Origin of the sequence: Pseudomonas sp. DSP3-2-3, from assembly GCF_049898225.1 — a bacterium.
Taxonomy (GTDB): domain Bacteria; phylum Pseudomonadota; class Gammaproteobacteria; order Pseudomonadales; family Pseudomonadaceae; genus Aquipseudomonas.
Genome location: NZ_JAFCXH010000017.1, coordinates 1 through 57,671, shown reverse-complemented (window position 1 = coordinate 57,671; position 57,671 = coordinate 1). Strand labels below are relative to the sequence as shown.

The window sequence follows — 57,671 nt, the reverse complement described above, 5'->3', positions numbered from 1 at the left end:
ACCGTTTACAGCTTCTCCGCCGTGATCATAGGAAAACTTTTTTTCCCAGCAGACAGTTCGCTCTCTTCTCTACTTATGTCGTTGCTGACTTTCGGCATCGGTTTCACCATGAGGCCATTGGGAGCTTTGGTGATCGGTCATATCGCGGACAGCAAAGGTCGCAAAGCAGGCCTGAATATGTCCAATTTGCTGATGGCCTCAGGCACAGCATTGATTGCATTCATGCCGACCTATGAGTCGATTGGCGTTACAGCCACGTTGCTAATCGTCATCGCTCGTTTGCTGCAGGGTTTCGCTGCCGGTGGTGAGATTGGCGTTGCTTCTGCGGTCTTGATGGAGTTGGCCCCAGCGGGTAAACGCTGCTATCTGGTCAGTTGGCGCTCTGCCAGTCAGGCTGCGGCGGCGTTGGTAGGTGCTCTAGTAGGCGCTTGCACCACTTCTTTGCTGACACCCGAACAGTTAATGGCCTGGGGCTGGCGCATCCCTTTTATTTTGGGATTATTGATCGGTCCGATCGGCTGGTTGATTCGACGGAATATGATTGAAAATGTACAGCCTGTTGTCCCGAGACCGTCTTTTAAAGTTTTGCTTAACCTGCATCGCTCCCCGCTTCTGCTCGGGATATTGCTAATGGCTTCACCCACGGCAAGCATTTATTTGATGGTGTTGTACATGCCCACCTATCTGACCCGAAACCTCGGGATGTCGCCCACCATGAGTCTGCTTTCATCGTGCCTGGCGAGTGCGATGCTATTCATCGCCGCACCTTTATTCGCCCGTATCGCAGATCGTAATGCTCTGCGAAAACCAACTCAGTATGTGACGATGCTCGTCAGTATCGGGTCCGTGTATCCCGTATTTCTTGCTTTGACTGAGGGTGTCGGCGAAGGGTTATCCCTTCTGATAATCGCCGTTTATGCGGTTGTGGCGATGGGAAATAATGGTGTGACTACTGTGATGATCATGGAGTCATTTCCCCGACATTGTCGTGGCATGGGCATGTCGCTGGTTTACAGCTTGGGCGTGACTATTTTTGGCGCGTTCAGTCCGTTTTTTGTCACTTGGTTGATCAGTGTTACGCATAGTCCGATGGCGCCTGCATGGTATTTGCTGAGCGCGATGCTGATCAGCTTGTGTGCATTGAAAGCGTTCCCCATTGAAAGTCAGAGTGACTCAGTTAAGCCAATCGGCCAGAAACTATAATTTTTTGCCTATTTTTTGCAGCGCCAAAACACGATGGTCTTGTGGGGACATGTCATAGTGTCGACGGAAGGCTCGGGTGAAGTCTGAAGCGCTGTTAAATCCCAGGCTGTAGGCGATTTCAATAATCTGTCTGTTGGGATAACGCACGATTTCATCGGCGGCTTCACGTAAGCGGCAGTTGATAATGTAGCGCCCCAATCCGCCTTCATGTTGAAACAGCCGATACAGTGTCGCGCGAGGAAGTTGAAGTTTGACCAGCACACTTTCTGGCGTTAACCAAGGCTGATAGAGATTCTCTCTAACGTAGCGTCTGGCTTGGTCGAAAATTGCACTGCGTGCTGCAGCCCTTACGCTGCCACTGAGTTTGGCCTGCTTGGCAAAGGCCCCAAGCATCAACTGGACTGTGGTGTCGAATGCCTGGCTGGCTTCATGTTCACTCATACTCGCGACACGTCCTGCCAACGCAGCTGCGTGCTCGACTATCAGTCGGGTCAGCGGGCTGGTGCTTTCGAAGACGCGGCCGTGAAGGGATTCCGCATGGGGCAGTGCTAGCTCAACAATCTGGCGGGGCGCAAAAAAGGTAAGGACCCGGCAACGACTTCGGTGCATGCGTATCGGCTGATTCAAATCCAGGGCCATAATGCTTGCCAAGCCAGGATTTCGACTTTCCAGACCCGCCCCCCGAATGCATTCGATACCGCCTTCGGTGTACACCTGAAACACGTAGTCCCGCTTGTTGTCCGTGGAAATACGCGAGACCGGGCGATCAAGCACCAGATGGTCGCTGGCGCAATCGCTGAAAACCCGGTCACCTAGTGCGTAACGGTCAATGGATGCGTTGAAGGGTAGGCTCACTGCACTGGATGAAGGGAGAACGTCGATCACGTGGCCGACACGACGACGCCATGCCAGCAACTGATTGGCAGCGGGCTCAGCGCTGACATCGAAATGATCGGGGCTCTGCGATGCACGGGCTTGGCTTGAGGATTCAATGAGCGTTGATTTATTCATAAGTTAACAGCTGACCAGACGATCAAGTTTTGTGACTCATTGATTGTGGCGGGGGGGCTGTGAATCCGTGCCTGGCCCAGTCGTGAAAGACGGCGGTTATCTCCTTGTGCGATCGCCCTGTTTGCAATGTACGGGGAATGCAGTGGTGCTGTCTAGGGCGTCCGGCTATGGATACAGTGACGTTTAAATAAAGTTCAAAAACTGCAACGCAAGGTCAAGCCATGCGGTAGCCGTCTGATAAATTTCTTCAGCAATAGGTAACGGAGCGCGTTTAGTTTAGCGAGGATTTATTGCCAGGAATTGGTGAAACGTCCGACCAACTCAGGTGTTCACCTGATAGTGCCAATAGCGAAAAGAGATCATCGTTATACAACTGATGCGGGAGACGGCTCACCTGTTCAGGTTACATGCATCGACGGCATTTTGCGCATATGACGTTGTACTGAGTAGTTGTGATGTGGCAGGAAAAACGTATGAGTTACCAGGATCAAGAATTAGGGTCGTTAGCGATTAGTGTGGCTAGCCCATCGGGTGCTAATCCCCGTGATAGCGCTGCTTTTGCACTAGCGCAAGCTGAGCTTGAGAAACTCACCAATATTCACGCCGATACCGGAGTTGATTGGCACACAGTTGCCGAATCATGCGCTCATGTTCTTCGCGCTGAGGGTAAGGATATCAATGCTGCCGTCTGGCTATTATGTGCTTGGACCACAATCAGAGGCATACCTGGCCTGGCCACCGGCGTGCACGTATTACGCGAAATGCTTGAGCTCTACTGGGAAACCCTCACGCCACCTCCCGCCAGGCTGCGTGCCCGACGAAACCAGGCAGAGTGGATGCTTGAGTGGCTCACCGCCAAGATCGAGGACAGCTTTGAGCCTGTTCCCGGTGAGCAATTGGCGGCGCTGCTTGAAGACTGGGACGCGATAGACACTCAGTGGCGTGACCGTGATTCAGAAGGGCCGAGCTTCTTTGCGTTGCGTCGTCGTCTTTCACAGCTCCCTGTAGAGGCGGCAATCGTGTCGACGGTTGCTTCACCCGAGGTGGTTTCGGCACAACCTGAACCGGTTCAGGCACCGGTCATAAAGCCCGCAACGCCGGTCGGCAAGGAACCGCCGACACTGGCAGTTGCTCAGCCCTTGGGCAGCCTGGAAGGCGATGAAGCGGTAGAAAATGCAGTCACCGGTGTGTTCGCCTCGCTGATGCCTCTGGTGGGTTTTTGTCTGGAGTCCAAGGCAACGCTGCCGTTGTTGTTTCGCCTGAATCGCCAATTGGCCTGGATGACGTTCGAGCAGGCGCCGCCTGCACAAGGCACCACAACCCGTTTGCCAGCGCCCTCCGAGGTTGAGGTCGAGAGTTTCCATCGCTTGCAGAGTATCGGCGAGCCATTGGATGTCGTGCGCTTTTGCGAGGGCCGACTCAACACCTATCCATTCTGGCTGGACCTCAATCGGGCCAGTCACTTGGCACTCTCGCGCCTTGGCGCGGGAGCGGTGCAGGCCGCTATAAGCCTCGCGCTGGAAACCCGGCATTTGCTGGCGCGTCTGCCGACGCTCGCCGAACTGACTTTTGCCAACAATCAACCGTTTGCCGATGGCGCGACGCGCAGTTGGCTCGAAGGCTTGGCGCCTGCTACCCGTTCAGGTGCTGCTGATGCCGTGCAAACCCTGATTGAAGAAGCGGCCCAAGAGGCCGCCAACGGTCAACTGAGCAATGCGATGAACCGCCTGCAGGACAACCTGCGTGAAGTCAATAGCGGCCGAGACCGGTTTCGTCTGCGCTGCGCCCAATGTTTTTTGCTCAAACGATTTGATCCCCATGCCCGGCTGCAAGTGGCGGTTGATGTGTTGTTGCAAGAAGCCACCGAGCGAAGGTTGGACCGCTGGGAGCCCGATCTTGTGCTGCCCTTGCTGAAGCTGGCTTTGAGCTCTGAAGACGGCGATGGCAAAGCGATATGGATGCAGCAACTGGCCGCAATGGATTTGCCTGCGTTCTGGCGCCTGGCCAGCCCGCAGACCAATTGAAACAAGTCACATGCAATGCCCGACAGACATGCGCATATCCGTGCCATGAGTTTTTCAACGGCAGCGTTGAGCGTGCCCGGTAACAGGAGTGGGAATGAATGGCTAGTGAAGGTTCGGTCGCGCCAAAAGAGCGCGTCAATATTGTTTACAGCTCTGACACAGGCGGCGCTCAAGAGCAGGTTGAACTGCCCTTGAAGCAACTGGTGATTGGCGATTTCACTTTGCGTGAAGACGATACGCCAGTTGAAGACATCAAGCCGATTCGCGTCGACAAGGACAACTTCACCGACGTACTCAAGGGGCAGAACCTGAGTCTGCAACTGGCGGTGCCCAATCGGTTGTCGGAAAACGCGCCGGAGGATGAGCAGATACCCGTTTCGTTGACTTTCCAGTCGATTCGCGACTTCGAACCTGACGCGATTGTTGCCCAGGTTCCGGAATTGCAACAGCTGATTGCCCTGCGCGACTCGCTCAAGGCTTTGAAAGGCCCGATGGGCAATTTACCTGAATTCCGCAAGCAACTTCAGGCCCTGATGAACGATAACGGTGCTCGTGAGCGTTTGCTCTCCGAGCTCGGCGTCAAGGACAAGGAGTAACCCATGAGTGAAGAAAAAAGCCAGGCCACGAGCGGCGTAGGGCAAGCTGTTGAGTCGGTTTCCCTGCTGGATCAGTTGGTAGAGGCCACACGTGTCAAGCCCGGTGATGAAGCTTATGCCGTCACCCGTCAAGGGCTGGAAGCCTTCGTCACTGAACTGCTTGAACCTGCGCGCCAGACCGAAAAAGTCAGTGCCGGTCTGATCGACGACATGATCGCCACGCTCGATGCCAAGCTCTGCCGTCAGGTAGACGCCATCATTCACAACGAGAAGTTTCAGAAGCTTGAATCGTCTTGGCGCTCGCTGAAGTTCCTCGTTGACCGTACGGATTTCCGCGAGAACAACAAGCTGGAAATCCTCAGCGTCTCCAAGGAAAAGCTCCTCGAAGATTTCGAAGATGCGCCGGAAATCACTCGTTCGGGTCTGTACAAGGCGGTGTACACCGCTGAGTTTGGTCAGTTCGGTGGTCAGCCATTCGGCTCGATCATTGGTAACTACGAGTTCAACCCCGGTCCGCAGGACATGAAGTTGCTGCAGTCGGTCGCCGCTATTTCAGCGATGTCCCACACGCCTTTCATCGCTTCGGCAGGTCCACAGTTTTTTGGTATCGACAACTTTGCCGATCTGCCAAATCTCAAAGACCTGCAAGCTGTCTTTGAAGGCCCGCAGTTCACTAAATGGAACGCCTTTCGCGAAAGTGACGATTCGCGCTTTGTCGGCCTGACGTTGCCGCACTTCCTGCTGCGCACGCCTTATGGCGAAGACACGATTCCGGCAAAAACCTTTCGCTACAACGAAAACGTCAGTGGCGGGAACAAGGACTTTCTCTGGGGTAATGCTGCGTTTGCATTCGCCAGCCGTCTGTCCGACAGCTTTGCCCAGTACCGCTGGTGCGCCAACGTTATTGGTCCGCAGGGTGGCGGTACGGTCGGCGATCTGCCTGTCTACAACTACGAAGCGATGGGTGAAACCCAGACCAAGATCCCGACTGAAGTGCTTATTTCCGAGCGTCGCGAATTCGAGTTGGCTGAACAGGGCTTTATCGCACTGACCATGCGCAAGAACACTGATAACGCGGCGTTCTTCTCTGCCAACTCGTGCCAGAAACCCAAGTACTTTGGCAATGACAAGGAAGGCAAAGAGGCCGAACTCAACTACAAACTCGGCACCCAGCTGCCATACATCTTTGTGGTCAGTCGCCTGGCGCACTACATCAAAGTCATCCAGCGAGAAAACATCGGCACCTGGAAAGAGCGGGGCGACCTGGAGTCGGAGCTCAACACCTGGATTCGCCAATACGTGGCTGACATGGACAACCCGGCAGCCGGTGTGCGCAGCCGCCGTCCATTGCGTCAGGCAGATATTACCGTCAGTGATGTTGAAGGGGATCCAGGCTGGTACCGCGTCGGTTTGAAGGTTCGTCCGCACTTCAAGTACATGGGCGCTTCTTTCACGCTTTCGCTGGTAGGCAAGCTCGACAAGAGCTGATTTGGATAACGAATAGGTGCCTTGACAGCACCCATTCAGGTGTTCACCCGAGGGTGATTGACTCGGCAATTCCCTACGATGGATTCAACGCAGCGAGCCAGGGCCAGAGGTTCTGATCGCTGTTTGAAAACTCACTGATTTAACCCGGAGTACCTGTTATGCCAATGCCATGTTACTTGAGTATCGAAGGCCATAACCAAGGCAAAATTGACGGCTCCAGCACAGTTGCCGGTCATGAAGCCAAGATCCTGGTTCAGGCTGTAGAGCACTTGATCGACATTCCGAAAAACCCGCAAACCGGCCTGCCAGCCGGCAAACGTGTGCATCAGGGCATGACCCTGACCAAGGAAATCGACAAGGCGTCACCCAAACTGCTGCAAGCCCTCACCTCTGGCGAACAACTCAAAACCGTCGTACTTGAGTTCTATCGCATCTCGCCTAAAGGCACTGAGGAGAAGTACTACACCATCACCCTGAGCAACGCGGTGCTGGTCTCCTCGCGCACGTGGGTGCCTAACGTATTGAGCCCTGAGTTCAAACAAATGGGCCATATGGAAGACATCGGCATCACTTACGAAAAAATCGTCTGGACCTGGGTGCCGGACGGCATCGAAGCCGAAGATTCGTGGCTGGCGCCGAAGGCGTAAGTAGCGCGCTGCAAGTGTCGCGCCGCTCCTGAACAGGGCGGCGTTTTTCAGGCCCCTGAGGAAACAAAGCCGTGAGAGAAAAACGTTTGTTGGAGCGCATCGTGGGTCTACAGACCGACAGTGAGCGGTCACGGCTAACCCAGGCGCAGGTTCTGACGCTGTCTATACGTGAACATCTTCAACGCATTCTTAACACCCGCCAGGGCAGTGTCCCTATTGACCCTGAGTTTGGTGTGCCCGATTTCACCAATCTGGCAGGTTCATTCGCCACCGGCGAAACCAGCCAGATCATCAAGAACATGACTCGAATGATTGCTCACTACGAGCCGCGCCTCAAATCGCCACGGATTGAAATCAGCGAAGGTCATCAGGAAGTTCTGTCCTTGAGTTTCAGTCTGGACGGACTGGTCGAGATTGATGATCAAGACATCCCTATTCATTTGGCCACGCGGGTTTCATCCGACGGTCGTGTTTCCTTGGCGATGCACTAATTTATGCTCAGCAGTCATTACCAGAGTGAGCTCAACAACCTACGGCGGCTGGCCGACGAGTTCGCCCGCAAGAACCCGGCACTCGCCCCTCTGTTGGGTGTGGACTCGGCCAGTGATCCCGACGTCGAGCGCTTGCTCGAAGGGGTCGCGTTCCTTACCGGCATGGTCCGTCAACGACTCGACGATGAATTTCCTGAGTTCATCCAGGAACTGGCTCAACTGCTGTATCCGCAGTTTCTGCAGCCGCTGCCTTGCATGACATTGTTGCAGTACAAGCCTGGCGTTGCCTTGCAGGACGTCATGAGAGTCCCGGTCGGCAGCGAGGTTGCCTCGGTCCCCATCGATGGCCAGCGTGTCGTATTTCGCAGCTCCCAGCCGGTATCCTTGGAGCCTCTGCAGCTCATCGCCGCTCAATGGGAGGGCGGCAACGGCAAAGAGCGCAGCATCTTGCTGGAGTTTGCCTTTACGTCTGCCAAGCCCGACGCCTGGGAAGCCGACAGCCTGTGCTTTTACCTGGGTGACGGCCTGGCGGACGCGGGAAAACTGCTGAGATTGTTGCAGCTTAATTTGCGTGAAATTCGCATCAGTGCACCGGCGCTGCCGCTGACCGTGTTGGCGTCCAGTCATTTGCGCAGCTTGGGGTTCGACACTCAGCACCCGCTATTACCCTATCCGGATAACGCGCATCCGGCGTATCGGTGCATCCAGGAATACTTTGCGCTACCCGAGAAGTTTCTGTTCGTCGAGCTTTCTGGTTTTAGGCAGTGGCGTAACCGTGGCAATCAAGGGCGCTTCAGCGTGCGCTTGATGTTTGACGATTTGCCCGACTGGACGCCACCCCTGACGCAAAACAGCTTCATGCTCGGCGTGACGCCGGTGATCAATCTGTTTGCGCAAGAGGCTCATCCTCTGCGCATCGATCACAAGCAGCCCGACTACAGGATCCAGCCGGTTGACCATAGCCAGCGCGGTGCCATGAGGATCCACTCGGTGCTCAAGGTGTCCGGTTACTCCGCTGGGGGAGGGGAGCGCACGCTGAAGCCGTTCAATTCATTCTCGCAAAACGAAGCATTCACGCTGCGCATTCGCCAGTCGAATATTGATGCCCAGGGGTACGAGCATCACCTGAGTCTGCCTTACGGCAATGGCAAGGTGCTGGAGGACATGACCCTCTCCATCAGCCTGTTATGCACCAATGGTCAGCTTCCGGAAAGCATGCGCCTTGGGGATCTGAACCATCCGACTGACAGTTCGCCCCCCCGTGCCACGTTCGCCAATATTCGCGCCGTCACGCGCGCGCAACCGCCGAAGTTCGATGAGACGTTGCTATGGCGAGTGCTCTCGCAACTTAACGCCAACCACTTTCGACTGGCGGATCGGGACTACCTGTGCGGGCTGCTTGCTCTCTATTTGCCGGGTGACTCGGACGCTGCGCAGAACGCAAATCGCCAGCGTATCGAATCCATTGAGCGGGTAACGGTGACCCAGGAACGCCGCTTTATTCGTGGACTTCCGATTGAAGGCAGCGTGATCCAGGTGGATTGCCGAGGCAATCACTTCCTCAGCCCGGGCAATGTTTACCTGTTCGGATGTGTACTCGACGAGTTCTTCGCGGGCTGTACGGCTGCCAATAGCTTTACTGCTTTCACGCTGCACGACAGCATTAATCACGAGACCTTGAAATGGCCAGCGAAGATCGGGTATCAGCGCCTGCTGTAGCAGATCCTCTGCTCAGCCAGGCACGCGATTACGCATTTTTCCAGGCATTGCGCCTGTTACGGATGCGCTTCAGTGACAAAAAGGCATTCGCCGACAGCGTGCGCGTTCGGCCGCGGCTGGGGCTCGGTTTCCCGCAACGCGATATCGAAAACATTGAGCTTGATGAGCAGGGGCGCTATCGCCTGGAGGCCAACTTTTTTGGCCTGTATGGGGTGACATCACCGCTGCCGACTTTTTACACAGAAGACTTGATCGACGAGCAGCAGCAGGGGCATAGCGCTGGCCGTGACTTCATCGACATCTTGCATGCCTCGCTCTATCCGCTGCTCTTCAGGGCGTGGGAGAAGCATCGGGTCTGGATCAGCATCAATGAGCGTGGCGAGCTAAATAGCCTGCGGCATTTGCAGGCTCTGATCGGGGTGGCTGATGCCAGGCCCGGAGTGCGCGACGACAGCCTGGAACTGCTCCGTTTCGCTGGGCTGTTCAACCAGTACCCGCGCTCGGCGTTGGGGTTACAGCAGTTGATGCGCTCTGCGCTCGATGGCGATCCAGTCGAGGTGGTGCCCTGTGTCGAAACCCGATTGCGCATTGATCGTCCCGCACGCACCTACCTGGGAATGCAGTGTGGGGTACTCGGGGAAAACAGCCTGCTCGGCAGGGAAATGCTGGACCGCAGCGGCACCCTGGATATTCGGGTGGGGCCGGTCAGCGCAGCCCGCTTCAACCAGTTATTACCAGGCCAGGCGATGTATGGCCGGCTTGAGAAATTAGGTCATCTCTATATGCAGACCCCGCTGCGCTTGCGCCTGGTTGTCAGTCTTGACCGGCAAGAACAACACGGCGCGACGCTGGGCAACGGCTGGCAAAGTCTGGGGTTGGATACCTGGCTAGGCGACCGGACTGTGCAAGACGACGTTGTATTCATGTTAACCGCTGCAAACGGCTCGACGCCCGAAGTGAGGATGTTGCAATGATTCAGGTAGAACTCAAACCGCTGTTCGCGCGGCTCAATGTATATGGCACCAAAGCCCTGGAGAATGCGGCAGGGCTGACCCTGGCACGCACTCACTACGAGATCTCCGTTGAGCATTTGCTGCGTCAATTGCTGGACGATACGAATGCTGACGTCACCCGCATCCTGACCCGCTTCGAGATTGATCCGTTGCGCCTGCGGGCGCTGCTTGACGACGGTCTGACTCAACTCAAGAACGGTAATCCTGGTCGTCCGGTGTTCGCCAGCCTGCTCACCGAGTTGATTCAGGATGCCTGGCTCGTCGCCTCGCTGGTGGTCGGCACCGGGCGCATTCGCGGTGGCTCGTTGCTGCTGGCGCTGGTCTCGCGCCTGGGCTATTACACCGCCGGGACTCGGTACGGCGAGATGCTCAAGCCGATCTCAACCGACGCCCTGACCGCTGAATTCACTCAACTGCTGAACGGTTCCAGCGAAGGCCCACTGGACAGCCTGCACGTTGGCTCGACGGCTTCGACGGTCGCTAACGCTGGCGGTGTTGCAGCGGCAGCTGAAGACAATATCGCGCGCTTTTGCGAAGACCTCACCGCCAAGGCTGCGGCAGGGCGCATCGACCCGATTTTCGGGCGTGATGATGAAATCCGCCAGATGATCGACATCCTGGCCCGGCGTCGTAAAAATAACCCCATCGCGGTCGGCGAACCGGGTGTGGGCAAGTCGGCGGTCGTGGAAGGCCTGGCGTTGCTGATCAGCCAGAACGAAGTGCCGGACTTCCTCAAAAATACCCGCCTGCTCAGCCTGGATCTGGGTGCGCTGGAAGCCGGGGCCAGCGTCAAGGGCGAGTTTGAAAACCGTTTGCGCGGGGTCATCGAGGAGATCAAGGCGTCCGCCACGCCGGTCATTCTGTTTATCGATGAAGCGCACATGCTGATCGGCGCGGGCGGCGCAGCAGGCGGGTCCGATGCGGCCAACCTGCTCAAGCCGGCTCTGGCGCGTGGCGAGTTGCGCACCATCGCCGCCACCACCTGGTCGGAATATAAAAAGTATTTTGAAAAAGACCCGGCCCTGGCGCGCCGCTTCCAGTTGGTGAAGCTTGATGAGCCGAGCGTCAAGACTGCGGTACTGATTTTGCGTGGCCTCAAGGGGCATTACGAAAAAGTTCACGGCGTCAGCGTGCGTGATGACGCCATCGTCGCTGCAGCCGAGTTGTCGGATCGCTACATCACCGGGCGTCTGCTGCCGGACAAGGCCGTGGACCTGCTCGACACCGCCAGCGCCCGCGTGCGGATTGGCCTGGGTATCAAGCCTGCCGAACTGGAACGCATGGAGCGCCAGTTGTCCGGTCTGGCCCGCGAACTGGCAGCGCTGAAACGTGATCGCAACAACGGCTTCCCGGTGGAGGTGCAGCGTCTGGCTGATATTGCCGATGAACAGGCGAGTATCGAAGATCGCCGTGTGACGCTGGAAACCCGCTGGCTTGCCGAGCGCGAGGCCGCAGTGCGGGTTCTGGAGGCTCGCAAGCAAGTGGCCTTGAAAGAAGAAGATCTGCCCGTGCCCGCCGAGGGCGAAACGGCTCAGGTTCTGGCTTCGCTGACCGACCGTCAAGCGGAACTGGAGTCGGCTCGCCAGGCGCTGGCAATTCTGCAAGGCGACGAGCCGTTGCTGTTCACCGAGGTTAATCCTGACGCCATCGCCAAGGTGGTCTCTGACTGGACCGGCGTGCCGCTGGGCAAAGTACTGCGTGACGCTGCCGGTGGTGTAATGGCCCTGGCCACCAACATCAAGACGCGGATTCGCGGTCAGGATACCGCCGTCGAGCAAATCGCTGAAATCCTCAAGGCCGCGCAATCCGGCCTGCGTGATCCGCAACAGCCGCTGGGCGTGTTTCTGCTGGTCGGCCCCTCGGGTGTCGGCAAAACCGAAACCGCCCTGGCCGTGGCCGAGCACTTGTTCGGCGGCGAGCAAGCGATGATCTCGGTGAACATGAGCGAGTATCAGGAAAAGCACACCGTCAGCCGTCTGGTAGGTTCGCCTGCCGGTTATGTCGGTTTCGGTGAAGGCGGCATGTTGACCGAAGCGGTCCGCAAGCGCCCTTATTCGGTGGTGCTGCTCGATGAGGTCGAGAAAGCCCACCTGGACGTGGTGAACATTTTCTACCAGGTCTTCGACAAGGGCAGCCTGTCCGATGGCGAAGGGCGACAGATCGATTTCTCCAACACTGTGGTGCTGTTGACCAGCAACCTGGCCACCGACGAAATCCAGAACCTGTGCGCTGACGGTCGCCCGGACCCAGACACCCTTGCGGAAAAAATCCGCCCGACGCTTTCCAGGCATTTCAAGCCTGCATTACTGGCACGCATGACCATCGTGCCGTTCTTCACCCTGGGCGGTGAGCAGCTGGCCGGTATCGTGCGCCTGAAACTGGCCCGGCTCAGCGAGCGGCTGTTGGCTTCATCGAAAGTGCGCCTGACCTTTGCAGACGAAGTCGCCGACGTGATTGCCGCACGCTGCACGGAAGTGGAGAGCGGGGCACGTAACATCGATTTCATCCTGCGTAAAAGCCTGACGCCGCGTCTGTCTGACGTGTTGCTGGGGGCCATTGCCGATCAGCGGCCGCTGGCGGAGTTGCGGGTAGCGGTGGATGTGTCGGGTGAGTGGCTGATCAGCAGTGTTGCACTGGACGGGCGCACCGATGCGGCTTAACGATGAGCATGTCAGCTCGCTGTCGGTGGCCCGATATCGGGACGCCCACGGTCCCTGCATAGTCGTCACCGTGGGCGTGCTTTACGGTGCCGACCACGTCATCGTGCCCGCAGCAGAGACCCAGGCCTGGCTGGCTGAGCGTTTTGATAAACAACCCTTTGACCGTGGCATGAAAAAAAGCCGTGGCACCTTCGCTGTCCAGGGCAATGCCTATGCATTGAACCCTGCACAGCAGCAAGGCATGGCGGTGCGTGCGCAAATAAGTACGCTGGAAAAGGTCTTGCACATCCATCCACCGCGTCAGTGGCATAAGGGGATGTTGGGTTGGAACCCACAGGTATGCGGCGTGCTGTCGGTCTTGCCGCTGGAACTGGGTCTGGCTTATGGCGGCGAGGGCAGCCCGGACAATCCCCAGGGCATCGGCTACGCGATCAATACCGACCGGGCTCAAGGCCTGGCATTGCCGCAGATCGAGAGTTCGGTAACGCCCTTGCGTGCGCCCGGAGAACAGGTACCTGTCGCAAGCTTTGGGCCGCTGCTCCCTCAATCTACCGAACGGCAAAACTTCCTCGGCACTTGCGACAATGCCTGGTTGAAACGACGTGCGCCTTTTGCGCCGCTGGACACTGATCTGCGCTGGTTTGATGAGGTTGCCCAAGATCAATGCCGTGTTGGCTTCTGGTCGGGCAGTGAAGCCTGGGCGGTGGCGGGTATGCACCCCGAGAAGGCTGAAGTCGCCGGCTACCTGCCCGGATTTCGCCTTCGCTTGTTCGTCGCACGTCAGGCGCTCGATAGCGTCAGCAGCGCTGGGCACAATCCGTTCATTGACGAGTCCTCGCTGGATCTGGATACGGTCTGGCTATTCCCGGATGCGGAGCGGGTCCTGCTCCTGTATCGGGCTCAGGTCGCTGTTCTTGATATCGATGGTGATGATCTGGTCGGTGTCGCGGCGGTGTGCGAACGCGCCGGTGAAGCCGTTCAGTCAAAGGCGCATTGGGACGCCGAGCTGTGGTCGCAGCCCGGCGCCGAGGCCGCCGCTGCCGAGGAGGAGCCGATACCTCAACACGATGACGCAGCAGCACTGGCGCCTGACATGCAAGCCGCTCTGGCGTTCTTCATGGCTGACCCCGCCGCATTTTTTGCGCAGATTGATGCTGAGCACGCAAGCCTGTCCGCAGAGTTGGACACCCTGGTAGTGGATGCAGGGGCGACGATGAGCCCCGCAGAACTGGGCAACCTGCAGACCGACCTTGCTGCGCTGGTTGAACCGATGAAAAAGGCGCTGGATGCCGATTACGCCAGCCTGGCCGCCGAGCGCGGAGAATTAGCGTTCCTTGAGTCGCCAGCCAGCGCAGCACCCGTTGACGGCCCTGCGGTTCTGAGTCAGATCGAGACCAGTACCGCACGCTTGCAGGAGGCGCTAGAGCAAGAATTGCAGGAACTCACGCAAAAACTGGAAGCCCTGCCACCGGAGATAGTCGAGCAAGCCAAAGCGCAAATGGGCGAAGACCTGTCGCCGCGTTCACCGCTGTTCAACGAGCCTTTGTCACCTGCGCATGCAGCAGCCATACAAGCCGATATAGAAGCAATCAATGCGCTGATCCCGGAGCAGATCGCTCGCCTGGAGGAGGAAGCCGCTGAGCTGGGGAAAAAACTGGCCGGGTTCGATCCCGCCATTTTTGAAAGCCTGCCACCGGCACCGCAACCTGACTGGACGCGGGAGTTGTTGCAGGCTGCCCATGACGAACAACGGGGCCTGGATGACGAGCGCCTGGTCAACTTGAATCTTGACGGTATCGATTTGCGCTCGGGGGTATTCAAAAACTGTTCATTCGAGACCTGCAGCTTCAAGGGCGCACTTTTAAGCGCCGCGAACCTGAGCGGCACGCGGTTTATCGGATGCGACCTGAGCAGTGCCAATATTGAGCAGACGATGTTGGCCGGCACGTTTTTCGAGCGCTGCGACTTACAGCAAATCAAGGCACGGCAGGCCAACTTCGACAATGCCTGGATCGCCGACACTGACTTTTCTGCGGCTGACCTTAACAGCAGCGAATGTTTCCAGGGTTACTTCGACGCCTGCCGTTTTTTGGGCGCCCAGTTGGTTGCGGCGAAATGGACGGGTGTTCGCTGGCAACATTGCGATCTGAGCGGCTCAGCATTATCGACCAGTCAGCTGCGCGATATCGAGTTGCACGCGTGCCAACTCGATAACGTGGACTTTCGCGGTGCCGATCTACACAGCGCCGATTGGTCTGACAGCCAAGGGCACGGCGTCGACTTGAGCAATGCTCGCTTGCAGCAATGGCGCCTGGACCTGACGTGCCGATTGCCCGGCGTTCGTCTTGATGGCGCAGACATGACCGGTGCCAGCCTGCAACAGGCGCAACTGCAGTCTGCCAGTTTGCGCGGTGCCTGTTTGAAGGGGGCTCTGGTCTCGCACTGCGACTTGAGTGATAGCGATGGTTACCACCTGAATGCCAGCGGGGCGGACTTTACCGCCAGCGATTTAAGCCGCGCCAAGTGGATCGGCGCGAATCTGTTTGAGGCCCGATTGCGCAAAGTCAGGCTGGACGCTGCGAATCTGAGTGGCAGCAATTTGCATGGGGTCAACAGTGAAGGTGTGAAGGGCGTCAGTGTTCAAACCCAGGGCGCTCTGATGACGCGTTGCCGATTGGTTGAGGATCTGGAACATGCTTGAAGATATCGTTTTTTCTGCAACAGTCAGTGCGGGTTGTCACGAATACCAACGGGGAGCGTCTCATGTCGACGACTGATGAGGGGCTCTGCAGTTTTAATAGCACGGCGAAGCCTGGGGCTAAGTGGCTAGTTGTGGACTGGGTGGGTGAAGAAGCCTTATCGAAACCTTATCGCTTCGAGGTTCGACTGGCCTGTGAAGCCAGCCTGGATAACTATGAAAACCTGTTGACCCAGCGTGCGACATTAACGTTGAGGGATAGCGCTGATGCGCCGACCAGTCACTACCATGGTGTTGTCACGGAAATTGAGCAATTGGACCGCGATAACAACTATTACTATTATCACGTGGTGCTTGAACCCACGCTGGTAATGCTCAAGCAATTTCATTTCTCCGATATCTGGCTTGATCATAAGCTGGATGCGCTGATCGCTGATGTGCTCAAGGACTTGGCATTGAAGCAGGCAAGTTCGCGCGAATTGATCGCTGCTGGCGACGACTTTCTAATCAACTTGACCGACGGGGTCACGATTCAGGAAAAACCTTTTATTTGCCAATTTGAAGAGTCAAGTTTTGACTTTCTTTCCCGTCGTCTAGAACAGGCTGGCGTCTATTATTATTTTGAGCAAAAAGAAGATCGGGAGCTGCTCGTCTTTTGTAATGACAAAGCCAGGCAGTCGACTGCGGAGGCGGTACCCGTATCTTACTGCACGACACCCAGTACTCTAAATGCTTCGACTACTTCAGTGTTGCAGCGTTTTAAAAAACGCGTCATTAGCCCCGTGAAGCGTGTTGCGCTACAAGACTTTTCGGCCAATATCGTGACGGGTATGGCAACCCTTTCTGGGGACTCTGCACAAAACAGCACTAAAAAATCAACGTATATTAATTACGGCGAGCATTATAAAACCACCGTTGAGGGTGATGCCTTGGCACTGTTAAGGGCTGAAGCACTTAACGGCAGAGCCATAGAGTTTCATGGCAAGGGACGTATGACCCGTCTGCGAGCGGGAGGGTATATAAAACTTGTCATAACTGACGCCAGCGGTCATCAGGTGGATAGCACTGCTCCTGCCAATGATAAAGCGGCCACCTATTACCTGCTGGAGGTCAAACACACAGGCAGCCAGCCATTACCCAAGGGTGACGATGGGAAAAAGGGCAGTGGGGACATTGATACAACCTTTATTGCTCTCCCTTTGGGCATTCAGTACAGACCGCTGTGCAGTACGCCGCGCCCCTATATGGGCGCGCCTCTGAGTGCATTTGTTGATGCCGAGAATGAGACTGGTCAAACCATAAATGATGCGAAAATTTCAGATGAATATAAAAAATACAAGACAGAGACCGCCGCCATTGGGGACGAACTAAATAAGCTTCACGACGCGGAAACTGAGTTCTCACTCCGAAATCACGAGGTTATTGCGGCTACTGCTGCGATGGAAAAAGCCAACGCCAAGATGAATATTATTGGTGTGAATAAGGATCGCGCTTCATCTTCTGAAAACCAGATAACGCCCAGGCAGGCTCAAACCAATGCAATTGCTGCCAATACTGCTGCCATTGATCAGTTGAATAAGGCAAAGGAGACGCTGAGCACAGCACAAAAAGCATTCACTACTGCCAACGAAGCAATGATGAAAAAGGACTCCGGCACAGCCGCTATGGCACTCGACCTTAAAGCAGTGTCTACGCCCTATCTCGATAACAATGGTCGTTACAAGTTACGGTTTCCCTTCGTTCGTCACGATAAGTCGGCGACCCGTTGCTCGGCCTTTGTTCGCATGGCTACTCTGTCGAGTGGGTTGGAACACGGGATGAATTTTCCCTTGCTGCCAGGTGCTGAAGTATTGGTGGCGTTTCTGGGTGGCGATCCCGACCGACCGATTATCATTGGCAGTGTTCCCAATGAAGTGAATCTCAATAAAGTGGTCGATGCGAATAAGACCCAGAGTGGTTTTTCAACCCCGGGCGGGCATTTCTTTGCAGTGGATGATAATGCCCCTATTGACCCTACCCAGACTGCGAATGTTACAACCACTTCCAATTCGACTGGAACTCCCGAGACACGGTTACTGAAAATCGGAACACCAGCCGGTCAGTCATCGCTGACGCTGGGTAATGGTGAGATCAATGGTGCTTACTTGCGTACTGCTGATCATTTACAGATTTCATCAAGCTCTCTCAAGCACTTTGTCCCCAATATTTATGGGTTCAGTGTCGGGGCTGATACCCAGTTGAGCCTGGCGACCACGCCATTCTTTGAGCGATCGGCTGCCCAATATAATCAGCTTTTGACATCCGCTGATAATCAGGGTGATGTCAGCAGGCCAGACTTTGTCGAGTCACGCGGCAAAGTGGCAGAAGAAAATCTGACTGCAAAATGGGGAGGCATTCCTTGGGCGGTGCCAGAGCCGGTCAACTCCAATGGCGTAATGACCGATGGTTATGAGCGAAAAACTGTCAAGAAAACCTTGAACGCGAATCTCAGCCTTCTTTCGGCCGTGGCCCTTCTTGGCTCCGTTGTCGGCGCAGCGCTCTTTTCCCCTGTCGTGGCGGCGTTGGATTTATTTGGCCGCTCAAAGCCCTTAGCTCCACCCAGTGTAAAAGAAACCTTTTCCATCCAGGTTAATAATGCTTCCGTTCAGACCGCCGCGAATTACGGCAGTCGTAAAGAAGAACTGAATGACTTCGCCTCGACCCTCGCCTACAACTACCGGGGCGAAAAAGCTGAAGTGAATATCGGAACCGGTACTTATACGTATGATACGTATCGAAAGGAGGAGTCTACCGCGCACGTCATCAAGACGACGAGCCACTCGATCACCGCCGTCGTACAGTCTGTCGATGCCTCCCGGGTCGGCATTACTACCGAGTGCTATAGCCTCAACGGGTTATTGGTGACAGAAATAAAAGGCCATAACCACAAGATAATAATGAGTGACAAAGGCGTGATGATTGAATCTGTCGGCGCCCCTATCTTGTTGAAAGGTGACGTGGCGGTCAATGGCAGTCTTCTGGTGAAGAATGACCTTCTTGTAGAAGGGCGCGCAGATATTCAACAAGCATTAAGCAGTGGCAAATTTCATACCGGGGACATTAAGTGTTCAGATATAAGATCGAAGACAGGCAGCCTCGCTGTTCCCGATGTTCCTGACGTAAAGGGTATCTACGATGAGGGTGTTGAAAATATCAAGAGTTCGAAAAATACCACCTTCGTTGATACCCGTAGTTTTTCGGGCAAAGCCATGCACTGGGCCGTATGGAGCGCCAATAAAGCCATGCAGGGTGAAGGCATTGTGTTGAATACCAAGGCTGGCAGCCTGGGGAGTACCGCCAAGCCACCGGAAGTCATGGCGACCGTTGTCTATAGAGCGCAAGCGACGGTCCAGTCGCTCAGTCACAAAGTTGCCATGGCCCGTGCACTGATCGCATTTGCCGACAGCCTATTCAGCACCTCGCCGAAAGGCAAGGTGACTGACGATGTTGTTAATTGGATGGACTGACCATGATGACGGATTCTAATCAATCAACGACTGAGTTGATGAGCGCTGACACATTGCGCAAACGCCTTGGCGAATCGGTACCGTTACGTGATCTGAAGCTTGCCAGTGGAGATTACCGTGGTCTGGACTTCTCCGAAGCACGCTTTGAGCGAGTGGATGCCAGGGGCGCGCTGTTCAGTGGCGCGAACCTGAGCGACAGCCATTGGCGTGATTGCCAGCTGAGCGATGCAGACTTCAGTGGTTGTGGGATCGACTCCATGACGTTGATCAATTGCACTCTCGACCGGGCGAAGTTTGCCGGGGCTGAACTGACGGGTGGCCGTTGGTTGCGCAGTGGCGGTGCAGCGCTGGACTTCAGTCAGACTGGGCTCAAAGGCGTTGCGTTCATCAGCGGTGTCTTTGATGAGCTGATGTTGGCCGCAGGCAGTATTGAACGTTGTCAGTGGGACGACTGCACCTTTCACGATCTGGAGGCTCAAGGCGTGAGCTTCAAGCAGGTACGGATGACCCACTGTCGCTTCGAGAGGGCGCGCTTTACCCAAGCCAGTCTGCAGCAGAGCGCCTTTAACGAGTCGACATTTCAAGACGTGGACTTCAGCGGGTGCTGTGCGGATTCAAGCTCTTTCTACCGTTGCACCGCCGAACGCATCCGCTTTACCGGAGCGCAGTTGCGTCGGGGGATTTTCAGCCACGTGTCTTTTCGTGATGCAGATTTCTCTACCGCCGATCTGCAACGGGCCAACTTCACTGATGCAGATGTGACACGTGCCGTGTTCGCCGGTGCCTCTCTTCACTACGCCCAGTGCAACGGGGTGCAGGCCGCGCAGGCCTCCTTTACAGGCGCCAACGTCTCGGGTGCGAGCTTTGACGGCGCTGAACTGCAAGGTTGCGACTGGCGAGAGGCCAACCGCGACTGTATCCGTCCCGAAGACAGCGAGCGCCTCGCGGCGCAACGCTGGCAACCCACTTTATAGGTGTTTCCCATGCTTGAAGCTCTGCAGTCTCAAGACCAGCCTGCCACCTTGCGCCATGCGCAAATCAACGCCGTCCAGGGTGAGCGTTTTGGTGTGGTCAGCGCTGAAGGCCATCGTTACTGGCTCAAGCCCGCGCTGGGTTGTTTGTTGCAACCCTGTGTGGGGGATCGCGTGTTGATTTCCCTCTCGGGCGACCAGGGTTACATCCTCACGGTTCTCGAACGCAGCAACACCCTTGCCAGCGAACTGCGTGTGCCGGGGGATTTACGTCTGAACATAGCGGCCGGCGCCTTGAGTATCGAGACCCGGGACGGGCTCGTTCTGGACGCAGGCCATTCCCTCAAGGTGCATGCCGAAAACAGCGCCATCACCCTGGGTGACGCCGGGCTGGAGGTCAGCACCCTGAACATCGCCGGGGGCCGGTGCGACAGTCAATGGCGGGAGCTTAACGAAGACGCTGAAAACCTGCGCCAGCGGGTAACCCGACACGACGCGCAGTATGGCGATAGCGTGCGCTGGGTGCGAGGTCACGAAGATTGCCATGCAGGCTCGTTGCGTCAGCGTGTTGAGGGGGACTGGAGTGTGCGGGGCGAAACCCTGGACCTGTTTGCCGATGTGGCTGTGGCCATCGATGCCAAGCGCATCAAGCTGGGTTAAGGAGAGTTCAATGTTCATGCTCAATAACTGTGGTGCCAAGGCGACGTCTTCGCAACCCGATCTGTGCAATACAGCCACCCCGGCAGGGCCAGTGCCCATGCCTTATCCCAACACGGTGGACACCAGCATGGCGGATCCAGGTGGACTGGTGAATGACGTGCTGGTGGCGGATATGCCAGCGATGAATCAGATGAGCAAGGTTCTGCAGAGTGAGGGTGATGAGGCCGGTGCTCAGGGCGGTGTCATCAGTGGGGTGGTGATGGGAGAAATGGCGTTCAGTAATGGCAGTACCAAGGTCATGGTCGGCGGCAAACCCGCTGTCATGGTCAGCAGTCAGACCCTGCAGAACGGGACGCCGAACAACACCATCGGCGTTTTTAATGTGGGCAGCCAGCAATCCGTCGAGGTGATGGAATGAACCTTCGTATCGGCTACCTCGCAATCACTTTGATGTTGCTGACCGCGTGCAGCACCCAGGAGCTGACGCCTGAGCAGAAAGCCCTCAGCGAATTGAAATGGGACTATGCCGAGAACGCCATCGAACTGACGTTTACCGCAGACACGGACCTCAATCAGTACGACGGCCAGGCTCACAACCTGATGGTGGTCGTTACCCAGTTTGATCAGATCAGCGCGTTTTCGGCCTATACCGGCAGTCCTCAGCAGTTGAGCAGCCTCTTAATGATGAACAGCGCACCCACCGGGATGATCAGTCTTACGCGATTGTTCATAGAGCCTGGGCAAAGCCAGCAGGTGAGCCTGCCGCGCCTGGAGGGCGCGAAGATGGTCGGTATCGCGGCCGGTTACGCGCATCTGGATCCGGCGCGCAGCGCGAGGCTGTATCAGATCGGCGTCGATGTGACCTCCAGCGGCTGGTTCAGCAAGGTATGGAGCGCAACGCCGCGACCCATTGCCATTGATTTGCTGGCCGGCCCGGATGCACTGCTGCGCGGCAAGGAAAGTCGTCTTGCGCTGCCCAAACCCGTGCAACCCAGGGAGGGCGAAGTGCGCCTGCCAGGGCCCCAGAATTAGTGCTCTTTCAGCCTTGATCTCCTCTCATCCCACTTACTCATCTTTTGCCTGAACGCGAGCCCTATGAATATCGATCAGTTGTTGTATTGGCACCAGGGCTTGTTCCTCCAGCCTCAGCATTTTCAGCAGAACGATGCCCGTATCGAGTATCGCCTGACGCGAACGACGGAGCTGAACCATCCTTACCCGTGGGGCTTGATTTCGTTGAGCATCAACGAGCCCGCGCTGGTGGCCAAACAGTGCCTGCTGGATCAATTATCGGTGCGTTTCCCCGAAGGCACGCTGGCTGAATACCCCGGTAACGCAGTGCTTGAGTCTCGCACCCTGGATCTGGGGGCGTTCAGTGGTGGGCGCACGCTGTTTGTCGGTCTGCGTCGCTTGTTGCCGGGGGATGCCAATGCCCAGGTATTCGAGACGCTGGCCGAAGGGAGCCGGGCAGAAGCGCGTTTCGCTGTCGCCGCCGATCCCGAGGTGATTGGTGATCGCCTCGGCAATTCCCCGGAAGCCCGGGTTCGTTCGATGTCCTACGTGCTGCGCCTGTTCTGGGAAGACGAGCTGGAGCATTTGAGTGCTTATGAGCTGATGCCGATTGCGCGTCTCGATCTGGATGGCGACCGTGTGCGCCCAATTCAGCGCTACGTGCCGCCATCCGTGAACCTCGCCGCATCACCGATGCTGCTGCAAACCTTGCGTGAAGTGCGTGATGAACTGGTCGGGCGTGCTCGACAGTTGTCGGTTTACAAGCAGCCAGGAGAGTCCCGGCGCGGCGATGTCGATGGTGCTCAGGTCAACCATATGATGGCCCTGGCGGTGCTTAATCGATACGGCCCGTTATTGACCCACATGCTCGAAACCCCACAGATCTCGCCTTGGCAGCTATACGGCACGTTGCGCCAACTGGTGGGGGAGTTGAGCCTGTTTTCCGATGTCTGCGACATGCTGGGTGAAGCCGTAGACGGACGGCAGCTCGTGCCGCCTTACAAGCACGAGGAGGCCGGTGCGGCAAGCATCGCGCTGGTGGCGTTGATCGGGCAGCAATTGAATGAAATCAGTATTGGCTCGGAGCTGCTGGTGCGCTTGGCGCTCAGTGAAGGGTTCCACCAGGCCGATTTGCCGGAGGCATTCTTTGGTCCGCGGCATCGTTACTTCCTGGTGGCGCGCAGTACGGTCGACCCGGTATGGCTGGCGGAAAGCCTGCCGCTGGACGGCAAGCTGGGTGCCATCAGTGCCATGGAAGGGCTGATCAATCGAGCGCTTCCCGGCGTCGAACTCATCTATCTGCAAGTGCCACCCCAAGGCCTGCCACGGGTCGCGGGGGCGTTGTACTTTCGCCTGGAAACGCTCAGCGATGGCTGGGACCTATTGCAACGTGAATGTCAGGCGGCGTTTTTCCTGCCTCAACCGCCGGCTGACTTGATTATTGATCTGGTAGTGGTGCGTACATGATGAATATTCGCCTGGCTGACTGCTGGATGCCGGTCTTCGAAGCAGCCAGGGTCGGGGTCGCCGATCCTGCTCAATCCTGGGAAACCCTCTCGCCTCAACTGATCGCGCACGTTGACGCCGCTGCCAATCGCGCCCGCGAGCTGAACTTTGTCGAGGCTGAAGTGCGTGAAGCGTTATTTGCGGTAGTGGCCTGGATTGATGAAATGGCGATGTCCCAGGAGTGGCCGGGTTCGGCGAACTGGCGGCGTGCGCCCCTGCAGCGGCACTATTTTTCAACCAGTCGTGCCGGCGTTGAGTTTTTCCAGCGGCTCGAAGCGTTGCCCGAGGCTGCCGTGGGGGCTAGAGAAGTCTTTGGTCTGGCATTGCTCAGTGGTTTTGAAGGGCGTTACTCCATTCGTCCCAAGGGCGAGCTGGACCAATATCGACGGTTATGTCTGGAACGGATCATTCTGGATAACAAAATGGTGCCGCTGGATGCGGCCAGTTACTTGTTCGAGCAACCTCAGGGAACGACTTCCAGGCGCGGTCGCATGGTTCGGCGCAGCTTGCCCGGCGCTTCACTGGCGCTGCTGGTGGGTGTTCCGCTGTTTGTCCTCTGCGTGATGTACATCAGCCTTGATCTCTCCCTGGCGAGACAAGTCAGCGCCATTCTGGAGGTACGCTGATGTTGAAGAAAACAGGAGCATTTGTGCTGTGGGTGCTGGCTCTGGCGGTCTTGGCGCTAGGGATCTGGGCGCTGTCCCTCTATGAGGACTGGCCACTGTGGTATGTGCCCGTCATCTTCATCGGCGTCATTGTGGCGGCTCTGGCTGCGCGTTGGGTCGGCCGTCGCTGGTATGCGTGGCGCCTGCACGCGCGCATGAAAATCGACTTGCCTCAAGGTCGTGACGAGGCTGTCAATCTGGATCAGGACTGGAAAGCCGGGATCGCGTTGTTACGCGGCTCGCGGTTGGGCCGCATCGGCAAACCGCTGTATGCCTTGCCCTGGTTCTTGATGCTGGGCGAAAGCGGTAGTGGCAAAAGCAGCCTGTTGCACCATAGCGGCCTGACGTCGGCGCTAGGCCCCCATCATCAGGGCAAGCAACAGGCACCCACCGGGACACTGGACTGGTGGTTTTTTGAGCGAAGCGTAATGCTGGACCCCGCGGGCCGTCTGGCGCAAGGCAACAGTGATGCCGGTCCGGAGTGGCGGCGCCTGTTGTACTGGTTACTGCGTTCGAGGCGCCGTGAGCCGCTCAATGGTCTGGTGCTGGTAATTGACACGGCGCATCTGCTCGGCGATTCCGACGCGCGTCTGGCCGAGCGGGGGCAGGATTTGCGCCGTCGCCTGGATGATCTGGTCAAGATTTTCGGTGCGCGACTCCCGGTCTACCTGGTCCTCACAGGCTCTGAAAACTTACCGGGTTTCGAGCGATGGAGTCTGGCCTTGACCTCTGCCCAGCGTGAGCAGCCGTTCGGTTTGCTGAGCAGCAACCACAATGGCACGGCGACCCATTTTCTCGACGAAATGTTTCTCGGTATCAGTCGCCGCCTGTTTGACCTGCGCATTGAACTGGGTGTTCGTGGTCTGCCCGATGCTGACGGCTTCTTTCTGCCGGAACGCATTGGGGCGCTGCGCCCGCGTCTTGAAAAACTGCTGCTGCCCGCGTTTTCTGCCAATCCCTACAGCGAGCCACCGCTATTAGGTGGGCTGTTCCTTACCGCTCAGGGGCAGGGAAGTACTGCCCAGAATGAAGGCTGGTTCAGCCATGAACTGCTGGATCAATTGTTGCCTTCGCAGCGCGATGCGTATCGTCCGATAGACAGCTGGCGGCGTTGGCGCAGATTGCTTGTTCATGCCGCAGTTATTACCTGGCTGGCGCTTTGTTGCGCGTTCGGCGTTCTAATGATTTATGCCGATCGTCATACCCAGTCCGTCCTGACCGAAGCGCTTAACAATCCTCCTGCGCCTGCAGACTTTGCCGGTGGTCTGGAAACAGATCTGGATGCCCTGCGCCGCTTTCGTCAGGCATTGATTAACCTGTCTGAGGATCAACAGAATGGCTGGCGCAGCTTGCTACCGTTTTCGCGGAACATCGATGAGCTGGTGCAACAGTATCGCGCCGATTACGTGAGGTTGTTTGACAGCGAAGTGCGTGGGCCCGTGTTTGATGGCTTCATCTCGCAGAACCTTAACCATGCGCTTAACAGTGGTGATCCGCGCTTGATTGCAGCCTATGCAGAGTTTCTGGTACGCCGCATTAACCTGTTGGACGCGCGTCTGAACGATCACGCTATGGACAGTCTTCCATTGCCAGGCACTGAACTGGCCATCTTGAACCAGATATACGGTTCAAGGGAGACGATCAGCGCAGGTCAGATGGCAACGGTTGGCGCCAGTTACCGCTCCTATCTGGAATGGGACACCGACATGTCCCGCATGCAGAGCCAACGTGCAGGACTGCTGTCGCAGCTCGATAGCATGGGGCTGGAAAACCGGCCGCTGGGCTGGCTGACGGCATGGGCTGAGCAACAGGGCAACTTGCCTCCCATTCTCCTCCGCGAATACTGGACCGACACCGATAACCCAAACCTGAGCCTGTCCGGCGCCTACACCGCACAAGGACACAGCGCAATCCTGGGCTTCATTGATGAACTGGGCCTTGCCAGCCGTGACCAGACATTGTGGAAGGCGCAGCGGGTAAAGTTTCTGGAGCAGTACCAGAGTGATACTCAGGACGCTTGGTATCGATTCATTCAGGGCAGCTTGCTCAGTGCGCAGACGCGTCTGAAAACCCGCAGTGACTGGCAGCAGACGCTCAGTGTGGTTGGTACCTCCAACGACCCATTTTTAAGGCTGTTGCATCGCAGTGCTGCGCGTTTTGAGTTGATTCCGGTTGAGCACCGGGCGCCATGGGCCAGTCGTGCAGTGGCGATGGATCGTCTACTCAAGCTGGCGGCCAATAATGATCTGCACACCGAGTCCGGCGTGCTGGCCAATTTCAAGGTGACCAATGCCTTGGGCGGTGATGTGCTCAAAGGCATGGTCAATGGCGGATCAATCGAGAGCGGTGTCAGTGGTCTGCGCGATGAGTTGACGCAGACCCGTGCGTTGGCCCGGTTTGGGCAGCTCATGAAAGGGGTGATTGGCGATCTGCAGAAAAATGACGCCCAGGCATTTCAGGTTGCACTCGACACCTGGGGCTTTGGTGCCGACCCGGCAGTCAAAGCGGCGCCGCTCTGGGAAGCCGACAGCATTCGGACTGCGTTGATCCAGGCGCTCAAAGGACCAGATCCGCGTGAAGATGTGGTCTGGTCACTAGTGACCGGGCAATTGGATTTCTCTTCGCATTATGTTGCTGAAGTGGCCGCCTGCCGTCTGCAAAGCGACTGGAGTGGGCAGTTGCTCAGTTCAATCCAGGGTGTGCGCGATCCGGTGATGCTCAACGAGTTGCTGTACGGAGACCGCGGCCAACTGCCCGCCTTTATGAACGGGCCGGTAAAAACTTTTGTGCAGCGCGATGCGCAGCGCTACAGCGGGCGTGAATCTCTGGGCGTTCAGATCCCGTTGACCGGGGCTTTCTATGCCTATGTCAGTCGCATGCAGCACGCGCAGAACGATCTGGTCAGCGCGCAACGACAAAGTCAGACCCAGCAAGCGACTGAGCAGCAAAGCAAGCAGGCGCTGGACGCCGAGCAGAAAACCCTGACGACGCAACGGGCTGAGCTCAAGCAAAGCATTGCAACGCTGCAGGCTACTGCTGCGGTGGTGGAGCTTTCGGCCTCGCCCTCCCAGGTCAACATCAGTGCTCGTTCTTTGCCTCAGCAAACGCGCCTGACGCTGCAATGCAGTGGCCGCTCCACGGTCCTGGACAACTTCAACTTCCCGACCAGCGCCAGTTTCGTCTGGGCGCCAGGGGCCTGTGCGGATGTTTCACTGGAGATCAGCTTCGCCAACTTCAAGCTGACCCGACACTGGACCGGCGACCGCGCTTTCGTCGATTTCCTGCGATTGTTCAACGGCGGGCAACACACCTTCACGGCTGCCGATTTTCCGAGCCAGCGTAATTTGATGGGCAGCGAAAACCTGATTGGCATCCAGCTGACGTATCGCCAGGAAGGTGAACAGGTGCTGCTTGAGAAGTACGCCAAAGCCGATGAGCTGCAGGTGCAGGTCGCTGTCCTGGATGAGCGCCTGAAAAGCATTGCCGAGCAACTCACGGCGATGGAGGCTCAGGCCGCTGCCCTGAACGTGAGCCTTTCGGCGCTTGGTTCGCCGGCTCAGCAGGGTGTCGCCAACATTCAACCACCTACACAGATCGCCTGGTGTTGGACACCTCGGCCAGTGGATACCGGCTTGGCAGCCGGCGAAGGGTTGCGTCTGGACCTGGGTGTCTACGACAACGAAACGCGGATGAGAAACCTGGCGGCTCAATTGCGCACGCTGGGGCTTGCTACGCAACGGGAACCTGCACAAACAGCCACAGGTGAAAAAGTGCAACGTTTGCTGGTGGTGTCGCTGCGCGACGATGCGGCTGCACAACGGGCGATACGGGAGATTGCGCGCAAGATGGGGGTCGATTCAAAGCTAGATAGCACCGCTTCTGGCAAAGTCGGTGTGCGATGACGAGTTGGCGAAGATCGCTCGCGCTGCGGATCACCTGTGTGCTGGCGCTGGTTCTGGCGTTGAGCTGGTGCGTGGCCGCGGGGCTCAGCGCCTGGCGAACCTTCGAGCAGCTGCAAAGCGAGGCCCTCAATGATCTGAGCCAGCGCATGCGTTTGCTTTCCAGTGTCGATAACGATGATTTTCGCGACGCACAAGAGGGGGCCAAGCGGCTGATGACGCGCTGGGAAAGTGGAGCGGCCAACGAGTTTGGCAGCAATATCTTCCAGCGCAGCACCATGCATTGGGTGCTTAACCCACCCTCGCCAGACGACGTCGACAACCGTGTCGCGATTGACAGGCTGGCGCGTGCAGCCTCTGCAGCCGAAGCGTTCGGCACTGCGGGGCAGGCGATGACCGTGGATACGTTTTTCTATTTTCCTGATGCGGGGGCCGCGTTCTCCACGCAACTTGATATTCCGTCGGGGTTTGTGCAGAACCGTACCGCTCAATTGCGCGCATTGTTCGACCAGTTGCCAGTCAATGGCCCGCAAGTGGTCTGGTCAGGGCCTTATTACGATGCATTGCTCGATCAGCAGTTGCTCAGCGTGTCGGTGGTGTCCCGTGATGCCGCCGGCAAACCGCTGTTCATGACCGGTTATGAGCTCAAACTCAATGAACGGCTGACCCGCATCGAACAGCTATTGAGCGGTTACCCAAGTCTGTTGCTGGATGCCCAGGGACGAAGGGTTGCGGATCTCTCTGCAAACCTGATGAGTGCTGTCTCTCAAGACGATCTGAAGAAGCTGCTGGACAGTTTCCCGGCCGGATCCGGGTTCCCTCGAATCGGGTTTTTTGACGCTTCGCCGATGGTGGTCGCCCACCTGAGTGAGCCGGACTGGTATCTGCTGACGCTTTATCCGCAGGCGCAGTTACGGGCGGGCGCTTTGGGGCTGATTCTTAGCGAAGTACCTTTTGCGCTGATTGGCTTTGTCCTGCTGACACTGGGCTTGCTGCTGGTATTGCGGCGCGAGCTGGCACGTCCTTTGGCGTTGTTTGCCCATGAAGTCGAGCTTACCGTCGATGGCGATGATCTGTCGCGTCGGCTGCCAGTGACCCGTGAAGATGAGCTCGGGCGTTTTGCCAGGGCCTACAACACGCTGCTCGATGCCTTGGAAGCTCAGCAGGCGGGGCTGGAAGATCTGGTCGAAGTCCGGACCAATGAGTTGCAGGTCGCCCGGCTATCGGCCGAGCAAGCCAGCCAACTCAAAGGCCAGTTCCTGGCCAACATGAGTCATGAGATCCGTACCCCGATGAACGCGGTGATCGGCATGAATCATCTGCTGGCCGATACGCCACTGAACCCTCAGCAGCAGCATTTTGTGGGCGCCATACGGGAAAACTCCGAAGCGTTGTTGGCGCTGATCAATGACATTCTGGACCTTTCCAAAATTGAATCCGGCAACTTGAGCATTGAGCGGATCGAGTTTGATTTGATCGAGGTGGTCGAGGAGGTCATTGAACTATTGGCACCGCGTGCTGCTGAAAAAGGTTTGCGCATGATTTGCCACATTGCCACCAGTGTCCCGGAACAGGTGATGGGTGATCCCTGGAGGCTTCGGCAGATTCTGCTCAATCTTTTGAGCAATGCCGTGAAATTCACCGCTAGGGGAGCTGTTCGGCTGGAGGTCTGGTGTGGGGAGGGCGACCGGCTCGGATTCAAGGTGGTGGATACCGGAATCGGCATCGCAGGTTCTGCGCAGGATGCTGTATTCGAAGCCTTTCTGCAGGCTGACGCATCGACTACCCGAAATTTCGGTGGAACCGGTCTGGGCCTGTCCATCAGCCAGCGTCTGGCCGGGTTGATGGGCGGCAGTATTGAGTTGGAGAGTCAGGTGGACGTCGGTTCAACATTCAGCCTGACGCTGCCGTTGCCGCGATCACCGGCCAGGGTGGTCGACGCTTCCCGGCTGTGGGGGCTGCGCACACTGGTGATTGATGAACACAGTGAAGAGCGTGACTCGTTGATGGGCATGCTCGGCCACTGGCAGATGCTGTGCCAGGGCGCTTCAAATGCCGATGACGCGTTGCGGTTGATGCAGGAGCAGGCGCAACTGGGAGTCATGTTTGATCTGGTATTGGTCAACTGGCGCCTGCCTTTGGTTGATGGCATTGAATTCGCCGGCATCTGCCGCGCCAGTGCGCAGTTGGCCGCGGCGCGTATCGTACTGATGGCATCTCACGTCGAGTCTCTGCCCGATGCCGCTCAACTGCAAGCCTGGGGCTTGGCTGCGTGCGTGGTCAGGCCGCTTCGTCGTCAGCATTTCTATCGCACCTTATGCCAGGTGCAGAGCGGCGCTACGCCGACGCTCAACGATGCGCCATCACCCCTGCGAGCGCTTGAGCGACACGACTACAGCCTGGATTTTCTGGTGGTAGACGACATCGCCACCAATCGGGAAATCACCCAATTGTTCCTCGAGCGTTTCGGTCATCGGGTCAGCCTGGCATGCGATGGTATCGAGGCGTTGCAAATGCTTGGGCAGCAGGTGTTCGACGCGGTGCTGATGGACGGTCAGATGCCCCGTATGGATGGAATGGAGGCCGTCCGAGTGCTGCGCTCCGGGCAGTCCGGCGCACTCGATGACGAGGTTTACGTGATCGCCCTGACGGCCAACGCCATGCGCGGTGATCGCGAGCGTTTCATCGAAGCAGGTGCCAATCACTACCTCGCCAAACCGGTACTTCCGATGCAGTTGTTTGATGCCATAACTACGGTGATTGGCTGGCAGCTGGGGCGCAACATGGAACTGCGAGCGCCGGAGCCGCCTTCGGCACCAAGGGTGCCAGCCATAGCGCCGGCGTCAGATCCCCATGACCCGCTGCGCTCGCCCCGTTTGCAGCGGTTGTTCAGTGAGGATTGCCAGGCATTGCTGGCCCGACTCAAGAGCGCGATTGGATCGGCCGATCATGCTGAGGCCGCCAGTGTCGCCCATAGCCTTAAGGGCAGCACCGGACAATTTGGCGAAACTTCAATGGAGCAGGACGCGGCATTGATGGAGCAGGCTTGTCATGACGCTGACATCTCAACCATCAGCGCGATGCTCCATCGGCTGGAAATGCACTGTTTGACCCTCGCTGCCCGTCAGTCTTGACCCCTACGCTCCGGATGATCTGAAGATGCCTGTATGCCGTTTATTGCTAGTCGATGATCACGCCATGATTCTTGAGGGCTTGCGCGCTCTGCTTGCTGATGAAAGCGAGTTGGAAATAGTCGGTGAGGCGCAGGACGGTCATCAAGCCATTAGTATGTGCCGCGCTGTGCAGCCGAACCTGGTGTTGATGGACTTGAATATGCCACTGCTTGATGGCGTCTCGGCGCTTACCCTGATCAGCAAGCGTTGGCCCGAGATAAAGATCATCGCGCTGACCTCCAACGTCTCCGAACATAACGCCGCCCTGGCTTTTGAAGCGGGAGCGCTGGGGTACGTACTCAAGCGAAGTCGTCGTGACGATCTCCTGAACGCAATCAGTCAAGTACGCGCCGGGGATATTTACATAGACTCAGGCCTTGATGCCGCGCAAGTTGCCGCGCTGCGAAGTGGCCAAGCGGTGAGCGGTATAACCCTGACCGAGCGCGAGCGGCAGGTCCTCAAACTGGTTGCCGAAGGCTCGCGAAACCGTGACGTGGCGCAAATCCTGTGTATCAGCTTGAAAACGGTGGAAACACATCGGCTCAATTTGATGAAAAAACTTGATGCCCACAACTCTGCGGACATCGTGCAGTGGGCTTATCGGCTTGGTTTGCAGGGTGAGGATCACTAGGCATCAATCAGGAAATCATGCTGTGGCGCTGGTGATGCCACTTCTGAGCGTCGGCTCCAGGTCACCATGAGCTATCTCGATTCTTCTTCGGTTAAATAGCTCCTAGAATCTCCTTCCTACGCTGTGCGTACTCAGCCTCATCAATGAGCCCGTACTGTCTGAGCGACTGAAGTTTCTCTAGTCGTAACTCAACGCTGTCGGTGGGGTGGGTGCTTTGCTCTTGGCCCATCGCACCTGCGCACGCGGCATTGATATCGGTCATCAGAGCAACCTCGTCGAAAAGGGCATGACCGTTACTGCCCCTGAGCAGGTTGGCGTACTGACGGCCCAAACCTAATGCCTGCTGGCGAAGATCCTGATTGCGCGGATCATGTCTCAGTCGGTGGAGCGAATGGCGATACGCTTGCTCTGCTGCTACCGTCCTCTTCGAACGGCTCCAAAAAATGAATGTGATAACCCCGATCAATGCGAGCCAAAACATATGCAAAGTCCTTTGAGAAATTCGTCCGTGTTGCTGCGGATAATAGTGGTAACGACCATCCTGATCCTAAAGCTAAATCAGGGCTGCAGAAGCTAATTCATTGCTCTCGGATCTTTCCTACGCATCACTCGGAAAAGTACGATTTCAATTCGGTTCCGTCTTTGATTTTCTGTACGTGGCCCACTTCCGTTAAATGGGGTCGAGGAGAACCAATATGGACAAATCAACTGACAATCCGACTACAGCGCACAGGGCAGGGTACTTACTCGGTTCGATCTTTCGCCGATACCTTGGGTTGGAGCGGGCCATGAACCTGCGTTTCATCGGTAAAGGCATCAATCCTGTTTTGTACCAGTGGATTGTTCTGATCTTGAGGTTTGGTCTGATCGCGCTGGGGTTGTATCTGGGCTTCTGGGTTGCCTTGGCGGTCTGGGTTGCCGTGGGGGCAGCGGAGGTGGGGTGTTTTCTGGCTCTATCCACCTGTTGAGTGGCCAAGCATTTTCGGTGACCCGCACGACTGCTTTCGACCGACCCTGTTGAAAAAATTGAAATTTTCAGACTGGAAGGCATCAAGGTTGGCCGTCACTTCAGAACCTGTTCACCACGTTGCGTAGTTTTTCGGTTCTGCGTTGATCTTTGTAGCTTGGTCAGTGGGTTAATTTGAGGGTTTTTGCTGATTCCGGGCGTACCTATCCCGTGGTCGGTGGCCCTTGAGAGGTCAGTTTCGCTAATTTCCTTAGATTCTGTAACGCTGCCGCCAAGGTAAAATCGTCGTTTGCACCGGTCATGCCTCCTAGCCGCAATCGATCCGGTTTCAGGATTCGCTTGAGGTGCGCGAACAACATTTCGACCTTCTTGCGCTCATGGCGAGAGCACAAGTATTGCGGTGTCGTAGCGATCCGCCGGGCCACATCTCGCGCCGCTTCATGGACACTACGGGCGATTTTTCGGAACGAAGTGTTCGGGCAGCAGCGCGCTTTCATCGAGCATGTAGCGCAGTCGGTTTGTCGGGATCGAAAGATGATGGTGTCGGCTTTCGTGACATGTGAGCGCTGGTTCTTGAAGGCCCGCCACTCGCTACGAAGGGCGTGTCCAGTGGGGCAACGATATTCCTGCGCTTCTTCATTCCATTGAAAATCACTGATCGAGAGGCTGTCGTTCTTGCGTTCGGTTTTGTCCCAAACCGGCATATGCGGCTCAATATCTTTTTCGTCCACCATCCAGGCCAGCATCGGTGCGGTTCCATCAGCAGTATCGCCAATGAGCCGATCCGGCTTGATGGCGAACTGTTCTTCGACCCGCTCAATCATGGTCTTGGTGCTTTCGACCTCGGCGGTTCGATGGCAGGCGTTGGCTCCACGTCCATGATCACACCATGCTCGACATCAATCAGGTAGTTCGTCGAGTAAGCGAAAAATGCCGGGCCTCATGGCGCTGCGGTCCAGCGTGCAAGGGGATCGGTCAGTGACAGGCGCTTGGGCAGTGCTTCGGCCAAAGCTTCTTTATTAGCGGACACATAATCTGTACAAATGATCAGCGTCATAGCCCTTCCTTTGGCTATCAAGAGGCGGACACTATAGGGGCCATCGACGCTCAGTGAAACCCCGGGGCAGTCTCCTCCGATTCAAGTTCTTGAATTGCTGGGTTTGAAGATACATACCGGAATGGCCAACTTCTATCGAAGCAATGCTCCAGAACCGGATCTTTGAAAACACCCGTAAGAAAACCAAATGGAGCTAGAATGGTTTCAAGCATCGCCAGCAGAGCTTATGCCATGGCTTCCTCTGAGAGATCCACTGCCAAAACTATACCCGGTTCTGAAAAGCCAACGGAGTTTCTCCTCCGTGCTGATTCAGCGCAGCTCAGCCCGGTACAAATCTACGGGCTCATAGCAAAAGGCTTTGAGTTGAAAAATCTGTACAAGATGTTGTCAAGCTCCGACCTCTATTTAGAAAGGAATATCCTGGGCCGTGTCCTAGGTCAGTCGTTCGGGAAGACCCTTCGTCACGGTAAGAAGCAAACTGTTCGCCTTAGCTCCCATCAGAGCGCTTTAGCTTTCCAATACGCAAAGGTATTGGAGTACGCAACCAACGTTTTTGGGAGTCAAAGATTGGCTGAAGAATGGCTGGGGCGGCCGTGCAAATATCTGGAAGTTGACGCACCGCTGGATATTATTGACAACGCCTTAGGGTACAAAATTGTACAGGACTATCTGAAACGTATTGAGTACGGAGTCTATCAGTGAACGCGTTGGGCCTGTCTGATCCAATCTAGGAAAACGCCTACATCCCGCCGACATTAAAGGACATCTAGATTGTCACCGATTCCTCCAACCCAAGATGTGGGATTGTGCATCGCCGTCGAATTTCAGAACGTAGGCTCTACAGCTTCAGCCTCCATCCCCGCCGGGAATGATCTACGAGGGATGTCCTCAATGGACTTCTGCTCCCTCCTCTGGCCTTTCAAGTGAGGATCAAGAGGGCGGCCTTTATGTGGTGTGTACCTATTGATGCACCGTCGAATGCAATTGGCAGAAATGATCCCGAGAACATAAGGCGAGGAATAGCATGAAGGGTCGACGAAAACTGAAAACTCTCAAGTGGCAGACAAAGTCAGCCATTGAGGCAGAAGCCCGAGGGTTGTTGAGAAGCAAGCGTAAGACGCAAGGAAGACTTCTGGACATCGCGGCGCAGAATAGAAGAGAACTTGAGCCTCTTGGCCGGATAGCAGGGTGATCATTCACACTGATGAACTGCCGTTTGATCGCCCGCCGTCCAGGATTTCTTTTTTTTGGGCAAGGGCAGCTCTGCTGCAGACCCTATGGTTAGTATTTGGCGGGAGATGATCTGTGATGATGCATTTAATCACTGTTTGGTGCGCCGAAGACGGGCCCCATCAGTCCGCCTATAAAATCGGTTTGCTGTTCCATCAGACCGGCTAGCGCCATATCGCTTTTAGCCGGGTAATGCCGTAATAGAAATTCAGCATCTCGGCGAAGACGGTCAGGCAGCGAGGTATCGCGAGATAGCTCGATCAAAAAATCACGAGTCTGGATCACTGAGCGCGTACGCTCGTGGGGCGTGGTCATTTTTACCTCCCGCGATAGAACAGTTATGTACCAACGACCTTTCGTCTGGGTCCTTCAAGCCTAAGAACATCGACGGTCGTGATCGCGTTCACTCAGGCTAAGCAGTGAGATTGTCCAGCGGCAGCAGGGCGAAACAATTGCCATTCCTTGGAGACTCTCATCGACGTCAACGCATGTCCCCCCATCAGTAGAGCTCGTCAATGGGGACGAAGGTCGTCCTCTGCGCTAAACAGGACTTCCACAGGTGTTAAATCTAAGCGCGTTTCGCCCCTCAACGAATAGATGGCGCCGCTTGCCACCTCAAAAACCGGAAACCTCGCTTTGTCTACCGGGTCTTCTACCAGTGAGACCCGCTTCAGTGGCTCCATGACCCATTGGGACTGGCCATTCATATACGGCGGAGTTACGAATTGGGCCTGTTCAACCCAGACTCGGGCCGACTGATTATCAATCAATTGCCTTAGCTCGTGGGCATGATAGAGCATCAGCATGCTAGCGTTTTCCTCGCGACCGTTTCGACGAACTATTTGCAAATAAATCCAAGGTAACATCAGCTCCTGCTCTATATACCTCCACACCTGTTGCCCGGTAGCCGGGGAAGCTTCACCCGGTAGCTCCAGTCCAATTTCTGCTTCGCGATGAGTGGTAAACATGGTAAATCCTCCAAATGAACACTATAGATTGTAGCCCTATAGGACTCGATAGCGCCTCATCGTTCCTTTTGCGGAATCGGCAAATTGGAACTCAAGACAGCGTTTGGTCTGGCGCTAAAACAGGTCCGTAATCGGCAGCAACTCACTCAGGAAGATTTTTCGGAAACCAGCAGTCGAACCTATCTAAGCACTCTAGAGCGAGGCATTAAGAGTCCGACCTTGGAAAAAATGGAGCAGCTGTCGAAAGTGCTTGAGGTCCACCCTCTGACGTTGATGGTCATGACTTATCTGTATAAAGAGAACGATCAGGACCTATCAAGCCTTCTAAAATCAATAGAAAACGAGGTCAATACACTGCAGGATCGATGATCGCATCCACGACAGGCGGCATATCATTTCCTTATGAAACTTGTGATCTAAGCGGGCAGGGGTAGCTGACGCAGCCCACCATGGTTCTTCCGGTTGCAATCCCGGTATAAACTTATACGAAGATCTTGGCTCACTACCCATCCCCAGAGTCCATTTACACATCTTGCTTTTGGACCAGAATTAGGGGAATGTAATCTTTGTTCCCACGCGGCTTCTGACCTAAGGTAGGGAGTAATGGCCTCTGACGAAAAAAAGCAGCGTGAAGTGAACACCGAAGCGGTCTTCGCAGCGCTCGTCAAGCTGCGTCGCATTCGGCAGTCACCCCGATATCGCAGCTTTCTTTCAGCGGATGCGATTGAGGTGTTTTCAGCCCTGAATGTGTCTGGGTACGCAGGTCCGTCTTCGAGCCGGACTATTGTTGAAGACTGCATTTCCCTGGTGCAGACCCGGCGTTGAGTCGACTGAATGCTCTTGGTTGGTGACCGGCAATGTCCTTCTTTCATAGATGTCCTAGATCCCAAAGCATGCCCGCCAATCAAAAAATGCCGTGAATGCGAGCGGTCTGGCCCTTTAGTTGCAAAACCAATAACGTTTGCATGCGCGATTCCAATTAAATGTGTCCTTTCATATAGGTAGCCGCTTGATCGAATAAGCCAGCTGCTCATCCTCTGAGTTGTAGTACACATTCTGCGTCGTACTAAGGCTATTGCCTGGTGGTCCTTCATATCTCGGTACGGCGCATCGAAAGTCGCAGAGGTGTGGCGCAATCAGTGGAGCAACGCTGCACACAGGCGACTGACGTTCTCATCTGCCCAGTTTTCGGCCTGCATCCGCTCCAGAGCCCGATCGAATACCTCTTGAAGAACTAGCCGGACATGCCGATCTGATAGTCCCGCGCGCCCGCGTCAGGTTGCAATTACTGGAGTGCGCTCCCTGAAGCCGGGTAGGGGAGATAGGCCTGAGGTATGCGCCAGCGTTTCAGTTAATTCTCCCCATAATCATCTCTCACGCTGATTTTGCCCGCTTTGTTACCCTTACCAGCCCCGTGATATCACCAGTTACCGCACCGTCCTTGCGCAGATCTCACATGTCGGGCTTCCAGTTTTCTCTCCCAACCAGATCGGAGACACGCAGCTACATCGCGAAAATCGTCGCCACAATGAACAGGGGCTTTCGTATCCTGAATCCTGTGCAGCCATTTGCCCGGCGGCGTCCAGTACGAAGTCCCACTGCAACGAGGTCAGGATGCGGCTCTCATGGCTGCGAACCTAGCCTTGCGCCAGTATCCCTATCAAGCCACAGACGCGAAAGTCAACGCAGTTTAAATGGTCAGCGTCAGGGGCCTGAGAGCGATGTCTCTAGCGAGGAAATTTCAAAATAGGACAATCAGGGCGATGTAGTTTCAATTTTGCGTGGGGAAAACGCTGATTGTGCGAATGCCTAGGCATTAGAGTGCGAGCGACGTATCTACACAAATAGCAGCTGAAAATAATAAATTCTAATCGACGCATCACGAATATCCGATAAGATCTTGATCTATATCGATTATTTATTTTAAAGACTCATTTATCCTTTTTAAGGAAACCCGACAACAGCGAAAAGCTTGCCCACGACCACCTCCAATTGAAATCCAAGGGTACGCATAATGTATATTATGTTAAATGACGTATCTGCATTCCGCCAAGGCTATTGCTCGCAGGTCACTAACATTGCCCCTTTAAACTGCATAGACTTTCGCGTCTGTGGCATGGATTAGGATACTGGCGCTTCGCAGCCAGGAGCGCCGCATCCTCGCTCATTGCAGTGGGACTTCGCACTGGACACTGCTGACAGCACGTTTAGGATCTGAAACTCGCCTGACGCCGAACAAACCAACTTGTTGGCCCTCAATGCCGCCATCGAAGCTGCCCGCGCGGGTGAGAGTGGACGTGGTTTTGCTGTTGTAGCGGAGGAGGTTCGTGGGCTTTCACAACGCACCCAACAGTCAACTCGCGAGATCGAAACTCTGATAGCTTCCCTGAAGGAAGGAGCTCGGGACGCAACGGAACTTATGCAGCAGAGTGAGACGTTGAGCCAATCCAGCGTTGAACTGGCGCGTGCCGCCGGACAGGTATTAAGTGACATCCGTCACTCGGTGGCATCGATTCACGCCATGAACCTGAACATTACCGCTGCGGCTGATCAACAGACAGAAGACTCCAAACAGATCAGTAGCAGCCTTATCCGAGTCCGCAGTCTAGCAACAGGCCAAGGGATTTTGCCCTCATACGAGCCAAGGCGTACACAGTGCCTGTCCGTGGTATCGAGACACCTGCCAGATCAGCCACTGACATCGACGTTTTCACCTTTCCAAGTTTTCGCGCAATCGCTAATCGCTGCTCCGGATCAATTTCGGGGGAGATACCCAGTTGGTCCCCAAGCTCAAGTAGCTCCCCCATCATCTGAATGAACAAAGTGCTGAGGAATGCATCATCGATCATCTCATCGGTCGAGCAGCCGACCAGCAAACTGACAGGGTTGAAGCATGCGTTCCCGAGCAGCTTTAGCCATATTTCCTCACGTATGTTCTCGTGGTCATGAGCGTCAAAACCGGCCTCAAGAAAAACGCTAGCCACTACTGAAGCTCGATTGCTGCTGCCACCACCAGGTTCGCCGAAAACGATTTTGCTTCCGGACATATGCCTTATCACCCCGGGGCTCATAACCGTACAAGATGGGAATACAACACACCCAATGACTGCGTCCGTAGGGATATGTTTTTCGACAATGCCTTCAGGATCCACAGCCTTCAAGCGGGTGCCTGACAACACCGAAGTGGACTTCAAGAAATACCACCAAGGAAGGCCATTGATCGCTGGTATGACGATAGTCTGTGGACCAATCAACGCCCTCGCCTCTTCGACAGCGATCGGGTAGGCATCACCCGCACCTGGGCACTTGAGTTAGCACCTGTCGGCATCACCGTAAATGCTGTAGCTCCGGGCCCGATAGAGACCGAACTTTTTCGAAAAACAAGACCTGTGGGTGGGGACGAGGAGCGGAAAATACTTTCGACAATTCCTATGCAACGGCTAGGCACTCCGTCAGAGGTTGCGTCGTTGATTGCGTTTCTCCTGAGTGATGGGGCTTCCTACATCACGGGTCAAGTGATTGGTGTCGACGGCGGAGGAAGTCTCGGCGGTCGATAAGGCTATTCGGAATTTCGACCTGAGTGCAACCTCGGGAACATGTGTTGGCCGGACGGTTACCTGCGAGCTTCGCCTGCTCTGTGTATTTTTTCATACGCCTCCCCTTATATTGATGTCCAACATTTGGGGGCCAGATCAACTTTAGATGCACACCATGTCTGGGCTTTGCAGGGCTTGGTCGATGACTTTGCCGGATGGTTACGCTAAACGAGCGGTGATGCCACCGCTCGTTGTACCTTGGTTCATATACTTTTTTCACTCAAACCCATGGCGGTATTTACGCCTTGCGCAGCGATGCTCGCGGTGGCCATGGCAATCACCGCTGCGACGTTCAAAAAAAATACCCCTGAGTGCGTCAAAAACGCTCATTTGCGGAAAGAACAGAAGCGTTGCGTATCCGCCCTGTCCTTATGTCCAAGCCATCACTTATTCAGGCACCCAATCTGATTTCTAGAAAATAAGCGCTTCATCGGCTCGTTATCCCATACACCGCTTTTACAACATGCGCTCTGCCGAACCCCAGATTGCGACAACTCATTTCTGAACTTATGGCCAATGTATTGGGCACCCTTGGTCCGAATGAAACAGTACACTCCTCGGGTGCCTCCGCAACTCGATAGCTATCCGTAGTAGCCAGGCCACGCCTCAGCGTATTTCGTTGACGTACATGAAGTGCTCGGTGCTAGCGCGCTGGTGCGTCATCATCACCGGCGTGGCGGCCTGGTCGAAGGACACCGCGTCAATGATCATCACCGCATGGGGCGCAGTCAGCTCCAGCAGGCGGCAATCCTCGGCATTGGCCAATCCCGCCGTCAGTTGCTCGCGCACGGCGGCTACACGCAGACCGTATTGCTCAAGCAGATAGCGATAAAGCAGTTCCGGCAGCTCGTCTGGCCCTGGGAAGTCCGGAACCTTGCTGGCAACCACGGTGAAACGCTCGTGCATTGCAGCTACGCCATCAATGCTACGCAACCGGTGCAGGCGATAAACCGGGCCACCCTCTTCGATCAGCAACTTCTCGGCGTCCAACGCAGTGGCCTCGCCGAGTTGGTAGTCGAGTAAGGCGGTGCGCGACTTCAGCAGTGCGCCTTCCTTGTTGTGCAAACGGAAATACTGGAAGAAGTAACGCAAGTTGTGTAGCGGTGCCCAGCCGGTAACCACGGTGCCAGTCTTGCGGCGGCGCATCAGCATCCCCTCGGACACCAGTTCGGCCAACGCGCGGCGGATGGTTCCGACTGACACGCCGAAATCAGCCGCCAATGCATTTTCGCTGGGGATCACTGTTCCGCTGGTCCACTCGCCGAGCAGGATCGCCTCAGAAATATGCCGTTTGACCACCTCATACAGCGGCGCGCTGTCGTTCTCGCTCAACCTAGAGAAACTCCCAGTTGCGAGCGGCAAATTGCTATCTGTCATATTTTTTCCTTGACGAGCCGTGCGTGGACACTTAACTATAAACTATATAGAAATACATCGAGAGCGGAAATGACGACGAAGGCGACGCTGAAACAGGCACTCGAGTCGATCGAGGCGGATCATGATTCGCTAATCAGTGATCTGCAACGAATGATCGCAGTGGATACCTGTTTTCCTCCTGGGGCGGGTTACGGTGCCTTTGCCGACCTCATGGATGAACTGGTCACTCCGTTGGGTATGAATACCCGGCGCGTCAACGTGCCCGAAGTGCTATGGCAGACCCGCAGCGGCGAAGCCTATGGCGAGCGCGTCAACCTTGTAGCCCGTCAGCCTGGCGATCAGGAAGTCTGCAGCCTGTATTTCCACGTCGATACCGTGCCGCCGGGCGATGGCTGGACTCAGCCGCCGCTGCAACTGACCGAAGTCGAAGGCAAACTGATCGGGCGTGGCACCGCTGACATGAAAGGCAGCATCGCCTCCACCCTCGCCGCCTTGCGCGCTGCGCAGCGTTTCAACCTGCCGCTGCGCTATTGCCCATCGCTACTGCTGTGTACGGACGAAGAAGGCGGTCTGTACCCCGGCATCCGTTATCTGGCTGAACAGCAGTTAGTAGAAGGCCATATTCTCAGCTTCAACGGTGGTGCGGCGCCACGCATCTGGGCGGGCTGCTTCGGCAGCATCGATCTGAAGATTACTGTCAAAGGCCGTTCCTCTCATTCGGGTGAACCGGTCAACGCAATCAATGCCATTGAACAGAGCCTGCCACTGCTGAATGCGCTGCACTGCCTTAAGCTCGAAGTCCAAAAACGGGCCTGGCCGATGCCCGCACCGCCTCACTACAACGGTGCCCCGCTCATTTCACGCATGACTCTGGCCGCCGCACACGGTGGCAGCAAGGGATCAACGGTGCCGGCGCAGTTCGACATCCTGATCAATCGTCGTTACGCGCCTCAGGAGCCATACGAACAGGTCATGGCCGAACTGCAAAACTGCATTGATACCGCCATGGCGGATAGCGAGGCGTTGTTCGTCGAGCATGAAGTGATCGGCCATCTGGCGCCGGTTGCCGACCCAACCGGTCCACACTGGCCACGCTGGCAGGCCGCTTTGGGTGTTGGTTTTGGTTTCACCCCGGAGCAGTTTCAGTGCTACGGCTCGTCGAGCAGCTCGGACATGGGCTGGGTACAGCAAGCGGGGATCCAGGAGATTCTGCTGGGTGGGCTGATCCGCCCGGAAAGCCGAATCCATGCCGCCGATGAATACACCACGCGCAGCGACCTGATCGCTTTGGCGCAATCGATCCTGGCTTATCTGGCGGCTGATTTCACTCCGACAGTGTCTGCCAACGCTCCAACCGACTGAACACTGGAAATACCGAAGACCGGCATCAAGACTGGTTATCGGCTTTTTATCTGGCTGCCCTACGCCCACTCATTGCAAAGTGAAGTATCGCCATGACTACAGTTTTCAGACTCAACCGCCGTCGCTTCCTGACCACCTCCGCCATTGTCACCGGCGCTGCCATGCTGCCGTTTTCCGGCACGCTCTGGGCTAGCGCTGCAGCTCGCAAAGGTGGCACGCTGCGCATCAGCGTCGACCAAGCGGTTGGCATGCTTAACCCGCTGCTGGCGCGGGTCAACCCCGAGTATCTGCTCAGCGAGCTGCTCTATAACGGCCTGACCCGCCTGAGTCAGGACATGCAGGCCGAACCGGATCTGGCGCAGTCCTGGATCCATAACGACGCCCTCACCGAATGGACCTTCACGCTGCGCAGTAACCTGCGATTCCACGATGGCAGCGCCTGCACCGCCAAGGACGTCGCCGCCAGCCTGCAAGCGATCCTTGACCCGAAAACCGCTTCGCCCGGCTTACGCAACATCGGCCCCATTCAAACCGTCGAGGCCCTGGATGACTTACGCGTCAAGCTCACCACCAGCGCCCCTTACGCCGACTTGCCAGTAAGCCTGGCCTACCCGGATGCCAAGATTGTCCCAGCCGCTATCGTGCAAGGCGACCTGGCCCGATTGTCCCGCGAGGCCGTGGGTACAGGTCCGTTCAAACTGGTGTCGTTCGAGCCGGAACGCATGGTAGTGGTTGCCCGCAACGAACACTTCTACGACCCGCAGCGCCCGCATCTGGATCGCATCGAAATCCGGGTCTACCCCGATCCTTCCTCTGAAAGCTCGGCGCTGATGTCCGGCGACATCGACCTGATGCTTTCGGCTCAGGCCACCGAGTTCAGCCGTCTCAGTAGCGCTAGCGGCGTAACGGGCCTGCGCGTCGCGTCCGGACAGTTCCTGAATATCAACATGGCGTGCGACCAGCCACCGTTCAACGACGTTCGCGTTCGTCAGGCGCTGTCCCTGTGCGTCGATCGCGCCGCCCTCGTGGACTTTGTTGCTGAGGGTTTTGGTACCCCCGGCAACGACACTCCGCTCAATGCCGCTTACCGCTACTACACCGATATCGCATTGCGAGAGGCCAATATCGAGCAGGCGAAAAAATTGCTGGCCGACGCCGGTTATCCGAACGGTCTGGACATTACCCTGGTTGCCTCGGACAAGCCGTCGACCCGGACACAACTGGGCATTGCCGTACGCGAAATGGCCAAGCCTGCCGGTTTCAATATCAACGTCGCCACCATGGCCAACAGCACTTACCTGGATCAGGTCTGGAAGAAAGGCAATTTCTACGTCGGTTTCTACAACATGCAGCCTTCGGCCGATGCGGTGTTCTCGCTGCTGTACACGTCGAACGCCGCCTGGAACGAAACCCGCTGGAACAACGCCGAGTTCGACACGGCGGTGACAACTGCTCGTGGCACCGATGACCCCGTCAAGCGCGCTGCACTGTACGCCACTGCGCAAAAGCTGATGCACGAGCAGGTTCCGTCGCTGATCCCGACCTTCTTCGACGTACTGGCCGCCCAGCGCAACTACGTGCAGGGCTACCAACTGCACCCGCGCGGCGCGGTATTCCGTCTGGATCAGGCCTGGCTGGACGACAGCGCGCCGAAGCGTGGATGAACCGAGGATAAATCTGTGACTGCTGCTTATCTGACCAAGCGTTTGCTGTTGGTCGTGTACACCCTGCTGATCGTTTCATTGCTGGTATTTGCCATCACACAGTTGCTCCCGGCGGATGCTGCGGTGACATTGTTGGGCCAGAGCGCCACGCCCGAGGCCTTGGCTGCCCTGCGCGCCAGGCTTGGCCTCGATCAGCCCGCGTGGCTGCAATTCGGCCACTGGCTGATGGCGGTACTGCAAGGCGATCTGGGCGTGTCGATGCGCAATGGCCAGCCGGTACTTGGCTCACTGGTTGATGCGCTGGGCCGCTCATTGTTGCTGGCGAGCTGCTCGTTGCTGCTGATGCTGGCGGTAGCGATTCCCTTGGGAATCATCGCCGCTGTGCGCCGGGGTCGTCCCGTGGACCTGATCATCGGCGTGTTGTCGTATATCGGCGTGTCGTTGCCGGAGTTCGTCACCGCCACGCTGCTGATTCTGCTCTTTGCGGATGTCTGGCAGCTGCTTCCGGCTACAGGTTACGTGCCACTTGGCGACAACTTTGCCGAAGGCATTCGCCATCTGATTCTGCCGACTCTCACGGTGTCGATGATCATGGTCGCCCACGTCTCGCGCATGGTGCGCTCGGAAATGATCGACGTGCTGGAGACTGACTACATTCGAGCCGCACGCCTCAAAGGCCTGTCGCGTCGCCGGGTGTTGCTTCGCCATGCGCTACGCAACGGCCTGCTACCCACCATCACCATCGTCGCCCTGGACGTCGGCTACCTGTTGGGCGGCATCGTAGTGGTCGAGGAGATTTTCAACATCCCCGGCATTGGTCGCGAACTGCTGGTGGCTGTAGCTGCCCGCGACTTGCCGGCTATTCAGGGTGGTGTGCTGATCCTTGCCGCTACTTATTGCATGGTCAACTTCGTGGCTGACCTGACCTATGCCTATCTCGACCGGCGGATTCAATATGCGTGATATTTTCTACCGCTTGCTGGGTACTCCCCAGGGCCTGCTGGGCAGTCTGATCCTGATGCTGGCCGTGGTGCTGGTGTGCGCGGGACCGGCTCTGGCACCGTTCGACCCAGAAGCGATTTCGATTCTCGCGCGTTACAAGGCGCCGAGCCTGGTGCACTGGCTGGGCACTGACCAACTGGGCCGCGACATCCTGAGCCGTCTACTGATCGGTGCCCGCGCGACGATCTCGCTGTCGGTACTGGCCACCGCTATGGCGATGCTCATCGGTGCTCTGCTTGGCACTGTCAGCGGCTACCTCGGAGGGCGCATCGACGAAGCACTGATGCGTACCCTTGATGCGGTGATGTCCATCCCAACCCTGCTTTTCGCCCTGCTGATCGTCAGCACTCTGGGCAGGAGCGATTTCAACGCGGTACTGGCAATCACTATTGCCTTCGTTCCCGGCATGGCTCGCATCGCCCGTAGTGTCGCCCTCGCCGCCCGTCGTCAGGATTACGTCAATGCGGCCATCGCCCGTGGCGAATCGACGGCCTACATCGTGGTGTGCGAGATGCTGCCTAATATCGTCGCGCCAATCATCGTCGAAGCGACCATCCGCGTAGCCTTTGCCATCATGCTGTTCGCCACTCTCAGCTTCCTGGGACTTGGCGCACAACCGCCGCAGTCGGAGTGGGGCCTGATGGTCGCCGAAGCGCGGCGCTATTTCTTTCAGGCACCGTGGATGATGCTCATGCCTGGGCTGGCCATCGCCATCGTTGCGATCGGTTTCAATCTGTTGGGCGATGGCTTGCGCGATGCCCTCAATCCAAAGGGGCAGCGCTCGTGAATACGGTCTTGAAAGTGGCTGATTACAGCCTCGATTACCAATTGCCCAATGGCGCCCTGCACGTCCTGCAAAACATTGATTTCAGCGTTGCTGTCGGCGAAGTAGTCGGTCTGGTTGGCGAGTCCGGCTCGGGCAAGACCACCCTCGGTTGGGCAATCATGCGTTATCTGGCCGGCAACGCCCGGGAGATCGGCGGCAGCATCAACCTGCAAGGCGAGAATCTGCTGCAAATGCCCCCGCGTCAGATAGAAAAACTGCGTGGCGGGCGTTTGGGGATGATCTTTCAGGACCCTAGCGCCTCTCTGAATCCGACGCTAAGCCTCGGCGAACAGGTCGTCGAAGTCCTTACCCGCCATCGGGATCTGGGGTATCGCGAGGCCTGGGCCTTGGGCGAGCAGTTACTGGCCGACGTTGACCTGAAAGACCCGGCCGCCATGATGAAGCGCTTCCCCCACGAAGCCTCCGGTGGTGAAAAACAGCGAGTGTTGATTGCTACCGCCTTCGCTTGTCGCCCGCAGTGCTTGATTTTCGATGAGCCAACCACCGCTCTCGACGTGATCAGCTCAGCGCAGATCCTGCAGTTGTTCCGTCGTCTGCGCGAAGAAACGGGCGTTGCTTCTTTATATATTTCCCATGATCTGGCGTTGGTATCGCGAGTGGCGGATCGGGTTTGCGTGCTCAACCACGGGCGCATCGTCGAGCAGGCTCGCGGCGGGCGTATTTTTAGCGCACCGAGTGACCCTTACACGCAACGTCTGGTGGCTGCGGTGCCTGCCGCCGACAAACGTCTGCTGGATGAAAAAAGACCTGTCGGCCCTGCTCTTCTGCAAGTCAGCGATCTTAATGTGCGGTATGGACGCCCGGGCATGCTGGACAGCCTTCTGAGGCGTAAGTCTGTGCCGTCCATGGGCGCTCGCGACATGAACCTGAGCATGGTGCGCGGGGAGATTCTCGGCATCATCGGCGAATCCGGCTCGGGAAAATCCACCCTGGCCAAGGCTCTGACCGGTTTGACGCCGTTCACCGGTGCGGTGTATTTCGACGGCACACCCATCTCCGGCCCTGCGCAAATGGATCGCGATTACCGGCGCAAGGTGCAAATCATCTTTCAGCACCCGGATGCGTCGCTCAATCCACGGCAGACGATTGGCCAGATTCTCTCTCGGCCATTGCGCCTGTATGGCCTGACGGAGGGCGAAACCGAAGCTGCGGCCATCGCACGTCTGCTCCGCGAAGTGCGCTTGCCAGAAGACTTTGCCAGTCGCTATCCCCACGAGTTGTCGGGTGGACAGAAGCAGCGTGTCGCCATCGCCCGCGCTTTCGCCGCCCGCCCGGAACTGGTGATCTGCGATGAAATTACCGCAGCATTGGACGTTTCGGTACAGGCCACGGTCATTGAGCTTTTGCTGGAACTTCGACGCCAGCACGGTACCGCATACCTGTTCATTACCCATGACCTCAACCTGGTCCGGCAGATCGCCCACCGTATCGCCGTGATGTACCGCGGCGATCTGCTGGAAATTCTGCCCGCCGTGGGCATGGCCGCTCAGGCGACCCACCCCTATACCCGCGCCCTGCTCGACGCAGTGCCGCAGCCTTTGAATGAATTGGAGTCCCTTGATGACGCCTGAAGCGCTAATCGACCGCATTGACGAGGCGTACTGCCTGAATTTTCTCGCGCGCATGGTGCAGCACAAAAGTTACAGCGCCACCCCCGAAGAACGGCAATTGGCCGAGTACATGGCGGGGCAAATGCGGGAGCTTGGCCTGGACGCTGAACTGATGCCGGTTCCCGGCGAGCGGCTGAATGCCATCGGCACTCTCAAGGGACAAGGTGGCGGCCACAGTCTGCTGTTCAACGGCCACCTGGACACCAACCCGGTGACCGAAGGCTGGACTGTAGATCCCTGGGCCGGAAAGATTGATGACGAGTTCATCTACGGCATCGGCGTCTCCAACATGAAGGCGGGTGACGCCGCCTATTTCTGCGCGCTGAAAACCCTCATCGATGCAGGCATCAAGCTCAAGGGCGATGTAATCCTCACCTACGTGGTGGGTGAACTGCAGGGTGGCATCGGGACCATTGCGGCCATCGAGCAAGGCGTGAAGGCTGACTACTTCATCAACTCCGAACCCACCGACCTGCAGGCCGTTACCCTGCATGTGGGTTCCTTGATGTTTGTCATTGAGCTGACTGGCGATACCCGTCATCTGTCCAAACGCGAGGAAGCCGTGGACGTCATCACCGCCGCCGTGCAACTAATCCCGCAGATCAATGGCATCACATTCAGCGGTGCACGCTCGCCGGAACACGCCAAAGTCAATCGTGGCCACATCGGAGTAGTCCGTGGCGCCCTTGGTCGCGATCTTGAAGAATGGCGTCCGCCGCAGGTTGCGGACTTCCTGCGTCTGCGCGGTTCGGCGCGCTATACCCCGGGCCAGACTGTTGAGTCAGTGCTAGCCGATTTGCAGCGTCTGCTGGACCAGCTCTGCGAACAATTTCCCGGTCTGCAGGCAACCCTGATCAACGACAGTCACAACCAGCCGCTAATGCCTCCGTTCGAGGTGTCCCATGATTCGCTGATCGTCAGGGCCGTCAACGACGCCTATCAGCAGGTTCGTGGCGAGCCTCAGCCTACCGGCATCATCACCCCGCCCGCTTATTTCGGCACTGACGCTGCGCACTTTTACCAGCGCTTGGGCATGCAAGGCGTGGTCTGCGGCCCGGGCGGCAAGTTCAACACCATGCCGGACGAGCGCGTGCACAAACGCGATTACCTGGACATGGTGCGCGTCTACATTCTGGCCATTCTCAGCGTCTGCGAAGTTGCCGGAGAGCTCTGAACTCATAAGTAAAAGGCAGGGATGCCAATAATAAAAAACAGCACGTCCACTACTTCGCCATCTGCTGATTATTTCTTGATAAGGGTTCTCACCATGCGGTCAGCTTTCATGTTTGGCAGTGCGACGCTGTGCGCGGCAATTTCAGGCGCAGCGTTCGGGGATGACATTCTCAGCAATCCGTTTTTCAAAGACAGCACCACTCAGGTTGTCGCACGAAACTTCTACTTCAATCGCGATTTCCGCAATGCAGCGTCCAATGCGCAGAGCTATCGCGAAGAGTGGGCGCAGGGCTTTATCGGTACGTTCACTTCGGGTTTCACCCCTGGGACCGTTGGCTTTGGCGTTGATGCAATCGGCCTTTACGGCATGAAGCTCGACAGCAGCTCTGACCGAATCGGCAGCGGCTTGCTGCCCAGCAGCGGTAACCACGTGGCAGGTGTAGATCACGCTGCGGATGATTATTCACGGGCCGCAGGTGCGGTAAAAATCAAGATTTCAAAGACCGTGCTCAAATACGGTCAGCAAACCCTCAACTTGCCAGTTTATTCCACCGGTGACAGTCGCCTGTTGCCAGAAACCACCGAAGGTTTCTACTTGAGCAGCAAGGAAATCGACAATCTGCGGGTGGATGTAGCGCACCTGACCTCCTTGAGTGTCTACAACCAGAGTGCCCATAACGCCGGGGGCATGACAAAAGCTGATGTACTGGGTGCCACCTACAACTTCACCCCTAACCTCACCGGCGCACTTTATGCTTCGGATGTCGAAGACCTGTGGAAGAAGAAGTATGCGGGCCTCAGTTGGGTCAAACCGATTGATGCCAAACAGACGTTCTCCACCGATTTTCGCTTCTACAATCAGAAGAGTACGGGGGCGGAAAATGGCGGTGATATCGACAGCAACTCGTTCAGCATCAAGGGCGCTTACGCCTATGGCTCACATAAAGTAACCCTGGCCTACCAAGCTATCACTGGTAAAAATGGCTATGTGTTTTACACCGACGGTGGCAACACCGATTACATGGCCAACTACGTGCAGTATGCTGAATTCACCCGTGAAGACGAACGCTCGTGGCAAGCCCGATACGACTTTAACTTCGCCGCCTTCGGCGTGCCCGGACTGGACGTCTTCGCCCGCTACATCAAGGGCAACAACATAAGTCTGGCCAGCGGTGCCAGTAACCAGAACGAATGGGAGCGCGACCTGGAAGCCGCTTATGTAATCCAAAGCGGGCCGATGAAAAACCTCTCATTCCGGGTGCGGCAGGCAACCTATCGCAACTCGTTCAATGGCGATATCGACGACGTGAGATTCATCACCCAGTACCCGATCAACCTCTGACCCAAAGAAGCCGGCGGCTCTCGTCGCCGGCGCATCTTGGTATTGCGGTCCGGCACTAGAGGTCCAAACATCTATCGACGATGGTCTCGACGCTTCGGCCGCTGTCCTTGGCGATGCTATGAGGGGCGATACACTCAGGATACAGATGATAAGCTCACCTAAGGCAAGCTACGCACGCCAGCAAACGCCTTGCAACGCGAGCCGAGTTAGTCAGTACCCCTGGATCAAACGAACGCTATCGTTTCGACTATTCCCGCCTAACTCAAGACATCCAACGCATTCGTCAAGGCGTGCAGGGCTATCTATCCCCCTCTCGCGTTCAACCCCGCGATCCCGCTGAACTCATCGGTGATTATCGTCTCGACACGCTGCCCATGTAGCCGGCGATCGCCACCGCTTCCATTGCCGTGGCGCCAACCAGCATGATTGCAGGCATGGCGCTGGTGTTATTTGCCGGTGGCACACTGCTGCGTCGGGCCACGCGGGCCCGCCCCGAGACCTGGCTGTACCGCAAGCTCGAATGGCTATTGGCCAGCCGTTGGCGCCTGGGTCGCGGGTGTTTGATCCCTCACTCCGGCGCCTGGACGGTCCGTCGCTCGCGTCGGCTGCGCCCTGCTCTGTCTAGGTGGCAGCGATGAGCCGATTTCGAAACAAGGTCGATGCCCAACAGGCGCATATCTTCAGCCTGCGTCTGGCGGTAATGATCCTCGCTCTGCTCTGTGCCGGACTCTGGTGTGGCTGGCGCTCGGCGCCGACCGAGCTGACCGTTCGTACCGCCATATCTGCGCTCGGGCAGCACGCGCAAGCGGTGGGATATCCCCTCAGAGAATGTCTATGCCTTTGCCCTGAACATCTTTGGCCAACTCAACCGCTGGCCCTCGGATGGCGAACAGGGTTATCGCCGCACCATCTATGGCTTGCAGTCCATAAACCTTGGGGCGACCTATATTCGATCTGACGGAAGTGAACGCTTATTCCGTTTGCATAGTGCTTCGGTACTCGCTCCCAAAGCCAACCCCAATCCTCCAGCTAGGAGCTCGAGGCAGCTGTGCATTTTTAGAGCTGCAAGGGAATACGAACCGTAAAGGTAGTGCCGCTACCGGCTCTTGAATCCACATCAATACTGCCATGATGGGCGCTTATGATCGCGGATGCGATGTAGAGCCCAAGTCCGAGGCCCGCCCCAGCGCCATACTGAACATCGCCACTTTGCAGATGTCGGGTCATCGGATTAAAGATGCTTTCTTTCGCACCGTCGTCTATTGGAAGCCCACAATTATGAACCGACAACAGCGCACTATCTTCGTCAGCTTTTAGAGTAACGGTGACTGGGGTGCCCGCCTCTCCATGCTGAATTGCGTTGCCTATGAGGTTGGCAATTACCTGTTCCATTCTCGATCTATCAAAACGCCCAGGCAGGCTGGGTTTCGAGATAAAATTCACTTGCCGATCCGGGTTATATGCCCGTGCTTCCTCCACCATTCCTTCACACGCCAGAGCCAGATCACCTTGCTCGATGCGTACTGGAATTCCCGAACCTAACTGAGTGCGTGTGAAATCCAGCAGATCGCCCACAATCTTTATGGAACGCTTCACGCTGGAATAGATTCTCAAAACGTTTTTGGTTGGTTTCGGCGGAAGATCACCAGCACGTAAAAGCACTTCTGCACTGAGCGATATAGCACCAAGTGGACTCCTCAAATCATGACCAAGAATACCAAGGAATACATTCCTCGCGGCATCAACAGCCTTGGTGTAGCTGACTATCGACTCAGCGAGTGCTTGATCGATAGCTTCATTGAACCGGACAACGTCAGAAATTTCTTGCTCTTTCGTGACCTGATCTGGTGGCATCCAAAGCACTAGCACACTCGTGCGTAGAGCCCATTTGCTCTGCGTGGTCACGCAATGCGACTGAATCCATTCCTTCTGCGGCAGGCGTTAACGTCTTGGCGAAGTCTTCCCACTCCTGAAGTATTGGCTCGATATTTTTAAGGATGAAGTCAGCCAGGCGCATTTGTTTGCTCTTCGTAAGGAAATGGTATGCCGCCCCCCACCTCACGTGCCGGGCGTCCTAGGGTAAGCGTCCGGGCGTCCCGTCTTGCGTAACTGAGCCGGTTGCCACCGATGCGGTAACAACTCCCCAATTTCACTCGCCCGGTGCGTCGGCATCAGCGTATCCGTCCGGCGGAGTCCTCTAGCCCGCCCTGAAAAGCTATGGTATCCGTCCGGCGTTTGGGCGAGTCGGCGAAACAGGGTGACTCGTCTTCTCGCCTGCTCCACCGGAGCACGCTAAACCTAGGTCAGATTCAACCCGCCGTCTGACAGGAGTATCTCGCCGGTTAAGTAGTCCGACTCGACCAGCATTACAACAGCTTTTGCGATGTCGTCTGGGCTAGCGGCCCTCCGCATAGGTGCGCGAGTTCGCCACAACTCTTGGGCATCTGTCCACTCTGCGGTCAGAGGCGTGTCGACCAAGCCAGGCGCCACAGCGTTTACGCGAATTTCTGGCCCAAGCGATACCGCGAGCAAGCGGGTCATGTGATTAAGCGCAGCTTTGCTTACCGCATAGGGAATCGATGCGCCCTTAGGACGGATACCGGCATGCGAACTGATGTTTACGACGCAACCTGCTCGACGGTAACGGGCGGCATCGCGCAATGCCGACTCGGCCAAAGTGACCAGGTGAAACGGCGCCACGACATTAACCTCGTTAAGTTCGTGCCACACCGTCGAACTGGCAGAGGCAAGGTCGCCGTGCGGAATGACTCTGCTAATACCGGCGTTATTGACCAACACGTCGAGTTGCCCCCACGCGGCGATAGCCTCGTTAACAAGCCTGACCCTGTCAGCTTCGAAAGCAAGATCAGCTTGCACGTAAATAGCCTGCTTCATTTCGGCAACCATAGCGCGTCCCGTATCCGCAGAATTTCTCGAATGGAGCACCACCGCATAGCCTGCCCGGCTTAGTACACGTGCAATGGCTGCGCCGATACCGGACGTCGATCCTGTAACCAACGCGACGCGTAATACGTTATCGATTGTCGGATTGGGTTTCATATGGATATCTCGAATTGGTTGCTAGAGAGCCGTTACCGTAGCACCAAGCAGGCAACGTCGGCGTCAGGCGGTCACGATAGGCAGGTATCCATTTTCAAATCAGGTTGGCGCTTATTCGGTACCATAAAGCTACGCTTGTCATTGAGACGTCCGGCTGTACGCATTCCAGGACGACTTGAGCTTTAAAAGGTTTAGGACAAGAAGTTCTTTGACGCATGGAAATCCTGGCGTTAATGGCGGAGGTGTCCACGTATTTTTAAGTGAAAAACACCGCCTTTGTCACAGCTATCGGCTAGGTGTATGCGTCCGACACCACGCCTTGCGTGATTAAACCGACTGCCACTTATGCGGAAGCAACGGCTCGATTTCACTCGCCCGCTGCGTCGGTAGACGCGTGAGGACATCCCTCAGATAGGCGTACGGGTCATGACCATTCAGTCGCGCAGACTGGATCAAGCTCATGATTGCCGCCGCCCGTTTTCCGCTGCGCAGCGAGCCTGCGAAGAGCCAGTTCTTGCGCCCCAGTGCCCCGCAAAGGAAGGCGGAGTCGGTACCATTTGACAAAGACGGGGGCCCTCGACCATCCACTTCCTTGGAATCATTCGGCAAGTTGCCGCCTGCTTTCAAAGCCGATGGCACAGTAACCGCTGGTAATTCCTCAACCCTCAACGACGGTGCAGCTGCCGTGTTATAGATGAGCGCGTCAAAAGCGTCAGAGATTCTATGTTCGTGAGCAACCCCCAGACATGAAGTTTGGGGTGTACTCCGTTTGGTTTTTCATTAGGGCGTCACAACCCTCTGTATCGGTGGAGGACAAGGTATTGCCTTGGCGATTGAAGCGGTGTAACTGAGACGATCCCGTCTGACCGCCACTTACTTTGACAATGCAGTTCGACCCACAACAAGGACGTGGTGGGCTTGGAGTGAACGATCTAGCACCTGGCGCCTAGTTTCGCGCGAGGAGCAGCTTAAGTCCTGCTGCTCCAAAGACCATTGCTAGTGTCCCCTCGATCCAGCGACGGGCTTTACGGTATCCCCGAATCATGGGCGCGGTAGAGAAGACAATGGCGTAACCGCAGAAGATCGTAATGCTCAGCATCGCGCACCCAGCCAGTATGACTGCCACTGTCATTGAGGAAGCTCCTGGGCCAAGTCCGAGAGTCATCGTGGCCACCCATCCCAACAAAGCTTTGGGGTTTGTGAGGTGCATAAGCAAGCCACGTTGATAGAGTCGGAAGCCAGAAACGCTCGGAACTGTCGCCAGTTGTGTCGCAAGTTTTTCATCAGACGTAAGGGCGGAACGGCCCGCTTTGATCGCCAAGAAAAGCAGGTAGATACCACCCACAACCTTGAGGACTACTAGCGCTTGAGCATATTGCGTTAACACCGCTGATACGCCTGTAGCTGCCAATGATCCCCAGAAAAACGACCCGCTTATCACCCCTGCCGCAAGGATTAGCGCTGAACGCCTGCCTTGGTGCATCGCCACGCCCATTATCCGCATGTTACTGGGCCCTGGGCTTGCGGCTCCAACGATGTAGGCGGTGAAGACCAGCAGCAGGTTGTGTACGTCGATCACACGCATCTCCCTATAAGTCATGGCGTTCACACAGGCCGGTGAAGCTCCGTCACTGACATAGTGAACACTAATTTGGATTTCCCATTATTCGAATAGGCGTGGGGTACATCCGTTTTCGCTACTGCTGCGCATCCTTTGGGCACGATCAACTCAGTTTCGCCGACCGTGAAATGAAGCGTTCCGGATTCCACATGGAATAGCTCAGTGGTGCCGTGAGGGTGCCCTGAAGAAGCAAACGTCTCCCCTGGGTAAAGCTCCCATCGCCAAAGCTCGATCATGTTCGGGCCGGTGGTTCCAGCGAGAAGCTTGGCGGATCCCCCTAACGGCCCAGTCCAGAGTGTTGGTATGTCCTGGCTGTTGATGACGTGAGCCGCTGGGGTGTCGGCCACATTCACAACATCTGCCACAGACAGCCCTAAAGCAGCAGCGATTTTGCAGAGGGTGGCAATACTCGGATTGGCGGTGCATTTCTCTATCTCAACCACCATTCCCTTGCTTACACCGGAGCGGCGAGACAGCTCGTCGAGCGAGAGTCTCTGATCTTGCCGCGCTCGTTTGAGTCTGCGGGACACAGCCTCACTAACCGTCTGCACATCAGCGCCAGGCTCGGTCGATATATTGACTTTATTGGTCATTGGTAGCTAGCATAAATTCTATTTTAGGGATTTGGAGATCGCTGATGCTGTCCGTAACGCCGTCAATCAGCCAAGACGTAGCCAGACTAGCTCCCGGCTTCAGAGCGTTGAACATCGTGGTCGAAGCCGCCCCAATAATCAATCCTGATGTAGGCAAAGAAGCCTTGGCCAAGGCATGTGCGTCCGTCCGAGCAAACGACGCAGTATGGGCTGAAGCTCATCTCACCGCATGGGCCGATGTTTTCCGCAACTTCGGTGCAAAGCCACAACGCACGCCCTGCTCTGCTGAAGCTCTACGCAAGCGGGTTCTTCGGGACGGCTACCTTCCCAGTATCGAGCCTGTGATAGATCTGTACAACGCGATCAGCATTCAATATGCGATCCCGGTGGGGGGTGAGAACGTTGAGGCGTATGTCGGCTCCCCTCGTCTTGTAATTGCCGATGGAACTGAGCTTTTTGACACCATGAAGGATGGCGCGCCCGCGCACGAATCCCCCGAGCCTGGTGAAGTGGTTTGGCGGGACGATCGCGGTGTCACATGCCGGCGCTGGAACTGGCGCCAAGGTATTCGCACCCGCCTGACCTCTGATGCCAAGCACATGTGGTTTGTCCTGGAGAGCTTGCCGCCGATGCCTTTAGAGGCTTTAACGGAATCGGGCGACAAGTTAATTGAGGGCTTGCAAATGATGATGCCTGGCGCCCAAATTGAGAGTTTCCTCGTTGAGGCAAGCCGTCTTTAATTCCTAAATAGAGTAATGACCCATGTTCAACGGACTTAGCGCATTCCCTCTGACGCCCATGAACGAATCGGGAGTGGATGAACACGCCTTCACTCGTCTGATTGAGAACCTCGCGACAGCTAAGGTTGCCGCCATTGGCGCACTAGGTTCTACAGGTAGTTATGCGTATCTGTCCCGAGTTGAACGTCAGCGCGTTGCGCAGTTAGCAGTCGATGCCGCAGGTAAAACACCTGTCATGGTGAGTATCGGTTCATTGCGAACGCGTGACGTGCTTCTGCTCGCGGAGGACGCGCAGAAAGCCGGTGTAAGCGCTCTGCTGCTGCCTCCAGTGTCTTACCAGAAGCTGACCGACGAAGACGTGTTTTCAATGTACGAGACGGTGACCTCTAACATCTCAGTACCCCTGTGCGTCTACGACAATCCAGGCACCACGCATTTCGACTTCTCTGACGCACTCCTCGGGCGAATCGCTCATCTGCCGAATGTCAGCTCCATCAAAATCCCTGGCGTTTCTAACGTTCCTGAGGAGGCGAAGGCGAGAGTTGACCGGCTACGAGCCCTTATACCAGCGCAGGTGACAATTGGTATAAGCGGAGATGCGTTCGCTGCAACTGGCCTGAATGCAGGATGCGAGGCTTGGTACTCGGTCATGGGTGGCCTTTTCCCGATCACTGCGAAGGCGATTACGGAAGCAGCCCTGTCGAGGAATTCCGAAGAAGCAAATCGGCTGTCCGAACGCCTGGAACCTTTGTGGTCGCTGTTCCGAGAATTCGGGGGGAGCTTTCGAGTCATAGCAACTGCTGCCGAACTTCGTAACTTAACTCTCGCGCCCAGCGTGCCTTTGCCAATGCGAACTTTGAGGGGGGATAGTCGGCGTAAAATTGCTGCGGTTATTGACGAGCTTGGGCTGGCATAGGATACAAAAACGGGCTCTTTGATATCAAAACTACGCCTACATTTTTCGGTAGCCATCCGGGCTATGATAATCCTCCCTTACACCCAAAGAATTCCTGCTCTCGGGAAGATGGGGCCTAAATTGAACCGGATGCTTGCCGATGTATCCGCGTTAGACGCGTTCCCATTACGGCACCCTTTATGCCTAGGGTGCCCACTAGGCTAAGCCTTGGTTCTGAACGAATACAATCCACCGGCAATCACCAGCATTGCACCCACAGTTGTCCAAGCATCAGGTATTTCGTATGCGTCCGGGCATCACGTCTTGCGTGATTAAACCGGCTGCCACTTATGCGGAAGCAGCTGCTCGATCTCACTCGCCCGCTGCGTCGGCAGGCGCGTAAGAACATCCTTCAGATAGGCGTACGGATCATGACCATTCAGCCGCACAGACTGGATCAAGCTCATGATCGCCGCAGCCCGTTCCGCTGCGTAGCGACCCGGCGAAGAGCCAGTTCTTGCGTCCAAGAGCCCATGGTCGGATCTGGTTCTCGGCCCAGTTGTTGTCAATGGGGGCGGCGCCGTCATCAAGGTAGCGCGACAGCGCTGCCGAGCGTTTCAGGCTGTAATCCAATGCTCTACTGATAGCCGAACCTTCGGGCACGAGGTCACGCTGGGCGATCATCCAGGCATGCAGCCTATCCATCACATGCACGGCTTTTTCTTGCCGTATTCGGCACCGTAAAATCCGGCTCCAGGTCGCGCACTTCGCTTTCGATTTCGTACAGCAACTGGATATAACGCAGAGCCTGTTCGGCGATCTTGCTCTTGTTGGTGGCGTGCAATTCGAAGAACTTGCGCCGGGCATGGGCCATGCTGCGCATTCCACGCCATCTGGCCACCCAGTCCACCAACATCCGGCCACCCGTTCCACGCTCATCCGGCCGGGCAGTCGGAGCGCAGCGACGCAGGTTTGCATTGTTAGTCTGAAGTCCC

42 protein-coding genes and 10 pseudogenes (1 of these 52 running past the window's edge) are annotated in these 57,671 nt (G+C 56.5%); 39 read left to right on the top strand and 13 right to left on the bottom strand.

From position 1 onward, the window contains the following. On the top strand, positions 1-1,203 hold the 3' portion of the coding sequence (locus ACP7E4_RS19445) for an MFS transporter (protein ID WP_426117103.1). The gene continues 102 nt to the left of window position 1, outside the view; only the last 1,203 of its 1,305 coding nucleotides appear in the window; its start codon lies off the left edge, out of view; the stop codon is at positions 1,201-1,203. Here ACP7E4_RS19445 and ACP7E4_RS19440 read toward each other — a convergent pair. Beyond that, on the bottom strand, positions 1,198-2,214 hold the full coding sequence (locus tag ACP7E4_RS19440; RefSeq protein WP_426117101.1) for a helix-turn-helix transcriptional regulator: 1,017 nt from the start codon (positions 2,212-2,214) through the stop codon (positions 1,198-1,200). The two genes, ACP7E4_RS19445 and ACP7E4_RS19440, sit on opposite strands and share 6 nt — an antisense overlap. A 455-nt stretch (positions 2,215-2,669) precedes the next feature. Between ACP7E4_RS19440 and tssA the strand changes: the two genes are divergently transcribed. From tssA to ACP7E4_RS19345, 19 genes are all read left to right on the top strand, one after another. Then, the gene (gene tssA, locus ACP7E4_RS19435) at positions 2,670-4,238 is read left to right on the top strand and encodes a type VI secretion system protein TssA (RefSeq protein ID WP_426117099.1); all 1,569 of its coding nucleotides are present in this window, start codon (positions 2,670-2,672) and stop codon (positions 4,236-4,238) included. A gap of 98 nt (positions 4,239-4,336) precedes the next feature. Next, complete coding sequence (tssB, locus tag ACP7E4_RS19430) at positions 4,337-4,834, top strand: type VI secretion system contractile sheath small subunit (RefSeq protein WP_426117097.1); 498 nt, start codon at positions 4,337-4,339, stop codon at positions 4,832-4,834. A gap of 3 nt (positions 4,835-4,837) precedes the next feature. Beyond that, positions 4,838-6,322 carry a type VI secretion system contractile sheath large subunit gene (gene tssC, locus ACP7E4_RS19425; protein WP_426117095.1) on the top strand — a complete coding sequence of 495 codons (1,485 nt, stop codon included), beginning with the start codon at positions 4,838-4,840 and terminating at the stop codon, positions 6,320-6,322. A 158-nt stretch (positions 6,323-6,480) separates the two neighbouring features. Then, the gene (locus ACP7E4_RS19420; RefSeq protein WP_056841817.1) at positions 6,481-6,969 is read left to right on the top strand and encodes an Hcp family type VI secretion system effector; all 489 of its coding nucleotides are present in this window, start codon (positions 6,481-6,483) and stop codon (positions 6,967-6,969) included. A gap of 71 nt (positions 6,970-7,040) precedes the next feature. Beyond that, positions 7,041-7,460, top strand: a complete 420-nt coding sequence (gene tssE / locus ACP7E4_RS19415; RefSeq protein WP_426117092.1) for a type VI secretion system baseplate subunit TssE — start codon at positions 7,041-7,043, stop codon at positions 7,458-7,460. Positions 7,461-7,463: 3 nt separating this feature from the next. Next, positions 7,464-9,179: a type VI secretion system baseplate subunit TssF gene (tssF, locus tag ACP7E4_RS19410; protein WP_426117090.1), complete on the top strand. Its 1,716-nt coding sequence runs from the start codon at positions 7,464-7,466 to the stop codon at positions 9,177-9,179. Beyond that, positions 9,143-10,153: a type VI secretion system baseplate subunit TssG gene (gene tssG, locus ACP7E4_RS19405; protein ID WP_426117088.1), complete on the top strand. Its 1,011-nt coding sequence runs from the start codon at positions 9,143-9,145 to the stop codon at positions 10,151-10,153. Before tssF ends, tssG begins: the two co-directional genes overlap by 37 nt. Then, positions 10,150-12,852: a type VI secretion system ATPase TssH gene (tssH, locus tag ACP7E4_RS19400; protein ID WP_426117086.1), complete on the top strand. Its 2,703-nt coding sequence runs from the start codon at positions 10,150-10,152 to the stop codon at positions 12,850-12,852. Before tssG ends, tssH begins: the two co-directional genes overlap by 4 nt. After that, a complete protein-coding gene (locus tag ACP7E4_RS19395) occupies positions 12,842-15,553 on the top strand; it encodes a DUF2169 domain-containing protein (RefSeq protein WP_426117084.1) in 2,712 nt (903 codons plus the stop codon). Before tssH ends, ACP7E4_RS19395 begins: the two co-directional genes overlap by 11 nt. 62 nt (positions 15,554-15,615) lie before the next feature. Continuing rightward, positions 15,616-19,056 (top strand): type VI secretion system Vgr family protein, encoded by a 3,441-nt coding sequence (locus tag ACP7E4_RS19390; RefSeq protein ID WP_426117082.1) that lies wholly within the window; start codon positions 15,616-15,618, stop codon positions 19,054-19,056. A gap of 38 nt (positions 19,057-19,094) precedes the next feature. Beyond that, positions 19,095-20,030, top strand: coding sequence for a pentapeptide repeat-containing protein (locus ACP7E4_RS19385; protein ID WP_426117080.1), 936 nt, complete (start codon positions 19,095-19,097; stop codon positions 20,028-20,030). Positions 20,031-20,039: 9 nt separating this feature from the next. Beyond that, on the top strand, positions 20,040-20,687 hold the full coding sequence (locus ACP7E4_RS19380) for a DUF3540 domain-containing protein (protein WP_426117078.1): 648 nt from the start codon (positions 20,040-20,042) through the stop codon (positions 20,685-20,687). 10 nt (positions 20,688-20,697) lie between these two features. After that, positions 20,698-21,105 carry a DUF4150 domain-containing protein gene (locus tag ACP7E4_RS19375; RefSeq protein ID WP_426117076.1) on the top strand — a complete coding sequence of 136 codons (408 nt, stop codon included), beginning with the start codon at positions 20,698-20,700 and terminating at the stop codon, positions 21,103-21,105. Next, on the top strand, positions 21,102-21,719 hold the full coding sequence (locus ACP7E4_RS19370) for a type VI secretion lipoprotein TssJ (RefSeq protein WP_426117074.1): 618 nt from the start codon (positions 21,102-21,104) through the stop codon (positions 21,717-21,719). Before ACP7E4_RS19375 ends, ACP7E4_RS19370 begins: the two co-directional genes overlap by 4 nt. A gap of 63 nt (positions 21,720-21,782) precedes the next feature. Then, on the top strand, positions 21,783-23,165 hold the full coding sequence (tssK, locus tag ACP7E4_RS19365) for a type VI secretion system baseplate subunit TssK (protein ID WP_426117072.1): 1,383 nt from the start codon (positions 21,783-21,785) through the stop codon (positions 23,163-23,165). After that, positions 23,162-23,830 carry a DotU family type IV/VI secretion system protein gene (locus ACP7E4_RS19360; RefSeq protein WP_426117070.1) on the top strand — a complete coding sequence of 223 codons (669 nt, stop codon included), beginning with the start codon at positions 23,162-23,164 and terminating at the stop codon, positions 23,828-23,830. Before tssK ends, ACP7E4_RS19360 begins: the two co-directional genes overlap by 4 nt. Beyond that, positions 23,830-27,771: a type VI secretion protein IcmF/TssM N-terminal domain-containing protein gene (locus tag ACP7E4_RS19355; protein ID WP_426117068.1), complete on the top strand. Its 3,942-nt coding sequence runs from the start codon at positions 23,830-23,832 to the stop codon at positions 27,769-27,771. Before ACP7E4_RS19360 ends, ACP7E4_RS19355 begins: the two co-directional genes overlap by 1 nt. Positions 27,772-27,809: 38 nt before the next feature. Then, a complete protein-coding gene (locus ACP7E4_RS19350; protein WP_426117066.1) occupies positions 27,810-30,902 on the top strand; it encodes a response regulator in 3,093 nt (1,030 codons plus the stop codon). Positions 30,903-30,927: 25 nt separating this feature from the next. Continuing rightward, positions 30,928-31,572: a two component system response regulator gene (locus tag ACP7E4_RS19345; RefSeq protein ID WP_426117064.1), complete on the top strand. Its 645-nt coding sequence runs from the start codon at positions 30,928-30,930 to the stop codon at positions 31,570-31,572. A 91-nt stretch (positions 31,573-31,663) separates the two neighbouring features. Here the strand turns inward: ACP7E4_RS19345 and ACP7E4_RS19340 are convergent, their stop codons facing one another. After that, complete coding sequence (locus ACP7E4_RS19340) at positions 31,664-32,053, bottom strand: SHOCT domain-containing protein (RefSeq protein ID WP_426117062.1); 390 nt, start codon at positions 32,051-32,053, stop codon at positions 31,664-31,666. A gap of 193 nt (positions 32,054-32,246) precedes the next feature. Between ACP7E4_RS19340 and ACP7E4_RS19335 the strand changes: the two genes are divergently transcribed. After that, complete coding sequence (locus ACP7E4_RS19335; protein WP_426117060.1) at positions 32,247-32,540, top strand: DUF3742 family protein; 294 nt, start codon at positions 32,247-32,249, stop codon at positions 32,538-32,540. A gap of 202 nt (positions 32,541-32,742) precedes the next feature. Here the strand turns inward: ACP7E4_RS19335 and ACP7E4_RS19330 are convergent. After that, a pseudogene (locus ACP7E4_RS19330) lies at positions 32,743-33,560 on the bottom strand (transposase); the annotation flags it as partial. A gap of 267 nt (positions 33,561-33,827) precedes the next feature. Between ACP7E4_RS19330 and ACP7E4_RS19325 the strand changes: the two are divergent. Beyond that, positions 33,828-34,298, top strand: a complete 471-nt coding sequence (locus ACP7E4_RS19325; RefSeq protein ID WP_426117246.1) for an antitoxin Xre/MbcA/ParS toxin-binding domain-containing protein — start codon at positions 33,828-33,830, stop codon at positions 34,296-34,298. 615 nt (positions 34,299-34,913) lie between these two features. On the opposite strand, the gene ACP7E4_RS19320 is transcribed toward ACP7E4_RS19325, so the two are convergent. Together ACP7E4_RS19320 and ACP7E4_RS19315 are read right to left on the bottom strand one after the other, a co-directional pair. Then, positions 34,914-35,141, bottom strand: coding sequence for a BPSL0761 family protein (locus ACP7E4_RS19320; RefSeq protein WP_426117058.1), 228 nt, complete (start codon positions 35,139-35,141; stop codon positions 34,914-34,916). 197 nt (positions 35,142-35,338) lie between these two features. Next, the gene (locus tag ACP7E4_RS19315) at positions 35,339-35,794 is read right to left on the bottom strand and encodes a hypothetical protein (RefSeq protein ID WP_426117056.1); all 456 of its coding nucleotides are present in this window, start codon (positions 35,792-35,794) and stop codon (positions 35,339-35,341) included. Positions 35,795-35,878: 84 nt separating this feature from the next. On the opposite strand from ACP7E4_RS19315, the gene ACP7E4_RS19310 reads away from it, so the two are divergent. The 3 genes and pseudogenes from ACP7E4_RS19310 to ACP7E4_RS19300 all read left to right on the top strand — a co-directional run. Continuing rightward, on the top strand, positions 35,879-36,163 hold the full coding sequence (locus ACP7E4_RS19310) for a helix-turn-helix domain-containing protein (RefSeq protein WP_426117054.1): 285 nt from the start codon (positions 35,879-35,881) through the stop codon (positions 36,161-36,163). 234 nt (positions 36,164-36,397) lie between these two features. After that, on the top strand, positions 36,398-36,619 hold the full coding sequence (locus ACP7E4_RS19305; RefSeq protein WP_426117052.1) for a hypothetical protein: 222 nt from the start codon (positions 36,398-36,400) through the stop codon (positions 36,617-36,619). Between the two features lie 1,405 nt (positions 36,620-38,024). Next, a pseudogene (locus tag ACP7E4_RS19300) lies at positions 38,025-38,405 on the top strand (methyl-accepting chemotaxis protein); the annotation flags it as partial. Here the strand turns inward: ACP7E4_RS19300 and ACP7E4_RS19295 are convergent. Then, positions 38,383-39,048 (bottom strand): ketopantoate reductase C-terminal domain-containing protein, encoded by a 666-nt coding sequence (locus tag ACP7E4_RS19295; protein ID WP_426117050.1) that lies wholly within the window; start codon positions 39,046-39,048, stop codon positions 38,383-38,385. The pseudogene ACP7E4_RS19300 and the gene ACP7E4_RS19295 overlap by 23 nt on opposite strands. 27 nt (positions 39,049-39,075) lie before the next feature. Here ACP7E4_RS19295 and ACP7E4_RS19290 point away from each other — a divergent pair. Continuing rightward, positions 39,076-39,351 (top strand): annotated as a pseudogene (locus ACP7E4_RS19290) (SDR family oxidoreductase); the annotation flags it as partial. 645 nt (positions 39,352-39,996) lie between these two features. Here ACP7E4_RS19290 and ACP7E4_RS19285 read toward each other — a convergent pair. Then, positions 39,997-40,722, bottom strand: coding sequence for a GntR family transcriptional regulator (locus ACP7E4_RS19285; protein WP_426117048.1), 726 nt, complete (start codon positions 40,720-40,722; stop codon positions 39,997-39,999). Positions 40,723-40,836: 114 nt separating this feature from the next. Between ACP7E4_RS19285 and ACP7E4_RS19280 the strand changes: the two genes are divergently transcribed. The 10 genes and pseudogenes from ACP7E4_RS19280 to ACP7E4_RS19235 all read left to right on the top strand — a co-directional run. Continuing rightward, positions 40,837-42,129, top strand: coding sequence for a M20 family metallopeptidase (locus ACP7E4_RS19280; RefSeq protein ID WP_426117047.1), 1,293 nt, complete (start codon positions 40,837-40,839; stop codon positions 42,127-42,129). 92 nt (positions 42,130-42,221) lie between these two features. Next, positions 42,222-43,793 (top strand): ABC transporter substrate-binding protein, encoded by a 1,572-nt coding sequence (locus tag ACP7E4_RS19275; RefSeq protein WP_426117045.1) that lies wholly within the window; start codon positions 42,222-42,224, stop codon positions 43,791-43,793. A gap of 15 nt (positions 43,794-43,808) precedes the next feature. Then, positions 43,809-44,756, top strand: a complete 948-nt coding sequence (locus ACP7E4_RS19270) for an ABC transporter permease (protein ID WP_426117043.1) — start codon at positions 43,809-43,811, stop codon at positions 44,754-44,756. Next, positions 44,749-45,582, top strand: coding sequence for an ABC transporter permease (locus ACP7E4_RS19265; RefSeq protein WP_426117041.1), 834 nt, complete (start codon positions 44,749-44,751; stop codon positions 45,580-45,582). The genes ACP7E4_RS19270 and ACP7E4_RS19265 overlap by 8 nt, the downstream gene beginning before the upstream one ends. Next, on the top strand, positions 45,579-47,213 hold the full coding sequence (nikE, locus tag ACP7E4_RS19260) for a nickel ABC transporter ATP-binding protein NikE (RefSeq protein WP_426117039.1): 1,635 nt from the start codon (positions 45,579-45,581) through the stop codon (positions 47,211-47,213). The genes ACP7E4_RS19265 and nikE overlap by 4 nt, the downstream gene beginning before the upstream one ends. After that, positions 47,203-48,426 (top strand): M20 family metallopeptidase, encoded by a 1,224-nt coding sequence (locus ACP7E4_RS19255; RefSeq protein ID WP_426117037.1) that lies wholly within the window; start codon positions 47,203-47,205, stop codon positions 48,424-48,426. Before nikE ends, ACP7E4_RS19255 begins: the two co-directional genes overlap by 11 nt. A 93-nt stretch (positions 48,427-48,519) precedes the next feature. Continuing rightward, a complete protein-coding gene (locus ACP7E4_RS19250) occupies positions 48,520-49,767 on the top strand; it encodes an OprD family porin (protein ID WP_426117035.1) in 1,248 nt (415 codons plus the stop codon). A gap of 182 nt (positions 49,768-49,949) precedes the next feature. Further along, positions 49,950-50,147: pseudogene (locus ACP7E4_RS19245) on the top strand (RAQPRD family integrative conjugative element protein); the annotation flags it as partial. A gap of 3 nt (positions 50,148-50,150) precedes the next feature. Further along, positions 50,151-50,405 (top strand): annotated as a pseudogene (locus ACP7E4_RS19240) (DUF3487 family protein); the annotation flags it as partial. Further along, positions 50,402-50,693 (top strand): annotated as a pseudogene (locus tag ACP7E4_RS19235) (DUF2895 family protein); the annotation flags it as partial. The pseudogenes ACP7E4_RS19240 and ACP7E4_RS19235, both read left to right, overlap by 4 nt. 130 nt (positions 50,694-50,823) lie before the next feature. Here ACP7E4_RS19235 and ACP7E4_RS19230 read toward each other — a convergent pair. The 3 genes and pseudogenes from ACP7E4_RS19230 to ACP7E4_RS19220 form a co-directional block, all read right to left on the bottom strand. Beyond that, positions 50,824-51,784 (bottom strand): annotated as a pseudogene (locus ACP7E4_RS19230) (sensor histidine kinase). Positions 51,785-52,065: 281 nt separating this feature from the next. Then, positions 52,066-52,827 (bottom strand): SDR family NAD(P)-dependent oxidoreductase, encoded by a 762-nt coding sequence (locus tag ACP7E4_RS19225; RefSeq protein ID WP_426117033.1) that lies wholly within the window; start codon positions 52,825-52,827, stop codon positions 52,066-52,068. Positions 52,828-53,154: 327 nt separating this feature from the next. Continuing rightward, positions 53,155-53,358: pseudogene (locus ACP7E4_RS19220) on the bottom strand (transposase domain-containing protein); the annotation flags it as partial. Between ACP7E4_RS19220 and ACP7E4_RS19215 the strand changes: the two are divergent. Further along, positions 53,357-53,518 (top strand): annotated as a pseudogene (locus ACP7E4_RS19215) (acetyl-CoA C-acetyltransferase); the annotation flags it as partial. The pseudogenes ACP7E4_RS19220 and ACP7E4_RS19215 sit on opposite strands and share 2 nt — an antisense overlap. Positions 53,519-53,773: 255 nt before the next feature. Here the strand turns inward: ACP7E4_RS19215 and ACP7E4_RS19210 are convergent. Both ACP7E4_RS19210 and ACP7E4_RS19205 read right to left on the bottom strand, forming a co-directional pair. After that, a complete protein-coding gene (locus ACP7E4_RS19210) occupies positions 53,774-54,406 on the bottom strand; it encodes a LysE family translocator (protein ID WP_426117031.1) in 633 nt (210 codons plus the stop codon). Between the two features lie 26 nt (positions 54,407-54,432). Continuing rightward, positions 54,433-55,041, bottom strand: a complete 609-nt coding sequence (locus tag ACP7E4_RS19205; RefSeq protein ID WP_426117029.1) for a helix-turn-helix domain-containing protein — start codon at positions 55,039-55,041, stop codon at positions 54,433-54,435. A gap of 44 nt (positions 55,042-55,085) precedes the next feature. On the opposite strand from ACP7E4_RS19205, the gene ACP7E4_RS19200 reads away from it, so the two are divergent. Both ACP7E4_RS19200 and ACP7E4_RS19195 read left to right on the top strand, forming a co-directional pair. Further along, the gene (locus ACP7E4_RS19200) at positions 55,086-55,781 is read left to right on the top strand and encodes a B3/B4 domain-containing protein (protein ID WP_426117027.1); all 696 of its coding nucleotides are present in this window, start codon (positions 55,086-55,088) and stop codon (positions 55,779-55,781) included. Positions 55,782-55,803: 22 nt separating this feature from the next. Then, entirely contained in the window at positions 55,804-56,697 is an 894-nt protein-coding gene (locus ACP7E4_RS19195) for a dihydrodipicolinate synthase family protein (RefSeq protein WP_426117025.1), read from the top strand. Positions 56,698-57,008: 311 nt separating this feature from the next. Here the strand turns inward: ACP7E4_RS19195 and tnpC are convergent. Continuing rightward, a pseudogene (gene tnpC, locus ACP7E4_RS19190) lies at positions 57,009-57,550 on the bottom strand (IS66 family transposase); the annotation flags it as partial. Between the last annotated feature and the right edge of the window lie 121 nt (positions 57,551-57,671).

Excerpts from the sequence above, each read along its gene's own strand:
- ACP7E4_RS19375 (WP_426117076.1), top strand. The coding sequence starts at position 20,698 with ATGTTCATGCTCAATAACTGTGGTGCCAAGGCGACGTCTTCGCAACCC.
- tssB (WP_426117097.1), top strand. The coding sequence starts at position 4,337 with ATGGCTAGTGAAGGTTCGGTCGCGCCAAAAGAGCGCGTCAATATTGTT.
- tssK (WP_426117072.1), top strand. The coding sequence starts at position 21,783 with ATGAATATCGATCAGTTGTTGTATTGGCACCAGGGCTTGTTCCTCCAG.
- tssH (WP_426117086.1), top strand. The coding sequence starts at position 10,150 with ATGATTCAGGTAGAACTCAAACCGCTGTTCGCGCGGCTCAATGTATAT.
- ACP7E4_RS19345 (WP_426117064.1), top strand. The coding sequence starts at position 30,928 with ATGCCTGTATGCCGTTTATTGCTAGTCGATGATCACGCCATGATTCTT.
- ACP7E4_RS19325 (WP_426117246.1), top strand. The coding sequence starts at position 33,828 with ATGGCTTCCTCTGAGAGATCCACTGCCAAAACTATACCCGGTTCTGAA.
- ACP7E4_RS19280 (WP_426117047.1), top strand. The coding sequence starts at position 40,837 with ATGACGACGAAGGCGACGCTGAAACAGGCACTCGAGTCGATCGAGGCG.
- tssC (WP_426117095.1), top strand. The coding sequence starts at position 4,838 with ATGAGTGAAGAAAAAAGCCAGGCCACGAGCGGCGTAGGGCAAGCTGTT.
- ACP7E4_RS19385 (WP_426117080.1), top strand. The coding sequence starts at position 19,095 with ATGAGCGCTGACACATTGCGCAAACGCCTTGGCGAATCGGTACCGTTA.
- ACP7E4_RS19250 (WP_426117035.1), top strand. The coding sequence starts at position 48,520 with ATGCGGTCAGCTTTCATGTTTGGCAGTGCGACGCTGTGCGCGGCAATT.
- ACP7E4_RS19320 (WP_426117058.1), bottom strand. The coding sequence starts at position 35,141 with ATGACCACGCCCCACGAGCGTACGCGCTCAGTGATCCAGACTCGTGAT.
- ACP7E4_RS19390 (WP_426117082.1), top strand. The coding sequence starts at position 15,616 with ATGTCGACGACTGATGAGGGGCTCTGCAGTTTTAATAGCACGGCGAAG.
- ACP7E4_RS19315 (WP_426117056.1), bottom strand. The coding sequence starts at position 35,794 with ATGTTTACCACTCATCGCGAAGCAGAAATTGGACTGGAGCTACCGGGT.
- tssA (WP_426117099.1), top strand. The coding sequence starts at position 2,670 with ATGTGGCAGGAAAAACGTATGAGTTACCAGGATCAAGAATTAGGGTCG.
- ACP7E4_RS19380 (WP_426117078.1), top strand. The coding sequence starts at position 20,040 with ATGCTTGAAGCTCTGCAGTCTCAAGACCAGCCTGCCACCTTGCGCCAT.
- ACP7E4_RS19195 (WP_426117025.1), top strand. The coding sequence starts at position 55,804 with ATGTTCAACGGACTTAGCGCATTCCCTCTGACGCCCATGAACGAATCG.
- ACP7E4_RS19395 (WP_426117084.1), top strand. The coding sequence starts at position 12,842 with ATGCGGCTTAACGATGAGCATGTCAGCTCGCTGTCGGTGGCCCGATAT.
- ACP7E4_RS19370 (WP_426117074.1), top strand. The coding sequence starts at position 21,102 with ATGAACCTTCGTATCGGCTACCTCGCAATCACTTTGATGTTGCTGACC.
- ACP7E4_RS19225 (WP_426117033.1), bottom strand. The coding sequence starts at position 52,827 with ATGAAACCCAATCCGACAATCGATAACGTATTACGCGTCGCGTTGGTT.
- ACP7E4_RS19265 (WP_426117041.1), top strand. The coding sequence starts at position 44,749 with ATGCGTGATATTTTCTACCGCTTGCTGGGTACTCCCCAGGGCCTGCTG.
- ACP7E4_RS19440 (WP_426117101.1), bottom strand. The coding sequence starts at position 2,214 with ATGAATAAATCAACGCTCATTGAATCCTCAAGCCAAGCCCGTGCATCG.
- ACP7E4_RS19305 (WP_426117052.1), top strand. The coding sequence starts at position 36,398 with ATGGCCTCTGACGAAAAAAAGCAGCGTGAAGTGAACACCGAAGCGGTC.
- tssF (WP_426117090.1), top strand. The coding sequence starts at position 7,464 with ATGCTCAGCAGTCATTACCAGAGTGAGCTCAACAACCTACGGCGGCTG.
- ACP7E4_RS19275 (WP_426117045.1), top strand. The coding sequence starts at position 42,222 with ATGACTACAGTTTTCAGACTCAACCGCCGTCGCTTCCTGACCACCTCC.
- ACP7E4_RS19200 (WP_426117027.1), top strand. The coding sequence starts at position 55,086 with ATGCTGTCCGTAACGCCGTCAATCAGCCAAGACGTAGCCAGACTAGCT.
- ACP7E4_RS19255 (WP_426117037.1), top strand. The coding sequence starts at position 47,203 with ATGACGCCTGAAGCGCTAATCGACCGCATTGACGAGGCGTACTGCCTG.
- ACP7E4_RS19360 (WP_426117070.1), top strand. The coding sequence starts at position 23,162 with ATGATGAATATTCGCCTGGCTGACTGCTGGATGCCGGTCTTCGAAGCA.
- ACP7E4_RS19355 (WP_426117068.1), top strand. The coding sequence starts at position 23,830 with ATGTTGAAGAAAACAGGAGCATTTGTGCTGTGGGTGCTGGCTCTGGCG.
- ACP7E4_RS19420 (WP_056841817.1), top strand. The coding sequence starts at position 6,481 with ATGCCAATGCCATGTTACTTGAGTATCGAAGGCCATAACCAAGGCAAA.
- ACP7E4_RS19340 (WP_426117062.1), bottom strand. The coding sequence starts at position 32,053 with ATGTTTTGGCTCGCATTGATCGGGGTTATCACATTCATTTTTTGGAGC.
- ACP7E4_RS19335 (WP_426117060.1), top strand. The coding sequence starts at position 32,247 with ATGGGGTCGAGGAGAACCAATATGGACAAATCAACTGACAATCCGACT.
- tssG (WP_426117088.1), top strand. The coding sequence starts at position 9,143 with ATGGCCAGCGAAGATCGGGTATCAGCGCCTGCTGTAGCAGATCCTCTG.
- ACP7E4_RS19205 (WP_426117029.1), bottom strand. The coding sequence starts at position 55,041 with ATGACCAATAAAGTCAATATATCGACCGAGCCTGGCGCTGATGTGCAG.